Annotated in this window: 57 protein-coding genes, 1 tRNA gene and 1 pseudogene (2 of these 59 cut by a window edge); 34 read left to right on the plus strand and 25 right to left on the minus strand. The window is 56.8% G+C overall.

Features of this window, described 5'->3' with window-relative positions; genetic code table 11:
• Nucleotides 1–154, minus strand: the 5' portion of a protein-coding gene (cysS, locus tag PQU98_RS10260; RefSeq protein WP_272744849.1) for a cysteine--tRNA ligase. It extends 1,283 nt beyond the left edge of the window; 154 of the gene's 1,437 nt are visible here — the first part of the coding sequence; its start codon is at nt 152–154; its stop codon lies off the left edge, out of view.
• A gap of 214 nt (nt 155–368) precedes the next feature.
• Between cysS and folE the strand changes: the two genes are divergently transcribed.
• From folE to rpoH, 4 genes are all read left to right on the plus strand, one after another.
• A complete protein-coding gene (gene folE, locus PQU98_RS10265) occupies nt 369–1,016 on the plus strand; it encodes a GTP cyclohydrolase I FolE (protein ID WP_272744850.1) in 648 nt (215 codons plus the stop codon).
• Nucleotides 1,017–1,239: 223 nt separating this feature from the next.
• Complete coding sequence (locus tag PQU98_RS10270; RefSeq protein WP_272744851.1) at nt 1,240–1,677, plus strand: biopolymer transporter ExbD; 438 nt, start codon at nt 1,240–1,242, stop codon at nt 1,675–1,677.
• A 75-nt stretch (nt 1,678–1,752) separates the two neighbouring features.
• Nucleotides 1,753–2,790 (plus strand): RluA family pseudouridine synthase, encoded by a 1,038-nt coding sequence (locus tag PQU98_RS10275; RefSeq protein ID WP_272744852.1) that lies wholly within the window; start codon nt 1,753–1,755, stop codon nt 2,788–2,790.
• A 357-nt stretch (nt 2,791–3,147) separates the two neighbouring features.
• Nucleotides 3,148–4,044, plus strand: a complete 897-nt coding sequence (gene rpoH / locus PQU98_RS10280) for an RNA polymerase sigma factor RpoH (RefSeq protein ID WP_272745493.1) — start codon at nt 3,148–3,150, stop codon at nt 4,042–4,044.
• A gap of 75 nt (nt 4,045–4,119) precedes the next feature.
• On the opposite strand, the gene PQU98_RS10285 is transcribed toward rpoH, so the two are convergent.
• The 5 genes from PQU98_RS10285 to PQU98_RS10305 all read right to left on the minus strand — a co-directional run bounded on the left by PQU98_RS10285 (nt 4,120) and on the right by PQU98_RS10305 (nt 8,474).
• The gene (locus tag PQU98_RS10285) at nt 4,120–4,356 is read right to left on the minus strand and encodes a hypothetical protein (protein WP_272744853.1); all 237 of its coding nucleotides are present in this window, start codon (nt 4,354–4,356) and stop codon (nt 4,120–4,122) included.
• Nucleotides 4,357–4,601: 245 nt separating this feature from the next.
• Complete coding sequence (locus PQU98_RS10290) at nt 4,602–5,399, minus strand: response regulator (protein WP_272744854.1); 798 nt, start codon at nt 5,397–5,399, stop codon at nt 4,602–4,604.
• Nucleotides 5,400–5,566: 167 nt separating this feature from the next.
• Nucleotides 5,567–6,856: an adenylosuccinate synthase gene (locus PQU98_RS10295; RefSeq protein ID WP_272744855.1), complete on the minus strand. Its 1,290-nt coding sequence runs from the start codon at nt 6,854–6,856 to the stop codon at nt 5,567–5,569.
• Between the two features lie 250 nt (nt 6,857–7,106).
• Nucleotides 7,107–8,255: an acyltransferase family protein gene (locus tag PQU98_RS10300; RefSeq protein ID WP_272744856.1), complete on the minus strand. Its 1,149-nt coding sequence runs from the start codon at nt 8,253–8,255 to the stop codon at nt 7,107–7,109.
• A 143-nt stretch (nt 8,256–8,398) separates the two neighbouring features.
• Nucleotides 8,399–8,474 (minus strand) — tRNA-Ala (locus PQU98_RS10305).
• 160 nt (nt 8,475–8,634) lie between these two features.
• On the opposite strand from PQU98_RS10305, the gene PQU98_RS10310 reads away from it, so the two are divergent.
• Genes PQU98_RS10310 through PQU98_RS10320 form a run of 3 tightly spaced genes read left to right on the plus strand, consistent with a single transcriptional unit; the run spans nt 8,635 to nt 10,083 of the window.
• The gene (locus tag PQU98_RS10310) at nt 8,635–8,940 is read left to right on the plus strand and encodes a YggT family protein (RefSeq protein ID WP_272744857.1); all 306 of its coding nucleotides are present in this window, start codon (nt 8,635–8,637) and stop codon (nt 8,938–8,940) included.
• A complete protein-coding gene (locus PQU98_RS10315) occupies nt 8,933–9,208 on the plus strand; it encodes a DUF167 family protein (RefSeq protein WP_272744858.1) in 276 nt (91 codons plus the stop codon). Before PQU98_RS10310 ends, PQU98_RS10315 begins: the two co-directional genes overlap by 8 nt.
• Entirely contained in the window at nt 9,205–10,083 is an 879-nt protein-coding gene (locus PQU98_RS10320) for a tetratricopeptide repeat protein (protein WP_272744859.1), read from the plus strand. Before PQU98_RS10315 ends, PQU98_RS10320 begins: the two co-directional genes overlap by 4 nt.
• Nucleotides 10,084–10,144: 61 nt before the next feature.
• On the opposite strand, the gene leuB is transcribed toward PQU98_RS10320, so the two are convergent.
• The 8 genes from leuB to PQU98_RS10360 all read right to left on the minus strand — a co-directional run bounded on the left by leuB (nt 10,145) and on the right by PQU98_RS10360 (nt 18,449).
• Nucleotides 10,145–11,212 (minus strand): 3-isopropylmalate dehydrogenase, encoded by a 1,068-nt coding sequence (leuB, locus tag PQU98_RS10325; protein ID WP_272744860.1) that lies wholly within the window; start codon nt 11,210–11,212, stop codon nt 10,145–10,147.
• Complete coding sequence (leuD, locus tag PQU98_RS10330) at nt 11,209–11,799, minus strand: 3-isopropylmalate dehydratase small subunit (protein ID WP_272744861.1); 591 nt, start codon at nt 11,797–11,799, stop codon at nt 11,209–11,211. Before leuD ends, leuB begins: the two co-directional genes overlap by 4 nt.
• A gap of 148 nt (nt 11,800–11,947) precedes the next feature.
• Nucleotides 11,948–13,354: a 3-isopropylmalate dehydratase large subunit gene (gene leuC / locus PQU98_RS10335; RefSeq protein WP_272744862.1), complete on the minus strand. Its 1,407-nt coding sequence runs from the start codon at nt 13,352–13,354 to the stop codon at nt 11,948–11,950.
• A gap of 184 nt (nt 13,355–13,538) precedes the next feature.
• The gene (locus PQU98_RS10340; protein ID WP_272744863.1) at nt 13,539–14,468 is read right to left on the minus strand and encodes a branched-chain amino acid transaminase; all 930 of its coding nucleotides are present in this window, start codon (nt 14,466–14,468) and stop codon (nt 13,539–13,541) included.
• A gap of 189 nt (nt 14,469–14,657) precedes the next feature.
• The gene (locus PQU98_RS10345; protein ID WP_272744864.1) at nt 14,658–14,924 is read right to left on the minus strand and encodes an ACT domain-containing protein; all 267 of its coding nucleotides are present in this window, start codon (nt 14,922–14,924) and stop codon (nt 14,658–14,660) included.
• Entirely contained in the window at nt 14,902–16,590 is a 1,689-nt protein-coding gene (gene ilvG / locus PQU98_RS10350) for an acetolactate synthase 2 catalytic subunit (protein WP_272744865.1), read from the minus strand. The genes PQU98_RS10345 and ilvG overlap by 23 nt, the downstream gene beginning before the upstream one ends.
• Before the next feature lie 182 nt (nt 16,591–16,772).
• Nucleotides 16,773–17,774, minus strand: a complete 1,002-nt coding sequence (gene ilvC / locus PQU98_RS10355) for a ketol-acid reductoisomerase (RefSeq protein WP_272744866.1) — start codon at nt 17,772–17,774, stop codon at nt 16,773–16,775.
• Nucleotides 17,775–17,867: 93 nt separating this feature from the next.
• Entirely contained in the window at nt 17,868–18,449 is a 582-nt protein-coding gene (locus tag PQU98_RS10360) for an IlvD/Edd family dehydratase (RefSeq protein ID WP_272744867.1), read from the minus strand.
• Between the two features lie 641 nt (nt 18,450–19,090).
• Here PQU98_RS10360 and ilvD point away from each other — a divergent pair.
• Nucleotides 19,091–20,956, plus strand: a complete 1,866-nt coding sequence (ilvD, locus tag PQU98_RS10365) for a dihydroxy-acid dehydratase (RefSeq protein ID WP_272744868.1) — start codon at nt 19,091–19,093, stop codon at nt 20,954–20,956.
• Nucleotides 20,957–21,042: 86 nt separating this feature from the next.
• The gene (locus PQU98_RS10370; RefSeq protein WP_272744869.1) at nt 21,043–21,408 is read left to right on the plus strand and encodes an endonuclease domain-containing protein; all 366 of its coding nucleotides are present in this window, start codon (nt 21,043–21,045) and stop codon (nt 21,406–21,408) included.
• Nucleotides 21,409–21,785: 377 nt separating this feature from the next.
• On the opposite strand, the gene cysN is transcribed toward PQU98_RS10370, so the two are convergent.
• The 3 genes from cysN to cysQ form a co-directional block, all read right to left on the minus strand.
• The gene (gene cysN / locus PQU98_RS10375) at nt 21,786–23,708 is read right to left on the minus strand and encodes a sulfate adenylyltransferase subunit CysN (RefSeq protein WP_272744870.1); all 1,923 of its coding nucleotides are present in this window, start codon (nt 23,706–23,708) and stop codon (nt 21,786–21,788) included.
• A gap of 74 nt (nt 23,709–23,782) precedes the next feature.
• Complete coding sequence (gene cysD, locus PQU98_RS10380; protein ID WP_272744871.1) at nt 23,783–24,703, minus strand: sulfate adenylyltransferase subunit CysD; 921 nt, start codon at nt 24,701–24,703, stop codon at nt 23,783–23,785.
• Between the two features lie 3 nt (nt 24,704–24,706).
• The gene (cysQ, locus tag PQU98_RS10385; protein ID WP_272744872.1) at nt 24,707–25,534 is read right to left on the minus strand and encodes a 3'(2'),5'-bisphosphate nucleotidase CysQ; all 828 of its coding nucleotides are present in this window, start codon (nt 25,532–25,534) and stop codon (nt 24,707–24,709) included.
• A gap of 135 nt (nt 25,535–25,669) precedes the next feature.
• Here cysQ and PQU98_RS10390 point away from each other — a divergent pair, with 135 nt between their 5' ends.
• Nucleotides 25,670–26,446, plus strand: a complete 777-nt coding sequence (locus tag PQU98_RS10390; protein ID WP_272744873.1) for a DUF4197 domain-containing protein — start codon at nt 25,670–25,672, stop codon at nt 26,444–26,446.
• A gap of 148 nt (nt 26,447–26,594) precedes the next feature.
• On the opposite strand, the gene PQU98_RS10395 is transcribed toward PQU98_RS10390, so the two are convergent.
• The 3 genes from PQU98_RS10395 to PQU98_RS10405 form a co-directional block, all read right to left on the minus strand.
• Nucleotides 26,595–28,079 carry a methyl-accepting chemotaxis protein gene (locus PQU98_RS10395; protein WP_272744874.1) on the minus strand — a complete coding sequence of 495 codons (1,485 nt, stop codon included), beginning with the start codon at nt 28,077–28,079 and terminating at the stop codon, nt 26,595–26,597.
• Between the two features lie 140 nt (nt 28,080–28,219).
• Nucleotides 28,220–28,993: a PAS domain-containing protein gene (locus tag PQU98_RS10400; RefSeq protein WP_272744875.1), complete on the minus strand. Its 774-nt coding sequence runs from the start codon at nt 28,991–28,993 to the stop codon at nt 28,220–28,222.
• A gap of 102 nt (nt 28,994–29,095) precedes the next feature.
• Nucleotides 29,096–30,736, minus strand: coding sequence for a M28 family metallopeptidase (locus PQU98_RS10405; protein WP_272744876.1), 1,641 nt, complete (start codon nt 30,734–30,736; stop codon nt 29,096–29,098).
• A 179-nt stretch (nt 30,737–30,915) separates the two neighbouring features.
• Here PQU98_RS10405 and PQU98_RS10410 point away from each other — a divergent pair, with 179 nt between their 5' ends.
• Entirely contained in the window at nt 30,916–31,116 is a 201-nt protein-coding gene (locus PQU98_RS10410; RefSeq protein ID WP_272744877.1) for a hypothetical protein, read from the plus strand.
• 6 nt (nt 31,117–31,122) lie between these two features.
• Here PQU98_RS10410 and PQU98_RS10415 read toward each other — a convergent pair whose 3' ends face one another.
• Entirely contained in the window at nt 31,123–31,362 is a 240-nt protein-coding gene (locus PQU98_RS10415; protein WP_272744878.1) for a hypothetical protein, read from the minus strand.
• Nucleotides 31,362–31,592 (minus strand): hypothetical protein, encoded by a 231-nt coding sequence (locus PQU98_RS10420; RefSeq protein WP_272744879.1) that lies wholly within the window; start codon nt 31,590–31,592, stop codon nt 31,362–31,364. The genes PQU98_RS10415 and PQU98_RS10420 overlap by 1 nt, the downstream gene beginning before the upstream one ends.
• 306 nt (nt 31,593–31,898) lie before the next feature.
• Here PQU98_RS10420 and PQU98_RS10425 point away from each other — a divergent pair, with 306 nt between their 5' ends.
• The 12 genes from PQU98_RS10425 (at nt 31,899) to PQU98_RS10480 (ending at nt 46,895) form a co-directional block, all read left to right on the plus strand.
• Nucleotides 31,899–32,090, plus strand: a complete 192-nt coding sequence (locus tag PQU98_RS10425; RefSeq protein WP_272744880.1) for a hypothetical protein — start codon at nt 31,899–31,901, stop codon at nt 32,088–32,090.
• Between the two features lie 35 nt (nt 32,091–32,125).
• Complete coding sequence (locus PQU98_RS10430) at nt 32,126–32,566, plus strand: CBS domain-containing protein (protein WP_272744881.1); 441 nt, start codon at nt 32,126–32,128, stop codon at nt 32,564–32,566.
• A 176-nt stretch (nt 32,567–32,742) separates the two neighbouring features.
• The gene (locus PQU98_RS10435) at nt 32,743–35,892 is read left to right on the plus strand and encodes an autotransporter outer membrane beta-barrel domain-containing protein (protein ID WP_272744882.1); all 3,150 of its coding nucleotides are present in this window, start codon (nt 32,743–32,745) and stop codon (nt 35,890–35,892) included.
• Between the two features lie 402 nt (nt 35,893–36,294).
• Nucleotides 36,295–37,701 (plus strand): MBOAT family O-acyltransferase, encoded by a 1,407-nt coding sequence (locus tag PQU98_RS10440; protein ID WP_272744883.1) that lies wholly within the window; start codon nt 36,295–36,297, stop codon nt 37,699–37,701.
• Nucleotides 37,701–38,762, plus strand: a complete 1,062-nt coding sequence (locus PQU98_RS10445; RefSeq protein WP_272744884.1) for a hypothetical protein — start codon at nt 37,701–37,703, stop codon at nt 38,760–38,762. Before PQU98_RS10440 ends, PQU98_RS10445 begins: the two co-directional genes overlap by 1 nt.
• 11 nt (nt 38,763–38,773) lie before the next feature.
• Nucleotides 38,774–39,019 carry an acyl carrier protein gene (locus PQU98_RS10450; protein ID WP_272744885.1) on the plus strand — a complete coding sequence of 82 codons (246 nt, stop codon included), beginning with the start codon at nt 38,774–38,776 and terminating at the stop codon, nt 39,017–39,019.
• A 4-nt stretch (nt 39,020–39,023) separates the two neighbouring features.
• A complete protein-coding gene (locus PQU98_RS10455) occupies nt 39,024–40,316 on the plus strand; it encodes a class I adenylate-forming enzyme family protein (RefSeq protein WP_272744886.1) in 1,293 nt (430 codons plus the stop codon).
• Nucleotides 40,317–40,318: 2 nt separating this feature from the next.
• Entirely contained in the window at nt 40,319–41,068 is a 750-nt protein-coding gene (locus tag PQU98_RS10460) for an SDR family NAD(P)-dependent oxidoreductase (protein WP_272744887.1), read from the plus strand.
• Nucleotides 41,069–41,201: 133 nt separating this feature from the next.
• The gene (locus tag PQU98_RS10465; RefSeq protein WP_272744888.1) at nt 41,202–42,206 is read left to right on the plus strand and encodes a glycosyltransferase family 2 protein; all 1,005 of its coding nucleotides are present in this window, start codon (nt 41,202–41,204) and stop codon (nt 42,204–42,206) included.
• Between the two features lie 3 nt (nt 42,207–42,209).
• Complete coding sequence (locus PQU98_RS10470; RefSeq protein WP_272744889.1) at nt 42,210–43,919, plus strand: hypothetical protein; 1,710 nt, start codon at nt 42,210–42,212, stop codon at nt 43,917–43,919.
• Between the two features lie 28 nt (nt 43,920–43,947).
• Nucleotides 43,948–45,285, plus strand: a complete 1,338-nt coding sequence (locus PQU98_RS10475) for an NAD-dependent epimerase/dehydratase family protein (protein ID WP_272744890.1) — start codon at nt 43,948–43,950, stop codon at nt 45,283–45,285.
• Nucleotides 45,282–46,895: a GMC oxidoreductase gene (locus PQU98_RS10480; RefSeq protein ID WP_272744891.1), complete on the plus strand. Its 1,614-nt coding sequence runs from the start codon at nt 45,282–45,284 to the stop codon at nt 46,893–46,895. The genes PQU98_RS10475 and PQU98_RS10480 overlap by 4 nt, the downstream gene beginning before the upstream one ends.
• Here PQU98_RS10480 and PQU98_RS10485 read toward each other — a convergent pair.
• The gene (locus PQU98_RS10485) at nt 46,892–48,313 is read right to left on the minus strand and encodes a hypothetical protein (RefSeq protein WP_272744892.1); all 1,422 of its coding nucleotides are present in this window, start codon (nt 48,311–48,313) and stop codon (nt 46,892–46,894) included. The two genes, PQU98_RS10480 and PQU98_RS10485, sit on opposite strands and share 4 nt — an antisense overlap.
• Before the next feature lie 282 nt (nt 48,314–48,595).
• Between PQU98_RS10485 and PQU98_RS10490 the strand changes: the two genes are divergently transcribed.
• Entirely contained in the window at nt 48,596–49,072 is a 477-nt protein-coding gene (locus PQU98_RS10490; protein ID WP_272744893.1) for a GtrA family protein, read from the plus strand.
• A 3-nt stretch (nt 49,073–49,075) separates the two neighbouring features.
• On the opposite strand, the gene phhA is transcribed toward PQU98_RS10490, so the two are convergent.
• A complete protein-coding gene (gene phhA / locus PQU98_RS10495; protein ID WP_272744894.1) occupies nt 49,076–49,933 on the minus strand; it encodes a phenylalanine 4-monooxygenase in 858 nt (285 codons plus the stop codon).
• Complete coding sequence (locus PQU98_RS10500; RefSeq protein ID WP_272744895.1) at nt 49,911–50,255, minus strand: 4a-hydroxytetrahydrobiopterin dehydratase; 345 nt, start codon at nt 50,253–50,255, stop codon at nt 49,911–49,913. The genes phhA and PQU98_RS10500 overlap by 23 nt, the downstream gene beginning before the upstream one ends.
• A gap of 227 nt (nt 50,256–50,482) precedes the next feature.
• Here PQU98_RS10500 and hppD point away from each other — a divergent pair, with 227 nt between their 5' ends.
• From hppD to PQU98_RS10545, 10 genes and pseudogenes are all read left to right on the plus strand, one after another.
• Nucleotides 50,483–51,565, plus strand: a complete 1,083-nt coding sequence (hppD, locus tag PQU98_RS10505; protein ID WP_272744896.1) for a 4-hydroxyphenylpyruvate dioxygenase — start codon at nt 50,483–50,485, stop codon at nt 51,563–51,565.
• Between the two features lie 24 nt (nt 51,566–51,589).
• Entirely contained in the window at nt 51,590–52,876 is a 1,287-nt protein-coding gene (gene hmgA / locus PQU98_RS10510; RefSeq protein WP_272744897.1) for a homogentisate 1,2-dioxygenase, read from the plus strand.
• Nucleotides 52,873–54,159: a fumarylacetoacetase gene (gene fahA / locus PQU98_RS10515; protein WP_272744898.1), complete on the plus strand. Its 1,287-nt coding sequence runs from the start codon at nt 52,873–52,875 to the stop codon at nt 54,157–54,159. The genes hmgA and fahA overlap by 4 nt, the downstream gene beginning before the upstream one ends.
• A 7-nt stretch (nt 54,160–54,166) precedes the next feature.
• A complete protein-coding gene (gene maiA / locus PQU98_RS10520; protein WP_272744899.1) occupies nt 54,167–54,817 on the plus strand; it encodes a maleylacetoacetate isomerase in 651 nt (216 codons plus the stop codon).
• 17 nt (nt 54,818–54,834) lie between these two features.
• A complete protein-coding gene (locus tag PQU98_RS10525) occupies nt 54,835–55,191 on the plus strand; it encodes a Rieske (2Fe-2S) protein (protein ID WP_272744900.1) in 357 nt (118 codons plus the stop codon).
• 60 nt (nt 55,192–55,251) lie between these two features.
• Nucleotides 55,252–55,686, plus strand: coding sequence for a RidA family protein (locus PQU98_RS10530; RefSeq protein WP_272744901.1), 435 nt, complete (start codon nt 55,252–55,254; stop codon nt 55,684–55,686).
• A 76-nt stretch (nt 55,687–55,762) separates the two neighbouring features.
• A complete protein-coding gene (gene dinB / locus PQU98_RS10535) occupies nt 55,763–56,851 on the plus strand; it encodes a DNA polymerase IV (RefSeq protein WP_272744902.1) in 1,089 nt (362 codons plus the stop codon).
• Nucleotides 56,852–56,977: 126 nt separating this feature from the next.
• Nucleotides 56,978–57,157: pseudogene (locus PQU98_RS17060) on the plus strand (response regulator transcription factor); the annotation flags it as partial.
• Nucleotides 57,158–57,290: 133 nt separating this feature from the next.
• The gene (locus PQU98_RS10540; RefSeq protein ID WP_272744903.1) at nt 57,291–57,521 is read left to right on the plus strand and encodes a hypothetical protein; all 231 of its coding nucleotides are present in this window, start codon (nt 57,291–57,293) and stop codon (nt 57,519–57,521) included.
• A gap of 126 nt (nt 57,522–57,647) precedes the next feature.
• Nucleotides 57,648–57,671, plus strand: partial view of a hypothetical protein gene (locus tag PQU98_RS10545; RefSeq protein ID WP_272744904.1) — the start only. Its footprint extends 465 nt past the window's final position; 24 of the gene's 489 nt are visible here — the first part of the coding sequence; the start codon lies at nt 57,648–57,650; the stop codon falls past the right edge of the window.

The raw sequence follows: 57,671 nt of genomic DNA on the forward strand, positions 1-57,671 counted from the left end.
AGAGTACATCAAACACCACGACCGGTCGGGCATTACCGATATGGGCGTAGTTATAGACCGTCGGCCCGCAGACATAGAGGGTAACCCGCTTAAGGTTTTTCGGTTCAAACTCGCGCTTTTTCCGCTCAAGCGTGTCGTAGATCGTTAGTTTCATAAGCCAGACTTAATCAGAATATAAGTTTTTTTCGGTTGTAATCACCGCCATTCGCCCCATATAGACGCGGTTAGGTCATGACTGCACGCAAATTTTGGCGCTGATTTCATCTAAATGGGCAGCGTTAGCGTAAGTTCATAGACCCAAGAGGGATGCCACGCGTCATTTCCGGGCCCATCGGTCCGGCGCCACTCGGCCCTCAGTGAGAGAAGTAATGGACAGTTTTGACCCCAATCATGGCTCCGTTGAAAACGCCGCCAATGACCTGACCCCAACCGCCCAAGCCAAAAAATCCCGCCCCAGCCGTGATGAAGCCCTTTCGGCTGTGCGCACGCTTCTGGCCTGGGCCGGTGACGACCCCACCCGCGAAGGCCTGATCGATACGCCTAAGCGCGTCGTCGATGCCTATGACGAGTGGTTTCAGGGCTATGCCGCCGACCCGAAGAAGGAACTGTCGCGCACCTTTGAGGACGTGCAGGGCTATAATGACATGGTCATGCTGCGCGATATCGACGTCGAAAGCCACTGCGAGCACCATATGGCGCCGTTTCTGGGCAAGGCCTATGTCGCCTATGTGCCGACCGATAAGGTCGTGGGTATCTCCAAAATCGCCCGCGTGGTCGAAATCTTCTCCAAGCGTTTGCAGACTCAGGAAACCCTGACCAAGCAGATCACCGAAGCGCTTCAGGAGTCACTGAACCCGCAGGGAATCGCCATCCTGATCGATGCCGAGCATCAGTGCATGACCACCCGCGGCGTGCACCACAAACATGTCTCGACCATCACCACCAGCTTCACCGGTGTGTTTGAGACCAATCTGGCCCTGCAGGAACGCTTTATCCGCCTGAGCCAGTCACGTTAGTTATAAAGTTTTAATGAATTTTAGCGCCCTGTGGAATATTCCGCAGGGCGTTTGTATTTAAGGGCTTGCGCTATCCGATTAAAATAATTTAATCTCATCACATGAGGTTACAGATATAGGGCTTTATGGGCTTTACAAACGCCTGTTAATTATCCTAAATCGCAAACCTGAGATTTAAGATGCCCCACGGGCTTTGCCAAACGGGCTTTTAGGGAGTGTGCATATGGGCGCGAAGCTCGGTGGCGGTGGCGGTTCACGCTATACTGTCGAACAGAATTCTGACATCAACGTGACGCCCTTCGTGGACATCATGCTGGTGCTTCTGATCATCTTCATGGTGTCGGCGCCGATGGCGACCGTGTCGATCAAGCTGGACCTGCCGCCCGCATCGGCGCCGCTTAATCCGCTCGAAGAAAAGAAAGACCCTGTGTTCGTGTCCATTCAGGACAAGGATCTTTATTATGTCGGCACCAAGCAGGTGACGATTGAAACCCTGGCCGCTGATCTGGCCGCCGCCCTGCAAAGCTCAAACCCGACCGACGAGCGTGTTCTGGTGCGCGCCCAGCCGGACGTTGAGTATGATGAGTTCATGAAGGTTCTCAACGAGCTTCAGGAAAATGGTTACTTCAAGATCGGCCTGATCAACGAAGACATTTCGTAATTCATTCAGATAATTGAATGATAAGTTTAAGCGCCGGAAGTCCTCTTCCGGCGCTTTTTCGATTAAGCTGCATATATGACACCCCACCACGACATAGACGAAGACATTGATGATGATCTGCCGGAGGCTACGGCTCAAAGTGAAGGACAGGTTGTCGACCTGAACCTCTCACCTGATGCCGCCGGTGAACGGCTGGATCGGGCGCTGATGGCAGTTCTTGGTGAAGCAGCCCCCGACATTTCGCGCGCGCGCTTGCAGGCCCTCATTGCCGAAGGCCGCCTGACCTTTGAGGGCCACCCCATTCCTGACGGCAAGCATAAGGCTAAGGCGGGTCAGTACAGCCTGACCGTACCCGCGCCGATTGCCGCGATCCCGCAACCGCAAAACTTAGCCCTCGAAATCCTTTATGAAGATGCCCACCTGATTGTGGTCGTCAAACCCTCCGGCATGGCCGCGCACCCGGCACCCGGCACGCCAGACGGCACCTTGGTCAACGCCCTGCTCCATCACTGCGGCGATACCTTATCGGGCATAGGTGGGGTGCTGCGGCCCGGCATCGTCCACCGCCTAGATAAAGATACATCCGGCGTTATGGTCGCCGCCAAGTCCGATGCCGCCCATCACGGCTTAAGTGCGCTGTTTGCCAAACACGATATTGGCCGCGCCTATCTGGCGATTGTGCGCGGTACGCCCAAGGCCACAAAGGGCACGGTGACGACCCAGATTGGCCGTTCCCACCATGATCGCAAAAAAATGGCGGTACTCAGGGCCGGTGGCCGCGAAGCCACGACCCATTATACCGTTCAGGAAACCTATGGCGGCACCAAACCTGTGGCATCGCTTATCCGCTGTGAGCTGGAAACCGGCCGCACCCATCAGATCCGCGTCCACATGGCCCATCTGGGCGCCCCCTGCCTTGGCGATCCGGTCTATGGCTCCGCCGCTCCGGCCGCCCCCGTTCAGGCCTTGCTGCGGGAACTGAGTTTCAGCCGTCAGGCGCTGCACGCCACCCATCTGGCCTTCATTCACCCGATTACCGGTCAGGCTTTGAGCTTTGACGCTCCCCCACCGGCTGATTTTCAAAGCCTGCTCACCGGCCTCACAGATTTGTGATCAGATCACGCTCTTGAAAACACCTGTTATATATCGCCTTTTTATCGTATAAGATGTGGAAATTACCGACGACACATACCTTAAGCTGATGACCATCGCCCACTAATTTCTATTTTATGCAGCTTCGCATAAAAATAATCCTTCATTCGGGGGATGACCCCTTTTAATTCATTTAGCCCATACCTACATCTGAGTACGAGCGTTGATCGTATCTTGTGATGCACGCCATGTAATTGCCGCGAGGTTCAGGTAGAACCCAAGGCTATTACCGGGGGCTGGCTTTAAAGGACACGCATCATGGCAGACACAAACGAGGCCCAGATCACCTATGGCGACGGGCCGGTCAAGGATACGCAGATGAGCACTTCCGTAGCTATTCCAAACCCATCGGTGCTTTCACCCGATGGCGGCCTGAACCGTTACCTGTCCGAAATCCGTAAGTTCCCGATGCTGGCCAAGGACGAAGAGTTCATGCTGGCCAAAAGCTGGCAGGAGCATCAGGATCCGAAATCGGCCCATAAGCTGGTGACGTCTCACCTGCGTCTGGTGGCCAAGATCGCTATGGGCTATCGCGGCTATGGCCTGCCGATGGGCGAAGTAATTAGTGAGGGCAATGTCGGCCTGATGCAGGCAGTCAAGAAGTTCGATCCCGACCGCGGCTTCCGTCTGGCCACCTATGCCATGTGGTGGATCAAGGCCTCGATTCAGGAATATGTTCTGCGGTCATGGTCGCTGGTCAAGATGGGTACAACTGCGGCTCAGAAAAAACTGTTCTTCAACCTGCGCAAGGTGAAATCTGAAATCTCGGCCCTCGAAGACGGCGACCTGAAATTCGATCAGGTTGAACAGATCGCCACCAAGCTGGGCGTCTCCAATGAAGACGTCATCAGCATGAACCGGCGCATGTCGTCACCGGATTCTTCGCTCAATGCCCCGTTGCGCGCCGCCGAAGGTGACTCAGAATGGCAGGACTGGCTGGTCGACGACAAGGTTGAGAACCAGGAAACGGTTCTGGCTGAGTCCGAAGAACATTCCCTGCGCATGGGCCTGCTCGAAGAAGCTATGGTTGAACTGAATGACCGTGAGCGTGAAATCCTGACCGCCCGTCGGCTCAAAGATCAGCCGGTAACGCTTGAGGAACTGGCCGAACGGTTCGGCGTCTCGCGCGAGCGGGTACGTCAGATCGAAGTCCGCGCTTTTGAAAAGCTGCAAAAAGCGATGATGGAAGCTGCCCGTTCGCAACAACTGGCCTAAAAACAGATGGCCTAAAAACAGATGGCATGAAACAAGACATCGGCCTGATAGCATCAGGCCGATGTATCTATGTTGTCAGGAAATCTCACGCGGTCGCTTCCACCACCGCACACTGACGACGCGCCCTGCTTTGGTATGGACTTCAACATAACCGAAACTGGATACACCATCTTTGCGATAGGTGGCGATGGTGTCCACCATCTGGCACAGTGCGCTCTGGTCGGTACAGCCGTGCGTCCCTTTCAACCCAAAACCTTGAGTGATTAGTGCCTGATCGGCTTCGGCCTGAGTCATGCCGATCGTCACACCCAAAGCCTCCCCCGCCGTCTGGGTCTGGACGGTTTCTGCACCCCTAAAAACTTTAGGTAGTGGTGAGCAGGCACTAACAAGGCACGCCAATGACGCCGAAATATACCAAATGTACTTTTGTTGGAAGTTCATGCTCATCCGCCCCATTAAATTGAACATTGTTCATTTTAATATCACAGGACTTACCATATGGCAACACTACACCAAAACACAAAAAGCCCGGAGACATGTCCGGGCTTTTTATGTTTTTAAGCGACCGCTTCGCTTTTGGGCGGATCATCGATGCGGAACAGCTTGGCCAAGGTCGCGACCGGCCCGCGCAAGGTATCGCCGCTTAGGGTGCCGCCTTTGTAGGCCATGAAAATTTCAGTGACAGCCCCTTTGAAGCCGGGATCGGTAATGGCTTTGCACGCCGGCACCAGCACTTCGAGCTGGGCGACAATCGCGCGATTGGCCTGTTTGCGGTCAACATCAAACTGATCGGCGGCGGCGCGTAAGATTCGCACGCTCTGCTCAATCCGCTTCATACCGTCCGACATGGTCTCAGGTGCCCGTTTACGCGGCCCGGCGCCGGAGTTGAACCGGCGGCGATCAGGGCCGACATACATGACCGCCTCAATCCACGGCGGCGACTTTGTCACCACATGTTCCAAGCGTTTCAACAGGTCGCCTGACGCAAACGGCTTTTTCATGAATTCATCGGCGCCGCAGTCACGCGCGTCTTTGAGTGTTTCAGCCGTATCGTTCGACGCCATCATGATGATCGGGATCTTGCGGCATTTCATTTCGGATCGGCGCAAGGCCGTCACGAACTTCGCGCCTTCAAGATTTTGCGCTTTCAGGTCACAAAAGATCAGTTGTGGATTCAGATCATCGCAGAGCATCATGGCGCGCCGATCATCGGTCTCCACAATGGTTTTCTCGGTGCCCAGAACCCGCAGCATATCCGTGAGGATACGTGCATAGGCCTGATTGCTTTCCAGCACCAGCACCCGCTTGACGTGGGGCTTAATTTTGGCTTCGAGCTTTGGGTCGAGAGAAAACACAGTGTTCCAGGCCGTAGTGAATATGACCGCACTCTACGCCTTATTAGTAAAAATAGATTTTATGTCAGCGCTGTCTTTGAAAAGAAAAAAGGCCCTCATCTCTGAGGGCGCTAACATTAATCGCTAGCCAATTTCTCCTCCCCACTACGTAGGGAGGAGAGAGATAATTAATCCTGAAACGGATCGCGCATCAAAATGGTGTCTTCGCGCTCTGGCGAGGTCGACAGCAGCGCCACCGGCGCCCCGATCAGTTCCTCGATTCGGCGGACATATTTGACGGCATTACCAGGCAGGTCTTTCCAGGAGCGCGCCCCTTGGGTCGATTCCGACCAGCCCTCTAATTCCTCATAGACCGGCTCGATCACGCTTTGGGCTTTGATGCCCGACGGCAGATAGTCGATGACTTCGCCGTTCAGTTTATAGCCGACGCAAATTTTCAGGGTCTCGATACCATCCAGCACATCCAGCTTGGTCAGGGCAATGCCGTCAATGCCGTTAATGGCGATCGACTGGCGCGCCAGCACGGCATCCAGCCAGCCACAGCGACGGGCACGACCGGTGACGGTACCAAATTCATGACCGACGCGGCCAATGCGCTCACCGATCTCATCGAACAGTTCGGTCGGGAACGGGCCGGAACCGACGCGGGTGGTATAGGCCTTGAGGATACCCAGCACATAGCCGGCCGAGCGCGGGCCCATGCCGGAACCGGCTGCCGCCTGACCGGCCACCGTATTGGAGGAGGTCACAAACGGATAGGTGCCGTGGTCGATATCCAGCAATGCCCCCTGCGCCCCTTCAAACAGGATACGCTTGCCGTCTTGCTTTGCCTTATCAAGCACGTACCAGACCGGCTTGGCGAACGACAGCAGGCGCGGCGCGATCTCTTTCAGACCGGCCAGAAGTTCAGCCTTATTGACTTCAGCCAGATCAAGCCCGCGACGCAGGGCATTATGGTGGGTCAGCAGACGATCCAGCTTCGCATCCAGCGCCTCGAAATCTTCAAGGTCACCCACGCGGATAGCCCTGCGGCCGACCTTATCTTCATAGGCCGGGCCGATACCACGGCCGGTCGTGCCGATCTTGGCAGCCCCCGCCGCCACTTCACGGGCGGCGTCCAGTTCCCGGTGAATCGGCAGGATCAGACAGGCATTGTCAGCCAGTACCAGCAATTCGTTGGTGATGTTCAGGCCTTGGGCCTCGACACGGGCAATTTCGTCAAACAGCGCCCACGGGTCAACCACCACGCCATTGCCGATCACCGACAGCTTACCCTGCACCACACCGGACGGAAGGAGTGACAGTTTATAGACCTTACCGTCGACCACCAGGGTATGACCGGCATTGTGACCGCCCTGAAAGCGCACGACCACATCGGCGCGATTGGACAGCCAGTCAACCAGCTTACCCTTACCTTCGTCGCCCCATTGGGCGCCCACAACGGTCACATTGGCCAAGGTTCACGTTCTCCGCAAAAAAGCCCGCCGGAAAGCGTAAAAACCTCCGGTGCGGGCAGCACTACATAATTCAGGCGGTTGCAGCCATTGATCGGACGCGCATCTGTACCCGAAAACCGCTCACACTTTTCGGGATGCGCTTTAGACCATTAAACGCGACAATGAAACCGCTAATTGGATCACAATCGGGTTTGCCACTGGCAGAGCGGATTTTTAAAGAACATGGGACTTAAAATCACAGAACCGCCAATTAGTTTCCATCGAAACCAACCTGCGATTTCTGCAACCTGTTATGTTTATCACGAACCATAAGGCCGGAAGACAGGAATTTATGACGGAGATAGTGCCGCACAGGCTGGTCATAGAACCTGAGCATGAGGTAGGCAACTAAGACGCACCCGGGCAAAACTATGATGCCCAGCCACACGATCGGCAGGTTCGGAAAGAGTTTATGCAACACCGCGCGCATGGCCCACATGATCGGCAGATGGGTAACATACAAAGGGTATGATATGTCGCCAAGGAATTTGGATATGGCGCCATAGCGGCCGGTGATATTTTCGCGGATGGCTGACGAAAGCATATAAGGAAAGACAATCAGTACAATAAACAGACACGCCCACCAAGGCAGGATGCCTGCGGGCTGAACGAAAATCAGCAGGCATATCAGCGGTAAAAACACGGCGGGAATCGGTGGCACGGCGTTTAACCGTGGCAGCCCACGAAAGATCATAACCCCCAAAAAGAACGACAGGCTAATCCGCGACAGATCGGCCACAAAGCCCTGTTTAAGGAACCCAAGCCCTGCCGGTGGGGTTGGTGCAGCCCCAAAATTGAAGACGACCCAACCGGTGACACCTATGGCGCCGACCACAATAACCGGAACAAGCCAGCGTGTCTTTGCCCTGGCAAACACCAGCCCATAGGCGGCATAGGCCACAAGCTCAAAAAACAGCGACCACAGCACCAGATTAAGCGGAAACATCGCCATGTCCTGATCCCAGGTCACGACCGGAATCATAAACAGGTTCATGAACAGATAGGTGACGAACTGAGGCGCCGAGAAGGTTTGCTCTCCCGTAATCAACCAGTCGAGTGCAAACCAGCCCGCGCCAAATCCGATCCCGATCAGGATCATCGGGTAAAGCCGGATCAGGCGGGCAATGAAGAAGGCCCAAAACGACAGACCGGCTTTGAGGCGGGCATCATAGGCATAGGCCAGCACAAAACCGCTCATTAAAAAGAACAGATCGACCGCCAGGCGGCTGTGCTGAAACAGGGACGATCCGGCTTCGATGTGCCAGTGAAAGGCCATGACCGAGACGGCGGCAATACCGCGCAAACCATCGAGCGTATTCAGATGGGCTGGTTTCGGTGCCGCAGATGCCACAGATGCCATGTCGATCCCCCTTGACGAAGATCAACTTATAGCAGCGTTATGTGAACGTATAGAAATATCCCCCAATGATTGTTTGCGGCGCAATATATGCGTCACGCCCCGTTAGAAGGGGGCTGTTTGTAAAGATGCTGGATGATTTTAAGTGGTGGAGCCAAGGGGAGTCGAACCCCTGACCTCGTCATTGCGAACGACGCGCTCTACCAACTGAGCTATGGCCCCTTGTCCATGACAAAGTGTGGTTTTTAATAAGCCAAGATATGAGCCTGTCAAGCGCTCCTTAACCTGTCACGCTTACTTGTTTGACACAGCCAAATCATTATATGGATATAATTATACGCGCGCTCAAAGCTGCGCCGCCCGATCCCAGTTAAGGACACGCATGACCGGTTTTGTTATTTTTATTCTCGACGGCATTCTGGGCATCGCCTATTGGGCCATCATCATCAGCGCCATTATGAGCTGGCTGATCGCCTTTAATGTCATCAATACCCATAACCGCGTCGTCTATAACATCCACTATACGCTGGACCGGATCACCGGCCCGATCCTTGAGCCGTTCCGGCGTCTGATCCCCACGCTTGGCGGCATCGACATCAGCCCGATTTTTGCGCTGCTGATTATTTCGGGTATGCGTCGCTTCCTGATCCCGATGGCGTATAACGGCCTGCACCCCATTCTTGGTTAAGCTGGTTGTTCGCCTGACGCCCAAGGCTGCCCATGACCGGATCGACGGCTGGGATTTGGATGAGTTTGGGCGCCAGATTTTGAAAGTGCGGGTGAAAGCCCCGCCGATTGAGGGCCGCGCCAATGCGGCCCTTTTGGCGTTTCTGGCCAAAGAACTGGGACTTCCGAAATCACGTCTGACCCTGATGTCGGGGGATACGTCGCGATACAAACTGGTAAGTGTCGACGATTTGGAAGAAGATGAACTAACTAAGCTGGGGGCATCATGAAAAATTTGAGGATTATCGCCTTTGTGTTTTTGGCGGGAATAACGCATGCGATGGCGGCACAGGGGCAAATCGCCTTCCCCGATCAGCAACAGCTTATACTTCGACATTCTGTTCCCGTGCGTATTGAGGTTCGCAAAGACACGGACTTACGAGCCGCCTGGGCACTAATAGATGCTGGAAATTATGAAGAAGCCCGTGAGCACCTTGAAAAGGCTGCGCACCGAGACCGAGTTGTAGCCTTTTATGTATTGGGACTGTTTTATCTTAGAGGTTATGGTGTCGATGCGGACGCCGACATCGCCATGTCGTATTTTCAGAAAGGTGCGGCTCGAAACCACGGTCTGTCCAAGATCATGATGGCTGAGATGTATTACCGGGGTTACAAGGGAAAGCCTGACCTTTCGGAAGCCATCCGGTTGCTGAAAGATGCAGCCAAACACGAAGGTAAGGCGATGTTCTTGTTAGGTCGGCTTTATGCCGCTGGCGAGGGCCTTCCCAAAAGCACTAATAAAGCCATGAACTATTATGAGCGCGCCGCGCGTGCAGGCTATTATCCGGCAGCCACCTACCTTGGTCACATATTCTACCAAAACGGTGGCGGAAAGGATCTCAAAAAAGCCCGTTCATGGTTTCAGCGTAATGCCAATGCCGAAGGTGATCCGGAGGGGCTATATTATTACGGCATTATGCAGGCCCGTGGTGAGGGCGGCCGCGTTGATCTGCAAGGCGGATATATCGCTTTGGCGTTAGCCTATGCGCTCGGTTACGAAGCCGCCTTGCTTGAGCGCGACCAACTGGCAACCAAATTGACGCCAGAGCAGAGAGCCATTGGCGACAGGTTTGTTCGGGAACTGATAGCAGACACGTTAAAATAAAAACCCATCAGGTCGAAACCTGATGGGTAAGTGATCCGGATACTCCACGCGCACTAAAAACTTAGGCCGCTACGTTAGCCTGAATACGGATTTGGTCAGCAACGGCTTTTGATACCTGAGAACCGGAGGCGGTGCCGCCGAGGTCGCGAGTTAAGATACCGGCCTTGATCACCGCCTCAATGGCGGCATCCAGCGTATCGGCCTCTTTGGAAAGGTTCAGGCTGTGACGCAACATCATCGAAACTGACTTCAGCGTACCCATCGGGTTGGCCAGATCCTTACCGGCAATATCAGGGGCCGAGCCGTGGATCGGCTCATAAAGACCTTTGCCGGTTGAACCGAGCGAGGCCGAGCCCAGCAAACCAATTGAACCCGGCAGGACCGAGGCCAGATCGGACAGGATATCGCCAAACATGTTCTCGGTCAGGATCACGTCGAAATCCTTGGGGCGGGTCACCAGGTGCATGGCCATGGAATCGACCAGAGCGTGCTCCAGTTCGACATCCGAATATTCAGCCGCATGCAGTTTGTTGACCGTCTCCCGCCACAGGCGCGAGGTTTCAATGACATTGGCCTTATCGACGCTGGTGACCTTATTGCGGCGCTTACGGGCGGCCTCAAAGGCCACACGGGCGACGCGCTCGACTTCTTCTACCGTATAGAGGCACTCGTCAGTGGCGGTCGTCTCGGTGCGGGTACGCTTACCAAAATATAGCCCGCCGGTCAGTTCGCGCACAATCAGCATGTCGGCGCCGGAGACGATGTCTTCTTTCAGGGGCGAGCGGAACGCCTGAGAGGGGGCCACATCCATCGGGCGCAGGTTCGCAAACAAGCCCATCGATTTGCGCACGGCCAGCAGGCCTTGCTCAGGACGCTTAGGCTTTAAGTCCCACTTCGGGCCACCCACGGCGCCGAGCAAAACCGCATCGGCGGCCAGACAGGCCGCGTCAGTATCGGCCGGATAGGGATCATCCACGGTATCGATAGCGATGCCGCCGATCATCTTTTCTTCAAAAGTGAAGTCGTGGCCGAACACGTCGCCCACGGTTTCCAGCGCTAAGCGGCCAGCGCCGGCGACTTCGGGGCCGATGCCATCACCGGGAAGGATTACGATCTTAAAGGCGCTCATGCAGCATGCTCATTTTCATAGGTTTCAATGGCGGGCAGGCGGTTGATCAGCCAGCCCATAGCGTCGACGCCTTCCAGCAGGCACTGGCGCGCAAACGCTTCGATTTTAAATATAAAGACCGTGCCGTCTTCGAGGCGCAGTTCGTTGGATTCAAGGTCAATGGTCACGCGCTGTTGCGGGTTTTTCAGCAGGTTCTCATGAATTTCCGGCGTCACAACAATCGGCAACAGACCGTTTTTAAGGCTGTTCGAGGTGAAGATATCGGCGATCTCGGTCGAAATCACAGCCTTGAAACCATAATCGGTCAGAGCCCAGGGCGCATGCTCACGCGATGAACCGCAGCCGAAATTATTGCCGCCAACCAGCACGCGGTGCTCTTCGGGGTCGATGGTGTTGAGGATAAAGTCGGGCTTGGGCGTGCCGTCCTTTTCGTAGCGCCAGTCGTTAAATGCCGCGACGCCCAGACCTTTGCGCGACGTGGTCGTCAGAAAACGCGCCGGAATGATCTGGTCGGTGTCGATATTGGCTTCGGGCAGCACGGCGATGCGCGAGGAGAAGGTGTTGATCGGTTCTTGGTTACTGGCCATTTAGGTTCCTTAATCTCCTCCCCTGTTTACGGGGGAGGTGGCAGGACAAATTTTTTGGACTGACGGAGGGGGCAATTACGGTGGGGCTGCCCCCTCCGTCTTTTGCTAAAGCAAAATCCACCTCCCCCGCTATGCAGGGGAGGAGAAGCTAGGCACTTTGTAAATAGGTTCTGGGGTCGGTGATGTGGCCCGCAATAGCCGACGCCGCGGCGGTAGCCGGTGAGGCCAGAACGGTCCGCGCCCCCGGCCCCTGACGACCCTCGAAATTGCGGTTGGAGGTCGATACCGCCAACTGGCCAGGTTGCACAAAATCGCCGTTCATGGCGATACACATCGAACAGCCCGGCAGACGCCATTCGGCACCGGCATCAGTGAAGATCTTATCCAGCCCTTCGGCCACCGCTTCGGCGCGCACCTGCTCAGAGCCCGGCACGACCAGCATCCGCACGCCTTCGGCGATATGGCGGCCCTTCATAATCTCAGCCGCCGCCCGCAGATCCGCCATACGGCCATTGGTGCAGGAACCGATAAAGACGACATCGACCTTGGCCAGCCCACGGGCGTCACCGCCACCAAAGTGCATATATTTCAGAGCCTTGGCTTCGTTCTCATTCGACGCCACCGGCACAGCCTGAGAGATGGGCGCGCCCTGATCTGGCGTCGTGCCCCAGGTCGCCATAGGCTCAATTACAGACCCGTCGATGGTGATTTCGTCATCGAATACAGCACCGTCGTCGGATTTCAGCTTCAGCCACTCAGTGGCGGCGGCCTCATAGTCGGACGGGACGTAAGCCCGCCCGCGCAGCCACTCAATCGTCTTTTGATCGGGTGCTATCATGCCACAGCGGGCGCCGGCTTCGATCGACAGGTTACAGACCGTCATGCGCCCTTCCATATCGAGCGCGTCGATCACCGGCCCGCAATATTCCAGCGCATAGCCGGTGCCACCACCGAAACCGAGGCGATTGATGATGGTCAGCGCCACGTCCTTACCCGACACACCGGCCTGCAATTCACCGGTCACGGTAATCCGCATGGTCTTGGGCTTGCGCTGGGCCAGACACTGGGTCGCCAGAACGTGACCGACCTCAGAGGTGCCGATGCCAAAGGCGATGCAGCCAAACGCGCCGTGGGTCGAGGTATGGCTGTCGCCGCACACCACCGTCATGCCCGGCTGGGTCAGGCCCATTTCCGGTCCCATGACGTGGACAACGCCGCGGTTTTCCGAGCCCCAGCCAAACAGCTTCACACCGTGATTTTTGGTGTTGCGCTCCAAGGTTTCGACCTGATTTTTGGCGTCTGCCGTGAAATAGGGACGCTCACCTTTTTCATTGGGCGGCAGGGTCGGGGTCGAATGGTCGAGTGTGGCAAAGGTACGATCCGGACGGCGGACTTTTAAGCCTCGTTCTTCGATCGCCGAAAAGGCCTGCGGTGAGGTGACCTCGTGGACAAGATGCAGGTCGATATAAAGCACAGCCGGGCGGTCAGCGCTTTCATCCTCGACTATGTGTTTTTCCCATACCTTATCAAATAAGGATTTTGGCTGGTCTGACATCTTGGATCGTCCTGATATTTCTCCTCCCCTGCATCGCGGGGGAGGTGGATTTTGCGTTAGCAAAAGACGGAGGGGGCACTACTCGCGCAAATGCCCCCTCCACCACTTCGTGGTCCCCCTCCCCCGCAACATTCAAGTGCGCTATCGCTTCGCTACTTGAGCGCTGCGGGGAGGAGAAGAGGAATTAGTTTACCGGCGCTAACCAGTTCCACTTGTCCTCGGTCTCGCCGGTGAACAGGCCGTGGAAGCGCTTTTGGATCAGCTTGGTGACGTCGCCGGGGCCGCCGACGCGGGTCGGTATACCGTCAACCGAGCGGATCGGTGTGACTTCGGCCGCGGTACCGGTCATGAACACTTCGTCGGCCAGATAGAGCATCTCGCGCGGCAGAACCTGCTCGATGACTTCGATGCCTTCCGCGCGGGCCAGTTGGATCACGGTGTCGCGGGTGATGCCGCCGAGGATCGACGCGGCCAGAGGCGGCGTATAGATCTTGCCCTTCTGGATCAGGAACAGGTTTTCACCGGCCCCTTCGGACAGCAGGCCATCACGGCCCAGACCCAGACCTTCGGCAAAGCCGCGCTCACGGGCTTCATAGCCGATCAGATAGGACGACAGGTAGTTACCGCCCGCCTTAGCGCCGGTCGGAATGGTGTTCGGTGCCGCGCGGTTCCAGGACGAAACGCAGACATCAACCCCTTTGAGCAAGCCTTCTTCGCCCAGATAGGCGCCCCACGGGAATGCGGCGATGGCGACATCAACCGAGACGTTTTCCTTTTTCGGGGTTACACCCATGCCGCATTCGCCCAGGAAAGCGATGGGGCGCAGGTAAGCGCTTTTGAGGTTGTTGGCGCGGACAATTTCGCGGCAGGCATCGTTGATCTGATCGACCGTATACGGCAGTTGGATATGATAAATCCGGGCCGAGTCGATCAGGCGCTGGGAGTGCTCATTCAGGCGGAAAATAACCGGGCCGTTGGGCGTGTCATAGGCGCGCACGCCCTCAAAAACCGAGGTGCCGTAGTGCAGGGCATGGGTCATGACGTGGATAGTGGCGTCTTCCCACGGGATCAGCTTGCCGTTGAACCAGATCGTATCAGCGAGTTTCTTATTCATTTGGAATATTCCGTATTCGGAGAATTAATTTAAAGGCAGTGTGAGAGGCTTAAAATCCACTGCCTACGGAACCGGGGTCGCGACGACGACCCCGCATACCTATTTCCCGAAAAGATGGCGCAGCTTTAAAGCCGGTTGCTGTGGCAACGTCTTTAATCCCGCTTTTCATAGGTTTCAAGTCGCGCATAATCAGGCCGTCAATTTCTGAGCGGCGGCGGCTTTGCGCGGTTCGGCTACGCGTTTAAGACCATACAGGCGGTCGATCTGCGCGTGCAGGGTTTCAATGCGGCGATGCGATTCCTTTGGGCGGGCCGTTACCGTCAGACCGCGGGTCTTTTCATCGATTGGATACATTTCGATCGCATCGATGAAAAAACCGCGCCGCTCAATGAGGCCCAGAACCCGCAGGAGTGTGCCGTCGAGATCGTCAATCTCAATATGAATCAAGTGGCTCATCCCAACGCTCCTCCATCATTTCCGCATTCGACGCGCCCGGCGGCACCAGCGGCCAGACGTTTTCGCGCGGATCAATCAAAATATGCAACAAGGTCGGCTTATCCGCCGCCAACAGGCGATCCAGCGCGCCATCGACCTCATCGCGGCTGGTGATACGGAAGGCATCAAGGCCAAAGGCCTGCGCCACCACCACGAAATCCGGATTGTCGGAAAGGTCGATTTCCGAATAGTTTTCTTCGTAAAACAGACGCTGCCACTGACGCACCAGCCCCAGGGACGAATTATCCAGCAGGACGATCTTCAACGGAATACCGTAACGACGAAGCGTCGCCATTTCCTGAATGTTCATCATGAACGAACCGTCGCCGGACACCGTCACCACATGGTGATCCGGCAGGGCCAGCTTGGCGCCCAGACCGGCGGGCAGGCCATAGCCCATCGCCCCTGAACCACCTGAGGTCAGATGGGCGCGGTTTTGCAGGAACTGGCAATGCTGCGCGACCCACATCTGATGCTGACCGACATCGCAGGCGGCGACGAATTTCTCACCGGCCTTTTCAGACAGCAGTTTCAGCAGGGCCGGCGCATAGATGCCGGTGCCCGGTGCATCATAGCGGAAAGCGTGTTTTTTCTTGTCGGACTTGCACTTGGCGACCCACAGGGAGATGTCCTGCATCTTGGGGTGCAGGCCGTCCAGAACGGTTTTCAAGTCGCCGACAATACCGACATCGGCTTTACGCAGCTTGTTGATTTCGGCGGCGTCGATATCGACATGAACAATCTTGGCATGGGGCGCAAAGGCCGACAGCTTACCTGTGGCCCGGTCATCAAAGCGCGCGCCCAGAACGATCAGCAGATCGGAGTCTTGCACGGCAATATTGGCCGCGCGGGTGCCGTGCATGCCCAACATGCCGAGGAACAGATCATCATTGGTCGGTATAGCCCCCAGCCCCTTCAGGGTCGAGACGACCGGAATACCGGTGCGGTCCATCAGAGCGCGCAGTTGCGGCACAGCAAAGGCCATTTCGACCCCGCCGCCGATATAGAACAGCGGCTTATGGGCCTGAGAAATCAGTTTCTCGGCGGCCTTGATATCGGCCTCTTCCGGTTGCGGCGGCTGCCACGACGGGAACTCACCGGTGGTCGGCACGTCCTTGACAAAGGCGGCGGCGACGTCCTTGGGGATATCAACCAGAACCGGGCCCGGACGGCCTTCCTGAGCGATCTGGAAGGCGCGCGACAGAATGGCGGGGATTTCCGCGGGATCACGAACCAGCCATGAGTGCTTCACGATCGGCAGGGTCAGGCCCAGGATATCGACTTCCTGAAAGCCATCGGTGCCCAACAGGTGCGTGCCGACCTGACCGGTAATGCAGACCATCGGCACCGAGTCCATATAGGCGTTAGCGATGCCGGTAATCAGATTGGTGGCGCCGGGACCGGAGGTGGCCATGCAAACGCCGACCTTACCCGTCGCGCGGGCATAGGCATCGGCGGCAAAGGACGCGCCCTGTTCGTGGCGAACCAGAATGTGCGTGAGGCCGGAGCCTGCCAACGCATCATAGATCGGCATGATCGCCCCGCCGGGATAGCCGAACAGGATATCCACGCCGAGAGCCCTCAGCGTCGAAATTACCAATTGTGCTCCGGTCGGTTGGTTTATCATGACTTAACTCTCTAAAATTAGAACCTCCCCTCTTGGAGGGGAGGGGAACCGCAAGCCCGCTCCTGTGCGGGCTATGCGGTGGTGGGGTAAATCCACAAGCGCGAGCCTGGGAGGCTACCCCCTCTGACATCAAAATCAGATTTTAATGTCAGCTCCCCCTGCAACAGGGGGAGTTCTTTTAGTTAGCCGTTGCCCTTATCCTGCAACCAAGACATGCGCGAACGCAGGTCACGGCCGGTGTGCTCGATCGGGTGATCCAGATCCTGACGCATCAGAGCGGTGTAGCGCGGACGGCCGGCCATGTTCTCAAGAATCCAGTCGCGGGCAAAATCGCCGGACTGAATGTCGTTGAGGACTTCCTGCATACGCTCACGGGTTTCTTCGTTGATGATGCGCGGGCCGGAAACCAGATCGCCGTACTTACAGGTCTCGGACACGAACGAGTGCATCTTGGCGAAACCGCCTTCGTACAGCAGGTCAACGATCAGCTTCAGTTCGTGCAGAACTTCAAAGTAAGCGATTTCCGGACGGTAACCGGCTTCGACCAGGGTTTCAAAGCCCATCAGAACCAGCTCGGTCGTGCCACCGCACAGAACGGCCTGTTCACCGAACAGATCGGTTTCGGTTTCTTCCTTGAAGGTCGTCTCGATAACGCCACCAACGGTGCCGCCGATGCCACGGGCATAGCCCAGAGCACGTTGAGCGGCCTTGCCGGTCACATCGCGATCAACGGCGAACAGCGACGGCACGCCGCGGCCACGTTGATATTCACGGCGCACGAGATCGCCCGGGCCCTTCGGCGCCACCAGAATAACGTCGAGGTCGGCACGGGCATCGACGCGGCCGTAGAGGACCGAGAAGCCGTGGGCGAAAAGGATCGACGCGCCCTTAGCGGCGTAAGGGGCGATGTCATTGGTGTAGATTTCGGCATGGCTCATGTCCGGCGTCAGGATGGCGATGATGGTCGCGTCCTTAACGGCATCCTTGATTTCTGCGGTCGGCAGACCGTCATGCTTGGCCTTTTCATAGCCAGCGCCGCCGGTGCGCACGCCGACGATGACGTCAACGCCGGAATCGCGCAGGTTCTGGGCGTGAGCGCGGCCTTGTGAGCCGTAGCCAACGATGGCGACGCGTTCGCCCTTCAAGCTGTCGGCGGAAACGTCGTCATTAGTATAGATTTTCACGAAGATACTCCTGAAAGTTCGTGTAGCGTTTTTAGACAAAGTGGGTGGATGGTGTTTATGGTGAGGGCCATAAATACGAAAAAACCGGGCCTGTTAAGAGGCCGCGGTCATAACACGTGCATATTTTTCAAGCGCCGGATGGCCCTGATAGCCACGGGCCGGGGCCGTGAAGCTGGATTTACGGCCGGACAAGTCCGCCGCAGTGTCGATACGGCGCGATGCAGCATCGATGGTGATGATGTCACCGTCGCGCAAACGACCGATAGCGCCACCCGCCTGCGCCGCCGGGGCACAGTTGCCAACGATCATGGCGTGCGAGGTCGAACCTGCGATATGGCCGTCGCTGATCAGGGCGATGCCGGTGATGCCGGACTGCTCAATGGCGTCAACGATATCGCGCAGATCGGTTTTGTGGCGAATGATGATGGCGGTGCCGGACGCGATCTCACCGGCGCGGATAGCGGCAATGGCCGTCATCTCGTCCTCGAAAACGCGGGCAGCACCTTCGAAGCGCTCACCAAAGCCCGACAGCTTCAGAATGCCGCCGACCGGGGCAATGCTGCCATGAAGAATCGCAAAGCCTGACGATACTACCGCTTGGGCAACCGTAAGCGGCGCCGTCATAAAGACAGTGGCTTCGGTGGCGGTCGGGGTCATCTTGATTTGCGCGTTCATGGGGCAGCTCTTCAAAGGGTTTTAGGGGTGGTCAGATACAAAAATCCCCGCTTCCGGGGGCGGAGCGGGAGACTGATTTAGGCCATTGATTTGGTCTGAAACCGTGTGGTCACCACTCCGCGATCATGGGGCGTACCACGCCCACGATAAGTAGCGATACAATAGATACCAATGAGACGAGCGACATCGCCAGCGCCTTGCGGCCCTCGGTCTTGTCCATCGCTATAGCAATAGCTTTCGTCACAGCAGGTAAACTCCATCTGGCCTCAGCATATATAGCTTTGGCTTGGGATGACTATATGCCTGATCGGTTTTAAAAAAGCAAAGGAAAAAGTGGAAAAATTTTTCTTAAAAAATCGCATCCCCGCGATGTTTTGGAATTAATTTTTCAAATTACGCCATATTGAGAAATTATTTTTCCAATAAGGACATCATTCATGCCAAAACGTGCGCGACTCTGCGGCTTTGTGAAAGGCTTTTTCGCGCCGCAAAATGCGCCGGCAGACTGCATTCTGCTTCATCATCATACATCAGTCTTGCCAACTTGACCATTAGGCTTATATGCCAGCCTTAAAAGGCTTATAATGCCTTGGATTATTTGCGAATTGATCTCACCTCGCCGCAGTTAAGGAATCTGGATCATGCCTGCCTATCGTTCCCGCACCACCACTTTTGGCCGCAATATGGCAGGCGCACGCGCGCTATGGCGGGCGACCGGTATGACCGATTCTGATTTCACCAAGCCGATTATCGCGGTCGTCAACTCCTTCACCCAGTTCGTGCCGGGCCATGTGCATCTGAAAGACCTGGGGCAAATGGTGGCGCGTGAGATCGAAAAAGCGGGCGGCGTCGCCAAGGAATTCAACACCATCGCGGTCGATGACGGTATCGCTATGGGCCACGGCGGCATGCTCTATTCCCTGCCCTCACGCGACCTGATCGCTGACAGCGTCGAATATATGGTCAATGCCCACTGCGCCGACGCGATGGTCTGTATCTCCAACTGCGATAAGATCACGCCGGGAATGCTGATGGCCGCCATGCGCCTCAATATTCCGGCTGTATTCGTCTCCGGCGGGCCGATGGAAGCCGGTAAGGTCGTGTGGCCCGATAAGGACGGGGTGGCTAAAACCCACGCGCTTGATCTGGTCGATGCGATGGTGCAGGCCGCCGATGACAATATCTCGGACGCGCAGGTCAAGGCCGTCGAAGAAGCCGCGTGTCCTACCTGCGGGTCGTGTTCGGGCATGTTCACCGCCAATTCGATGAACTGCCTGACTGAGGCATTAGGATTATCGCTCCCCGGCAACGGTACGGTTCTGGCCACCCACTCAGACCGCGAGCGCCTGTTTAAAAATGTCGGTCAGATGATCGTCGATATCACCAAGCGCTATTATGAAGGCAATGACGAGTCGGTCTTGCCGCGCTCGATTGCCTCCTATGCGGCGTTTGAAAACGCCATGCGCCTTGATGTGGCGATGGGTGGGTCGACCAACACGGTTCTGCACCTGCTGGCGGCGGCGTCCGAAGCCGGTGTCAATTTCAAGATGGCTGATATCGACCGGATTTCGCGCACCACGCCGTGCCTGTGTAAGGTGGCACCGGCTACGTCAGATGTGCATATCGAAGATGTTCACCGCGCCGGCGGCATCATGTCGATCCTCGGCGAACTGGCGCGTGGTGGCTTGTTGAACACGGAATTGCCGACAGTGCATTCCCCGACACTGGGCCATGCGCTGGCCTATTGGGATATCCGGGTCACCAATGACGAAGAGGTCGATACCTTCTTCAAGGCCGCCCCCGGTGGCGTGCGCACCACTCAGGCGTTCTCGCAATCCAAGCGCTGGCCGGACCTCGATAAAGACCGCGAAAAGGGCGTCATCCGCTCGGTCGAGCACGCCTTTACCAAGGACGGCGGGTTGGCGGTGCTCTACGGCAATATCGCCGAAAAAGGCTGCATCGTGAAAACGGCGGGGGTCGATGAATCGATCTGGAAGTTCTCTGGCCGCGCCCGGGTGTTTGAATCTCAGGAAGACTCGGTTGACGCCATCCTGAAGAACCAGATCAAGGAGGGCGATGTCGTCGTCATCCGTTATGAGGGCCCCAAGGGCGGGCCGGGTATGCAGGAAATGTTGTACCCGACCTCCTACCTCAAATCCAAGGGCATGGGTAAGGTGTGTGCGCTTCTGACCGACGGGCGTTTCTCCGGCGGCACGTCCGGCCTTTCCATCGGTCACGTCAGCCCGGAAGCGGGCGAAGGTGGGGCGATCGCCCTGGTCGAAGAAGGCGATACCATCGACATCGATATCCCCAACCGCACCATTGATCTGCGCGTGACTATGGAAGAACTGGCCCATCGTCGCGCCAAGGAAGAAGCCCGTGGCCAGGAGGCCTTTACGCCCAAGAACCGCGAGCGCTATGTGTCGGCGGCCTTGCAAGCCTATGCAGCCCTGACCACCTCAGCCGACACCGGCGCCGTGCGCGATTTGAGCCAGTTGAAGCGGTAAGTTAATCCCTCCCCTAATTTTAGGGGAGGTACGCCCAAAGGGCGGGGTGGGGTTAAATTTTGCGCTGATACCTGTTATTTAACCTCATGGTCGCCCAACCCCAACGCCAATTCGCGCGTAAACTCCGCCAAGATATGTCCCTGCCTGAGCGCTTGATCTGGAGCCGGATCAAGACGCGGCAAGAAGGCTTGCCCGCCTTTAAGCGGCAGTATCCGTTCGGCCCTTATGTGTTCGATTTTTACTGCGCCAAGGTAAAGTTAGTCATCGAGATTGACGGTATGGCGCACAGCATAGGCGACCGTCCCGAACGCGATCAAATAAGAGACGATTTCCTGCGGGAACGCGGCTTTGATATCATGCGCATCAATGCTCATGACATACTTGCCGATGTGGATGAAGCCGCCGATGGCATTTATCGGTATGTAACGGCCAGACTGAGCGGAACACTTTAACCCCACCCCGCCCTCTGGGCGTACCTCCCCTGAAATCAGGGGAGGGGTTTAAGGGATTGCGCGAATCGAAGAGCGTGGTATTCATACAAGTACATTGATGAAAAAAGCGGTGCTTTTATCATGGGTTAATTTGAGCGGTGCTCGTTAACTAAAGACGATTTGAAGGCGGTGCCTCAAATTACCTTCTTTGTAAAACCCCGACAATTTCACCTCAGCTTCCGCTGATCGGAGTCATGCAATGAAGATATTCTTCATCACAATAACTGTAGATGCGGCTATGTGCCTGATCGCTTTTGCGATTATCATTACGGCTCTAACCACATAAAAAATCCAAACCAAAGTATTTCGGCCAACGGCCGGAAACTTTGGTTTGAGGCCTATATACTCCAATCTCCGTCATACATGCTGAACAGGTCAGACGCGCGCAGGCGCTCGATAATTTGACCTGCCGCTTCGGCGGCGGTCATGCGCTCGGTCTTGACAACTATTTCGGCATTATCAGGCGCTTCATAGGGACTGTCGAGGCCGGTAAAGTTCTTAATCTCGCCTTTAAGCGCCTTGGCATAGAGGCCCTTGGGGTCGCGGTTGATGCAGTCCTCAAGCGGGGTGTCGATAAACACCTCAAAGAACTCACCGTCCTCGAACAGGTCGCGCACCATCTGGCGATCCGAGGCAAACGGCGAAATGAATGAACATAGCACCACCGTACCGGCATCGACGAACAGCTTGGCGACCTCACCGACGCGGCGGATATTTTCCACCCGGTCAGCATCAGCAAAGCCGAGGTCTTTGTTGAGGCCGTGACGGATATTGTCGCCATCCAGCATCATGGTGCGGATGCCACGGGCGTGCAGCTCAGACACCACCAGATTGGCAATGGTCGATTTACCCGACCCCGACAGGCCAGTCAGCCACAGGGCCGCTGATTTATGGCCGTTCAGTTCCTGACGCGCTTGCTTACCGACCGTCAGATCCTGACGGTGGACATGGGTGGCGCGGTTAAGCCCCTGGGTGATCATGCCCGCACCGGCCGTCGCATTGGTAAAGCGGTCGATCAGGATGAATGAACCGGTATGGCGGTTAAGCTCATAGGCATCAAAGGCCGTCGGTGAGGATAGCCGCACATGACACAGGCCGATCTCATTCAGATCAAGCTTATGGGCGCCTTCGTGTTCGAGCGTATTGATATTGATCTTGTGCTCGATACGGGTGACGCGGGCCGGAATATAGTTGTGGCCGAGCTTAATCAGATAAGGCCGGTCAACCTGCAGGGCCTCATCGGTCATCCACAGGATATGGGCGGCAAAGCTGTCGGAGACTTCGGGGCGGGCCTGCGGATGCGCAAACGTATCGCCACGCGCCACGTCAATTTCATCGTTTAACACCAGCGTTACCGCCGTACCGGCGCGGGCCTCGCTCAGGTCACCATCGGCGGTGACAATGCGCTTTAGCACCGACGATTTACCCGAACCGGCCACAACCAGTTCATCGCCGGGACGGATCACACCCGAATGGATCGTGCCGGAAAACCCGCGGAAATCGAGGTTCGGGCGATTGACCCACTGTACACCCATGCGGAACGGTTTCTGGGCATCAACGCTTTCGACATCGACGGATTCGAGATGCTCCAGCAGGCACGGGCCGTCATACCACGGCATCAGGTCTGAGCGGGTGATCATGTTCTGACCAAAGCGCGCCGACAGCGGGATGGCCTGAATAGAGGTGAAGCCAAGCTGATCGGCAAATTCACGGTAAGCCGTCAGGATTTCTTCAAACCGGCCCTGATCGTAATCGACCAGATCGATCTTATTGACCGCCACGACCACATGCTTAATGCCCAGCAGGGATGCGATAAACGAATGGCGGCGGGTCTGCGGCAGCACGCCTTTGCGGGCATCGATCAGGATAATGGCTAGGTCGGCATTGGACGCGCCGGTGGCCATATTGCGGGTATATTGCTCATGGCCCGGCGTATCGGCGACGATGAACGAGCGCTTCGGCGTGCTGAAAAAACGATAAGCGACATCAATGGTGATGCCTTGCTGGCGCTCGGCCTCAAGGCCATCGACCAGCAGCGCGAAGTCAATATCTTCGCCGGTTGTGCCGTGCTTTTTAGAATCGCGCTCCAGCGACTGAAGCTGATCGTCAAAGATCAGCTTGGTGTCGTACAGCAACCGCCCGATCAGGGTCGATTTGCCATCATCGACGGAACCGCAGGTCAAAAAGCGCAACAGGCTTTTCTCGGTCGCGGCCGCATTTGTGACGGCAGTGGCGGTTAAGGTGGCGGTCTCAAGCGACATCTAAAATTCCATACATTCAGCTAAAGGTATCGAGCCTGACAAAAGTACCCAAAGGGCAACTTTTGTCTGAGGGCCTAAAAATACCCTTCTTTTTTCTTCTTTTCCATCGAGGCAGACTCGTCGGAATCGATCAGACGCCCCTGACGCTCGGATGACCGTGAGGCCCGCATTTCGGCAATGATGTCATCCAGCGTATCGGCCTCGGATTCCACGGCGGCACTCAACGGATAACAGCCGAGTGAGCGGAAGCGGATATTGCGGATTTCAACCTCTTCGCCGGGATTGAGCGGCATACGCTCATCATCACGCATGATCAGCATACCGCTGCGCTTAACCACCGGACGCGGCGCCGAAAGGTAGAGCGGCACAATCGGGATATTCTCGGCGCGGGTATATTCCCAGATATCAAGCTCGGTCCAGTTGGACAGCGGGAAAACGCGGATGGTCTCGCCCTTATTGATACGGGTATTGTAATGGTTCCACAGTTCCGGGCGCTGATTGCGCGGATCCCAGACGTGGCCGGCGGAGCGGAACGAAAAGATGCGCTCCTTGGCGCGCGACTTTTCCTCATCACGGCGGGCGCCCCCAAAGGCCGCATCAAATCCATAAAGGTCGAGCGCTTTTTTGAGCGCTTCGGTTTTCATGATCTGGGTGTGCAGGGATGAGCCGGAATCGATCGGGTTGATGTTGCGCTCTACGCCTTCCGGGTTGGTATAGACCAGAAGCTTGACGCCATACTTTTCCGCGATCATGTCGCGGTGGCGGATCATGTCGGCAAACTTCCAGCGCGTATCGACGTGCAGAAGCGGAAACGGCAGCTTCGACGGATAGAACGCCTTCATGGCCAGATGCAGCATGACGCCGGAATCTTTACCGATCGAATAGAGCATGACCGGGTTCTCGAACGAGGCGGCGACTTCGCGCATGATCTCGATCGACTCGGCCTCGAGGCGCTTCAGGTGATCTGACACAGGGTAGGTAATAATATTGCTCATAACTCAATTCGGCACTTTGAAGGCGACATCGCCTTGCGCGAAAAATTCGGGGTTGAAAAAGCGGGGCTTGGCATAGATGAGGGGCGTACCGTCACGCGACAAGACCTTGCCGCCCGCTGCGGTCAGAATGGCGTCACCGGCGGCGGTGTCCCACTCCATCGTCGGCCCAAGGCGGGGATAGAGGTCAGCCTGACCTTCGGCCACCAGACAGAACTTCAGCGATGAGCCAATGGCGACCCGCTCAGTAACGCCGTAGAGATCAAGATAGGCTTCGGTTTCCGGCGAATTGTGCGACAGGGAGCAGACCGCGGCCAGAGACGGCGGCGCGCTGCGCACCTTAAGCGGCGTAAAATCAGCCAGGGTCAGACGGGCAAGGTTCTCGGCCTCGATCCGGTACGCCAGACCCGCTGCGACATCGCCGATATAGAGCGCTTTGCGCACCGGCGCATAGATGATGCCGTAGGTCGGACGCTGGTTTTCGATCAGGGCGATATTAACGGTGAAGTCCGGGCGGCGATTGATAAATTCCTTGGTGCCATCGAGCGGATCAACCAGAAAGAACGATCCGCGCTTCCCTTCGGGAGCATCATGGCTGTCGGCGTCCTCTTCGGACACAACCGAAATATGACCAAAATCTTGAACCAGCCCCTCAGCAATCACGGCATGAGACGCCAGATCGGCCTTCGTCAGCGGGCTTTGATCGCCCTTGATCTGGACATCGAACTCGCCTTCATAGACGCGCATGATCTCAGCCCCGGCATCGATAGCCAGTTGGCCAAGCCTGAGCAGATCAGACTCGTTTAAAGTCGTGGTGGCAAGTTCCGTCGTCACAATCCGGTCTCGTTTTACAAAGCGCACCTGTAACGCGCACCCGATGAAGTGTCGCGTAAAAAGCATTTCTGCGCGCCGCGAAAAAGCGATATATCATTATCTGACAGCTAAGCTTTGCTAATCAGGGGCGGATACATGCACAACGACCGGCGTGAGATTTTGTGGGGATTGATGGCCTTAGGGCTTACAGGGGGGCTTGCAGGTCATGGGGCAGCCAACGCCCAAACCCAGGCCGAGTTAGACAAAGCTCTTAAGGCAGCCGTAGGCAAGACGTCTAAAAAAACCTCATCCACCGGACTGCCTGTGGGCGTCACCAAGCTTGAGGCCGACAAGGGTATCCGTGAGGCATTATCACAAGGGGCGGTCGCCGCCGTCACCCGCGTCGGACGCCATGACGGCTACTGGGGCGATGATTTGATCCGTATCCCGCTGCCGAAGACTATAGCCAAGGTTCAGAAAACCCTGAAACCTCTGGGCATGTCCGGTGCGCTCGATGAAGTGCATGAAAAGGTCAATCACGCCGCCGAAGTCGCCGCCCCCGTCGCCAAGGATCTGTTTCTGGATGCGATCAAGTCGATTACCCTGACTGATGTGGTCGGCATTGTGCGCGGCGGCCCCACATCCGGCACACAATATCTGCAAAAATCGACCACACCCCGCCTGATCACCCTGTTCACGCCGCCGATAGGCGAGGCTTTGCAATCGACGGGGGCCGTGCAATCGCTTGATCACGCCATCGAGCGCAACGGTCTTTCGGCCTACATCAAGAAAGACCCCAAAACCTATTTGAGCGAATATGCGGTGGGTAAGGCGCTCGATGGCCTGTTCCACTATGTCGGCGCCGAAGAACGCGCCATCCGCACTAACCCCGCCAGCCGCACGACGGATCTGCTGCGGGCGGTTTTTGGCTAGATCATTATGATTTCTGGTAGAAACATAATGATCCAGATTTTTTTAAGTCCCTCGCCGGGCGGTGGCTCCGCCACCTTGGCCGCCGCCTCAGTGGCGGCTTGAGCGGAATGATTCCACCAGAAATCATTCCGCTCTAAGTGGCAGAGATTTACGCCGCCAGCACCTCGACATTTGTCTTGACCTGCTCGGCCGCCAGAGTCACCTGCCGGAAGCTGTGGTCAATACGCACCAGACTGTCTTCGATGCGGTGAATGGCATCGACCGCCGACTGCATATTACCGGAGATTTCGCCAGTGGCGGCATTTTGCTGTTCGATCGCCCCGGCGACGCTGGTCACACTTTCCATTACAATCGTCATGGCGCCTGAGATTTCACCGAGCGCATTGACCACATCGGCGGTGACCGTCTGCATGCGAGTGATTTCTTCGGAAATGGTCTGGGTTGAACGCGCCGCCTGATTGGCCAGAGACTTGACCTCCGACGCCACCACCGCAAATCCGCGACCGGCTTCACCCGCACGGGCGGATTCGATCGTGGCATTAAGCGCCAGCAGATTGATCTGACCGGCGATGTCCTGAATCAGCGTCACAATGCCAGTCATGGCCGACGCCGAAGCGTCCAGATTTTTAGCAAAAGCGCTGGCATTTTCGGCGTGCTTGAAGATGCCTTCGACATTGTCGCGCGTAACGACCATGCTGGCCGAAATATCGCGCACGCTCTGGCTCAGTTCCTCGGTCGCGGCCGCCACCGAATTGATGATGCCGCTGGTGTCGGATGAGGCGCCAGCCACATTGGACGCCATGCCGGCGGCCTCAGTGATTTCACCAATCACCCCGCCCAGATCGTCATTAATATCGCGGCTTAAGGCATCATTGCGCAACCGGCGCATGACCGCCGCAGTACGATCGGTCGCGAACTTGACGACCTTTACCACCGCCCCCGCCTCATCGAAAATCGGATTATAAGACGCCTGAATATAGACCTCACGCCCGCCCTTACCCAGACGCTTATATTCCGCCGCCTGAAACTGACCCGCTGCCAGATCGCGCCAGAAGCTCTTATAGTCTTCAGTCGCGGCATAGGCGGGATCGCAGAACATGCGGTGATGACGGCCCTGAATTTCATTCAGATCATAACCGACGGCTTTAAGGAAATTCTCATTGGCCGTCAGAATGTCACCCGTCGGGGTGAACTCAATCACGGCCTGGGCCCGGTCAATCGCTTTGATCTTGCCCTGATAATCATCATTGCGGGATTTAATTGCGGTGATGTCGGTGGCGAACTTGATGACCCTGGTGACGCGCCCGGACTTGTCGCGGATCGGATTATAGGTCGCCTGTATCCAGACCGCTCTGCCGCCCTTACCCAGACGCTTGAACTCATCACTTTTGAAATGGCCCTGTGCCAGATCCTGCCAAAACGACTTGTAGTCGGCGCTGTCGGCATAGTCCGGCATACAAAACAGGCTGTGATGTCGGCCCTCAATTTCGTGCAGACCATAGCCCATCACCTCACAGAAATTGGCATTGGCTGTCAGTACCTGACCAGATGGTGTAAATTCAATGACCGCCTGCGACAGGCTTAAGGCATCCATGATGGAGCGATAGTCGGCAGACTGAGCGGCAAAAAACATGATGGCACCTGAAATGTGGGGAGTTCTTTTACGCTACTGCCCTCAGTTAGTTTCACAGTACGGTTAACCAGCCCTTAAATTAATACCTATCGTATACCATTTTCCGCCCATCCGACACCTTCTGTCATTAGGGCAACGCCTCACGCCGCGTCTTTAAGGCTGTCCATATCACTACGGGCAATCGGGGTGGCGTAGAGTACAACCTTGGTCACCGTACCGGCATCATCAAGCACCGGATTGTAGCTGGCACTCAAGGCGATCCGGCGGCCATCCTTACCGTAACGGACACACTCACCGTGACGGGCCTGCCCTCTGGCCAATCCATCCCAGAAATCAGAATATTCGCTGCTCAAGCCCCGGTCATATTCACATAGCTTGCGGTGCGGACGACCCAGCAGTTCATTCAGGCTATAACCGGTGAGTTTAAGAAAGCTGTCATTGGCAAACAATATCTGCCCGCGGGCGCAAAATTCGACCACGGCATGAGTATCCGACAGGGCTTTCAGCAGGTTGCGGCTGGCCAGTTCTTTTTGCTTGATGGCGGTGATATCGCAACCGGCCAGAATGACGCGCTCCATCTTGCCCATCGATGCCCTGACCGGCAGTATACATGCCTGCATCCAGCGGGCAGAGCCATCACGCGCCTGTAATTTCAGCGTTTCCTGCAAGGTTTCACCCTCGGCCACCCGGCGCCAGATATCTTCGGCGCGGCCATCATCGACGGTCGCCGGATCGCAGATGACCGTATAGGGCTTACCGCTCAATTCATTCAGACGCTGCCCCAGCATCGTCAGAAAGTCGGTATTGGCCGATACGATCGTGCCCTTGATGTCAAATTCCATCATCGGAATGGCATCATAAAGCGCCTGGCCCAGAACCTGTTCGCGGGTCGAAAACAAGGATGTCAGCATCATACGCACACTCACCTAAACATAGGGGTTGGTGTATGAAATTACTGTGCAAACCTGAATCGCGACCTAAAACCTATACTGAACAGAGCATTAACCGTATATCAACTACTTACGGGCTGCCGCCGTTTTGTCGCGGGCGGCCTTGAACTCAGAGGTCTCGCGCCACTGAGGCCACACCGTCGAGTTGGCCAGTTTCGCGCCCAGTTGATAATAGAGCGCCACATCTTCAGCCAGACCCGACAGATCCCAGTCCGCCGACCATTCGTCGTTGGCCTGATGGTAGCGGTTTTTGCGATAATCTTCATCAAAGGCGCGACCCGCCGCGACCCCGCCCTCGACCATATCAAGACCAGAAGCCGCATACAGTACCGGCACACCACGCTTGGCCAGCGGGAAGTGATCCGAACGGAAGAAATACCCCGCTTCCGGCGTTTCATCCGGGGTCAGCACGCGGTTTTGCGTCGCGGCCAGAATTTTCAGATCGTCCTCCAGCGAGGACTGGCCAAAGCCCGTCACTTCGACATTACGAGTGCGGCCCGACACATTGAGCGCATCCATATTGATCCCGCCTACGGTCTTGGCCAGCGGATAGATCGGGTTTGAGGCATAATATTCCGAGCCCAGAAGCCCGCTTTCCTCGGCGGTGACGGCGATAAAGGCGACCGTCCGGTCAGGGGCTTTGCCCGACGCCTTAAAGGCACGCGCCAGTTCGATCAGGGCAGCGACACCCGTGGCATTATCAACCGCACCGTTGAAGATAGCATCACCGTCCGCATCGGGCGTGCCGATGCCGATATGATCCCAGTGCGCCATGTAAAAGACGGTTTCATCGGGGCGCTTGGCGCCTTTGAGCTGGCCGATGATATTGCGGCTGACCACCTCAATGGCTGCCACCTTATACCCACCGGAAAGGGTAACGCCGTCGAGCGGCACGGGCTTGAAATCCTTAGATCGGGCCGCAATTTTGAGGGCATTGAGATCAAGCCCTGCCGCCGCAAATATCTTTTCGGCGGCCTCAGCGCTGATCCACGATTCCAGCTTGGGGCTGGTCGCCGATGGGTCGGGGCGGACAATATCGAACTGCGCCACCGACCAGGAGTTTTTGACGGTGTTCCAGCCGTAAGAGGCGGCCGCACTGTCGTGGATGATCATGACCCCAGCCGCCCCTTTGCGGGCGGCTTCCTCGAACTTATAGGTCCAGCGCCCGTAATAGGTCATGGCCTTACCGTTAAAGGTCTGGGCGTCCGGCTGATAGAAATCGGGGTCGTTGATCAGAACCACAATGATCTTGCCCTTGACATCAACACCTTTGAAATCATCCCAGCCCCGTTCAGGGGCGGTCACGCCGTAACCGGCAAACACCAGCGGCGCGTCCCTGAAACTCACCGCGCCCAGAGCCCCGCGTGTCGAGGCCGTGATATCTTCGCCCTGCACCAGCGGCAGAGTTTGCCCTTTAAGGTTAAGGTTCAGGGCCGGATCACTGACCTGAAATTTGCGTAATTTGACCGTCTGGGTCCAGCCGCCGTTTTCCCCGCCGGGCGCAAGGCCAGCATCTTTATAGGCCTTAGACACGAAATCGACGACCTTGTCTTCGGCGGGCGTGGCGACCCCGCGACCGGCAAATGCGTCCGATGACAACACTTTCACGTCCTCGGATATCCGCGCACCACTGATGACCGGCTCAGCACCGGCAGCGCCAGCCAGCGCTACCAGACTTACAGACAGGGCGAGCGATTTAAAGGTCATAACAAACTCCGGACAACTGGTTTCATTTGACGCTAAATCCTTACGCCACAATGTCAAGGCTGCCAGTGCACATTGGCGGACTTACTCGTTTTTTGCGGGCAAATTCATGACCTTACATTTCAACCTTATGGGTTGGCGGCGCATGGTAGGGTAACTCTAACCATTTTCAGGTGCGCGCCATGCCCGATAATCCCAAACCTGTAGACCCTGTTGTATCACCGAAAACCAGACACGATAGCCGTGATCCGTCGGGCTTTAATGAACCCGACTATCCTGATAATGCCGCGGATCAGATTATCCCCGACGACCTTGACCATAAGCCCGGAGATGAAGTCTCCGGATTTGATGACCGTAAACCCTCTGACGTCCACAAATACTAAAACAAATTAATAGCTGCTGGGCGGGTCACTGGCCGGAAAGCTGTCTTCGACCATGTGATCAACCTGATCCTCACTCAGATCATCGCGCAGTTTCTTTTCATCTTTCAGGCAGCGCCTGTACTGATACGGCCCGTGGAAAAAGCCGTCGTAAAACGATTTGAATACCGGCCCCAGAACCAGGGTCGAAAAAACCAGCATAGGCAAGCCAAAGCTTTGCTCGTGCCGTACACTTGCTGCCTGTGACATTATTCGCTCTCCCGCCATTGATGATTGGGGCGGTTCTGATCGAGTGTGCCTTCAAAATCCGGGTCTTCGCTGCGCTGATGCCGGGCATTGCTGCGCGGATCATAGGACAGGATGTAGTCATTATCGCGGTCGTCATAGGTGCTGCGATTGAGGGCGGGCGCCGATTCAGACTTCACATTCTTGTCGGATGTGCGCGGGCCAGATGTAGGCAGGTTTGAGCGGTTCGGCATTTGAACGTCTCCGTTAAATTCCAATCTTAAAGCCTAATACATGCCCCGTAAGGTTATTATGTTACACGTATGGCCTTAAGTAAAAATATAACAAATAACGCGCTTTGTTTCACCAAAAATAAACGTCACGCAACCGAAACTGAGGCGATTGCAGATTCGGAAATCAAATTGTCGTCATTTACAAATGTCACGATTTAAAGACTTCGCTTTTTAATTTAAAATAATGCTCCATATCCTGCATTTTTATGCACACGGCCTTAGTATTCGTCGCGAACCCCACTTCATTTCGCTTTGAGGAACCGCGCCATGTTTAAACGTCTACTGCCACGTCCGTCGGTTATGCAAAGGGTGGCTCTGGGCGGGCTTATTGGTGCGGGCATGGCGCTTGCCGCCATCGCCTTGGGCAAACGCTTAAAAAGTGGAGCGCTCGATGCCCCACATGACCCGGCATCGTTTATCTGCCGGCATCGTTTATCTGAAAGTACAGGGCTTATCTGAAACCACAGGAGGTTATTATGCGAGTCAGAGACCATATGAGCACCAGCTTCAAAATCATCGCCCCCGACACGACCTTGCGTCAGGCGGCTGAGATCATGCGCGACCATGATCTGGGTTACCTGCCGATTGGTGAAAACGACCGGTTGAAAGGGGCGGTCACCGATCGCGATATCGTCGTGCGCGGGCTTGCCACCGGCATGAGTGGCGATGAAAGCGTCATGCGCGTCATGACCGATCACATCACCTACTGCTTTGAGGATGATACCATCCGCGAAGCCGCCGAGGTCATGAAGGCCGAGCAGATCCGCCGACTGGTCGTCCTCAATGAGCATAAGCGCGTGTGCGGCATCATCAGTCTGGGCGACATTGCGCGTGAGCATCACGACCGCCACCTGACCGGCGACATTGAAACCGCCGTCGCCCAGCCCGGCGGACATGCCCACGCTATGGATTCCGGCATGACCTTTATCCGATAGTGTGAAAGCCAGAGCCTGCCTTCGCAGGTGACACATTATGTATGCCTTTAAACACATTCCGGCCCTCCGCCGGAATGTGGGCATATTGTTTGCGCATACGGATATATATGCGTCCTACTTCTCCCCTATTTCGCCCTTAACGACATTCGGCCATTTCTTTTTCCGAAAGTCGTTTCATGCCCATATCCCGTTTCCGCTGCGCCACGGCGCTTGGTGTTGTTCTGGCGGTTACGGGGGTGGCACCGCGGGTGTGGGCTGATACGTCGGTGGCGACGGCGACTACGACGCCGGTTGCGACCTCCACCGGCGGCAATATCGATGTCACCAGCGACGGCTCGATCACCCTGACCAGCGGGACGGCGGTCACGGTCGATAGCGATAATACCGTCACGCTCAATGGCACGATCGCAATGTCGGGGGCAGAAAGTAACAGTACCGGCGTGCTGATCGACGGGGCACGCTCGACCACGCTCGACCTGTCCGGTACCATTACCGTCACCGACGACTACACGGCTGCGGACGAAGACGATGATGACCTGGTGGACGGCGTGTTTGCCGAAGGTACCGGCCGCTACGGGGTGCGCGCCACCGGACTTTTGACCGGCGCGATTGACATCGACAGCACGATTACGGTCGAGGGTAATCAGTCCTATGGCATTTCGCTCGAAGGCGGTCGTACCGGCGACTTTATCTTTGACGGAACGATTTCGGTGCTGGGCGATGACGTCGTAGGGCTTAATCTGGCGGGCACCCAGACCGGCCAGACCTACATCAGCGGCTCGATCAGTGCGACGGGCAAGGATTCCTCGGCGGTCGATATTTCCGGCCTGATCGACGGGGCGCTAATATTTGACGGCAGCATTTCCGGCACCGGCTATCGCTATACCAGCATAGGTGAGGACTATCTCGACCTGCTGCAAGCGGATGATCTCTATCAGAACAAGGCCCTGGTCAGCATCTCTAATGATGTCACCCAGGGGATTCTCATCAATGCCGGGGTGACCAGCACCGATGACGACAATACCGACGAAAACGGCAACGGCATCGAAGACACCGAAGAAGGCACCGCCAGCATCGCCCAGTATGGTGGGAATGCTGGCCTTCTGGTGGGGTCGGACAGCAAGGCCATTACCATCAGCCCGATCGTGGTCGCCGATACCGCTGTTGAGCCCGATGAGGTCAATCATGGTCTGGATATCCGCGGTTCGATCGCAAGCTACGGTATCTATGAAGGCATAGACGCAACGGCGGTGCAGATCGCGGGGCTGGGCTATGACACCACCATCACCAACGGCATCTCGATCTCAGGCTCGGTAGGCTCGACCGCCTATGAAGGCATAGCGCGCGGATTGTCGCTGCTTGAGGGGGCTCAGGTCGGGCGGCTGGACGTGTCGGGAAGTTTAACCGCGTCATCGACCACGACCGATTATGATACGGCCTATGCGCTGGATATCGCCTCCGGCGCCAATCTGTCGGCACTGAACATCAAAACCGGCGGCTCAGTGGTGGCCTATGGTTATGGCACAACCGCCAATGCGACGGCCATTCGCGATCAGTCCAACACCCTGACCTCGATCACGGTCAACGGCGGCATTACCGCCAGCATCACACCGGGTGATGAGGACGAAGACGATGTGACCGATACCGCCGTCAACCGCGCCGTGGCCATCGACCTGAGTGGCAATACAGTGGCGACGAATCTCAACATCACCGATGAATATCCTGATGATGATGACTATGCCGCCCCCTATATCGCCGGAGATGTCAAGTTCGGTTCCGGCAATGACAGCCTGACGATGAGCGGCGGCTATCTGTACGGCAATGTCGATTTCAGTGCCGGTGCCAACAGCCTGACCCTTGATGACGAGGCGATCCTGTTGGGGAAACTGACGGGCGCAGGAACGGTCGCGGTCGATATTGAAAATGCCCGTCTGGGCCTGTCGGCCGGATCGCAGCTTAACCTGTCGTCCTTACACCTCGGCAGCGAGGCCGAGCTTTATATGGTGCTGCAAACCGCGGCCCCGACGACGCCGGTCTTTATCAATTCCGGCCCAACCACCTTTGATGACGGGGCGGCCATCTATCTGTCACTGGATGAGATCATCCAGAGCCCGACCCGCTTCACCCTGATGACTGGCACCAATATCGACTACGGATCGCTTGACCTTGAGGACATGGATGAGAATGTGCCGTGGCTCTATAAGGTCAGTCTGGCTACGGGTGAGGCCAATGAAAATCTCTATGCCGATTTCCGCGTGCGCACCCAGTCAGAGTCGGGCCTGAATATGAATGAATATTCGGCCCTGAACGCCATTCTGACCGCCGCCTCTACTGTAGATGCCACCACCACCACAATATTGAGTGAAACTACCCGTTCCGGTTTTACCAAGGTCTATACGGCTTTCCTGCCAGACTATTCCGGTGAGAACCTGCTGACCCTGTCCAAAGGTCATCAGGCCCTCAATCAATCCCTGGCCAAGCAGTCTTTCCTGCCCGACGCCGGTCAGACCCAGTATTGGCTTCAGGAATATGGCTATAGCCTAAAGCGCGAACGCGGGGATACCACCGGTTTTCAAAGCACCGGTTTCAGCTTTGCGGGCGGCGCCGAGCGTGGTCTGGGGCAAAATCAGGCCATTGGCGTCTATGTGTCCTATACGACGACCTCACCGGAAGATACTTACGCCACCGCCAATGAAACCACCTCGGCCGAGGATATCACCATTGGCGGCTACTGGCGTGTCAATGCCGGCAATCTCAAGGGCTGGGCCAGTGCCGGTCTCGGCCGGACCATGTTCACCAGTGAGCGCGAACTTCTGTCTGATTATTCGGCGCTGATCTCGACCGGCAAATGGAACGGATATTCCTTGAGCGGTAATTTCGGGGCGTCCTATGAGACAGCACTGGGCCCGGTCAGCCTCAAGCCCACGGCCACGGTCGACTATTACGCCTTGAAAGAAGACAGCCGTACCGAGACCGGCGGCGGTTCCAGCTTTGACCTCAGCGTCGATGATCGCACCAGCCATCTGGCCAGTGCCGCGGCGATCCTCTATCTGGGGCGCGCCAAGAAAGACGCCCTGATCCGACCGGAAGCCTGGGTCGGTTACCGCAGCAATTTTTCGGTCAATATAGATGACACGGTGGCTCGCTTTGGTGACGGCACACCCTTTACCCTGACCGGCGGTGACCTTAAGGGCGGGGCGCCGGTGGTGGGAATGCGCCTCTCTGCGGGCAACGAATATGGTTATCTGTCGCTGGAGGCCGAGGGCGAGAAATACAGCGAATATGATAACTATTCGATCAGCCTGCGCACCGGTTTCAAATTCTGATTTGTATCCCAAAAGCAACACGCCCCATGCTGCTATGCAACATTAGTCAGTAAACGCCCTTCCCAACGCTGTTATTTGACGTTAAGGTGCCTCATCGGGAGACCGGTAGGCCGGATTGCGACGGGCAAGTGTAATTTATGCTTAATTATCTATTATTTGCAGAATCCCGTCAGACCGCCTGAAAGTTGGCGTATATTATTTTGGGGTATTATCCAGACACTCGCAGAGTTTAGGCTTAGTCCTTGCTCAGCGCTTCGCACCGGCGGGTCTTATGTCCGGTTTCTGGTGGTGCCGGAACATGGATTTTACAGGTAATTTTTAAAGCGGGCTGACTGACAAGTGCTGTTCAATTCAATTGAATTTATTGTCTTTTTTATAGCGACTGTCATCGGTTACATGCTGATGCCACAGCGTGCACGCCTACCTCTTTTGCTGATCGCCAGTCTGGTATTCTATGGCTGGTCAGGGCCTTTGTTCCTGGTCCATTTGCTGGTGGCCGCCGCCCTTGTCTATTATTTCGCAATCGCGATAGAAAAAGCCGAGGATAAGCCCCGCAAGCAGAAGATCATGACCATCGCCATTGTGCTGTTGGTACTCAATCTGGTCGGTTTTAAATATACGTCCTTTTTCAATGAATCTTTGCGCGGCCTGTTCGGCTGGTTTGGGGCATCCTATGATGTGCCGGTTCTGAACATCATTCTACCGCTGGGGATTTCGTTCTACACTTTCCTGATGATCGGTTACCTGATCGACACTTTCCGCGGTGACAAAGCCGAACGCGATCCGTGGGTGTTTGGCACATTCGTGTTCTTCTTCCCCAAGATGATCGCCGGCCCGATTGAGCGCGGCAAGAACCTGCTGCCGCAACTGCGCGCGCCCCTCAAAGGTTTTGACTACGCCCTGATGACCGCCGGTCTGCAACTGATGCTGTGGGGCGCATTCAAAAAGGTGGTGGTCGCGGACCGCATCGCCCCGTTCGTTAACCGCGTCTATGACAACCCTCAGGCCTATGACGGCGTGTCGATGGTGTTTGCCACCTGGCTCTATGCCTTTCAGCTCTATTTCGACTTCAGCGGCTATACCGATATCGCGCTAGGGGCGGCTATGGTGTTTGGCATCAAGCTGTTGCCGAACTTCAACCGCCCCTATTTTGCCGTCTCCATTCAGGACTTCTGGAAGCGCTGGCATATATCTTTGAGTTCATGGCTCAATGACTACGTCTATACGCCGTTTTCGCGCAGCCGCTGGACCGGGCTTAAGATGTATAATCTGATGCTGGCCGGGATGATGCTGACCTTTGTCGTGTCCGGTTTCTGGCACGGCGCCAACTGGACCTTCATCGTCTGGGGCGCGCTGCACGGCACCTATGTGGTCGTGTCCCTGCTGGCGCAAAAGCCGTGGAACAAGTTTGCCAAAAATTCCGGCCTGACCAAGCGCCCGAAAACCTATCGTGCCCTCAAAATCGGCGTGACCTTCCTGCTGGTGTGCTTTGCCTATATCTTCTTCCGCGCCAATTCTCTGGCCGATGCCGGCTACATCATCAGCCATATGCACACCGGCTGGGGCGGGTTTACCTCCGGTATCCGCGCGGTGATCGACGGCAAGCTGGCCGAAATGGCGCTGGCGATCCTTGGCATCATCGTGGTTATGGCGCCGGAATGGTACAAAGACCACGCCAAGGTCGGCGATATCTACCGTGCTCTGCCGTCCTGGCAACGCTGGGGCCTGATCTATGCCGCCACGGTCGCCGTCGTTATTCTGGGGGCCTATTACAACCTCGACCAAAAATTCATCTATTTCAGGTTCTGATGATGGACAGCGAAACGCAAAAGCCAAAAACCGGTGACGCGGCGCCTCCAGAAGCGGTCGTAAAGCCCAAGGGCGTGTTAAGCCTGCTGGGCCGCCTTAGCCTGTTGGCCATTGTCGCCGTCGCGACCCTGATGGCCGTGGTGCTGGGCATCCCCGATGATAACGACTATGCCCGCGCCACTTTGCTTAAGCATGACCGTTTGTCGACCCTGCCGGGCAAGAAGATCGTTCTGGTGGGCGGATCGAACCTGTCCTACGGCATGGATTCGACTCTGATTGAGCGTGAAACCGGCTGCCCGGCGGTCAATATGGGCCTCAACGGCTATTTCGGCGTGCGCTATCTGATGCGCGAAGTCGCCGACGACGTGAAGCCCGGCGACATCATCGTCATCGCCTTTGAGTGGGACAGCTTCGGCAAGCCGATCGATGGGTCGGGCAAGGATCTTTACGCCATCGTCAAGACCAATCCGGCGGCCATCGCTTACCTTACGCCACAACAGATCGGTGAGGCTGTCTCGGCTATCCCGTTTGTCGCCCAGTCCAAGCTGCTGCGCATCGGCAATCAGGCCGCGCGCGGTGAATTATTCAAGCCCAAGGGCGATAATTTGCTGGATCAACTGATCGAGGTGGAATCCTTTAAGAGCTTCGCGCCGACCGGCGACCTGATCGGCCACAAAGGCGTTGCCTGGACCGGCGATATCGAAGAGGGCACCAAGCTTTATCAGACCGGCGTAGACCCCACGGTCGTGCCCGCCATCAAGGCCTATGCCAAACAGATGGAAGCCAAAGGCGTGCATGTGGTCATGTCCTATACCCCGACCATGCGCCACTATTACGAAGCCAATAAAACTCAGATTGACAGCGTTCATACGGCGCTGACCACAGGCCCTGACGCCGTCAAGGCCCCGCGTCCGCCATCGGATTATGTGTTCGATGAATCGCTGTTTTTCGACACGGTCTATCACCTCAAGGCCGAAACCCGTCACCTCCGCGTCCAGCAAGTCGTAGGCGATCTGCGCACCACGCTCAAAGACGCGGCCACCTGTTCCAAACCTAACTAAAGGAAACTCGAATGACCGAAGACCAAATCTACGCCGCCATCGTTGAGATCATCAGCCAGACGCTGGATGACAAGGGCCTCGACGTGCCGGAAATCACGCCTGAGACCGAAGTTCTGGGCGATGAACTGGGTATCGATTCGCTCGATCTGGCCACGCTCGTGTCCGAACTGGAAAAGAAGATCGGCTTCGATCCGTTCGCCAAGGGCTTCATTGAATTCAAAACGGTCGGCGAACTGACCAAGCTTTACGTGCGATAATCGCATGCGGATAGGGCTGGATCTCAAACCCGGAGATGATACCGCACTGGTGGCGCGGGGCGAAGCCCTGTTCACCCGCGGCGATATCCGGGCCCGTGCCGATGACCTGTCGGCGGCGATCACAGAGCGCGGGGTTTCCCGCGTTCTGGTGCGCAGTGACGATTCTGCCCTGATCCTTGAAGCCATTGATGCCTGCGACCGGGCGGGGGCTGACCTGTTCATCGCCCACACCACGATTGCGCAAGACCGTATCGACGCCATCTGCGCCGAACATGGCATCGGGCTGGTGCTGAACGGTGAGCGGGATTGGCGCAGCGCCACGCCATCCCCGTCCGAGAGCCGCATCTATATGATGACCTCCGGTACCACGGGTATGCCCAAGGTCGCCGCCCATTCCCTGCAAAGCCTGCTGGCCAAGGCCAAGGCCGGTGTCAAACGCCGCCCCGATCAGGGCGGGCGCTGGGTGCTGACCTATCAGCCGACCGGCTTTGCCGGTATTCAGGTCAGCTTAACCGCGGCCCTGTGGGGCGGTCTGCTGATCACACCGGCTGAACGCACTATGAGCGGCTTTTATCATGTCAGCCGTCACTGGAACGGTACGCACATTTCCGGCACGCCGACCTTTTGGCGATCGTTCCTGATGGTGGCCGATCCGGCGCAACTCAGCCTGCAGCAAATCACGCTGGGCGGCGAAGCGGCCGATCAGCCGACCCTTGACCGCATCCGCAAAGCCTTTCCTGACACCCGCGTCACCCACACCTATGCTTCGACCGAAGCGGGCGTAGTCTATGCGGTGCATGATGGCCTTGAGGGCTTTCCGGCGGCGTGGCTGGAAGCCGCCCCTTCCGGTGTGGCCCTGCGCATCAAGGACGGATTTCTTCAGATCAAGACCCCCAACATGATGAGCGGCTACCTGTCGGCAGCGTCTCAGCCGCTGCTGGATGACGGCTGGCTGGCGACCGCCGATCTGGTTGAACTGGCCGGAGACCGCGTTAAGGTGCTGGGCCGTGACGACAACACCATCAATGTTGGCGGCTCAAAGGTTTACCCCTTGCCGGTCGAAGCTCTGATCCTGAAGCAGGACGGGGTTATTGAGGCCCGTGTCTACGGACAGCCCAATCCGGTCACCGGCGCTCTGGTCGCCGCCGATGTCGTGCTGGAAGACGGCGCCGACGAAAAGGCTGCGCGCAAAGCGATACTGATCGCCTGCCGTGAAGCCCTGCCCGCCTATTCGGTGCCCAGATCACTTAATTTTGTCGATAAGATCGCGGTCTCGGCTGCGAATAAAAAGGGATAGCTATGCGTCACGTTATTGTCACCGGCGGCAGCCGCGGTCTGGGCGCGGTGATGATCGAAGGCCTTCTGGCCGACGGTTATCGCGTCTCGACCTGTAGCCGGAAGAAAACCGACAATATTGCCCGCCTTGAGGCCCATCCCGAATATGGTCAATACTTCTTCTGGCAAGCGTGCGAAGTCGGTGAAGCCGATCAGGTCGATGCCTTCGTCGAAGCCGCCGTCGAATGGGCGGGCGAAGACGGCCTGTGGGGTCTGGTTAACAATGCCGGCGTCGCTCAGGCCGGGATTCTGGCCTCCTTCCCCAATGTCGAAAGCGAGCGCATCCTGAAAATCAATCTGCTCGGCACCATTCAGATGGCGCGCGCCGCCTCCAAGGTCATGCTGGCGCAAAAGCCCTCCGAAAATCAGGGTGGCCGGATTATCAATATTTCGTCGATCATCGGTACACGTGGCTATAACGGCTTGTCGGCCTATTCAGCCTCAAAGGCGGGCGTGGATGGCTTCAGCCGCGCGCTGGCCCGCGAACTGGGCCGCCGCCAAATCACGGTCAACAGCGTCGCTCCCGGCTATGTCGCGACCGAAATGTCATCGACGCTTACCCCTTCGCAGCTTAAGCAAATTGTCGGGCGCACGCCGCTGGGGCGACTGGCCGATGAAGACGATATCCTGAACGCCGTGCGCTTTTTCCTGAGCGATGGCGCGCGTATGGTCACGGGTCAGACCCTGATCATTGATGGCGGCATTAGTACGTAAAGCCTTAATTTTCAGGGCTTTGTGAGTTTGAGTGACGTAAGGTAAGATCAGGTTTACGCCTGCCCTTTAAAGATCGGTTCTGGCACGGGTGTTGCACCGCGTCATGCCCGACACCCAACACGGAGCAAGTGACATGACGCGCAAACCTTTGCTGTCTCTGGTAACCCCCGCCTATAACGAAGCGGAAGGGATAGAGGCGTTTCATGCCCGTGCTCAGGCCGTCATGGAAAGTCTCGACGGGCTGGATTACGAAATGATCTATGTCGATGACGGCAGCCGCGACGACAGTTTTAAGATCATGAGCGAATTTGCCATCACCAATCCGCGCGTCAAGGTCGTCAAGTTTTCACGTAATTTCGGCCACCAGATCGCGATTACCGCCGGACTTGATCATGCCAGGGGTGACGCCATTGTCTTTATAGATGCCGACCTGCAGGATCCGCCTGAACTGATCCATGACATGGTTGCAAAATGGCGTGACGGCTTTGATGTGGTCTATGCCAAACGCGCGCGCCGCGAGGGCGAGACCAAATTCAAGCTGTGGACCGCGGCGATGTTTTACCGCCTGCTGCGTTCGCTTTCCAATATCGATATCCCGCAGGATGTCGGTGATTTCCGCCTGATCTCCGCCCGTGTCGCCAATGAACTGCGGGGTATGCGGGAAAAAGACCGCTTCATTCGCGGGCTGGTGAGCTGGGTCGGTTTCCCACAGACCTTCGTGCTCTATGACCGCGATGAACGTTTTGCCGGGGAAACCAAATATCCGCTCAAGAAAATGCTGAAATTCGCCTTCGACGGCATTACGTCATTTTCCAATACCCCGCTGAAAGTGGCGACATGGATGGGTTACGGCGCGTCAGCTCTGGCGTTTCTTTATCTGGCGTCGGTGTTCGTGCAGTGGGCCTTTGGCATCACCGTCGAAGGCTGGGCCACCATGATGGTCGCCATGCTGTTCTTAGGCGGGGTGCAGTTAATCTGTATCGGGATCTTAGGGGAATATCTCGGCCGCATATTTAATGAGATCAAACCCCGTCCCGTCTATATCGTGCAGGAAGTGGCCAGTTCCGCTGAAACCGCCACCACCGACCTTGACACCGCCGCCCCTGTGGCAGCCTTTGCCGAACACGGCCGGAGATAGATTGTGACCTCTGACCTGACCCCTGTGGCGCCAAAATCCGCATCCACCGCCCTGATCATCCGCGTACTGGCGTTCAATCTGCCGCTGGTTTTTGGCCTGCTCAGCCTGAACGTCCTGCCAGAAGTTTTGCAGCCATTTTTTGCGGGCCTGATGATGATGATCCTGCCGGGTCTGGCCTGGTCAGATATGCGCGGCAGGGATTTCGTCGTCCTGCTGTTCCGGGTGGTCATTATCTCCATACTGGCGTCGGCGGCGGTGTGGTTGCTGCTCATGCCTTTGCCCGGCCCGACCAGCCGCATCGCGTTCGTGGTCGGTCTTGCGCTCATCGTCAATGCGGGCCTGTGGTTCGGCACCAAGCGCCAGTGGTTTGACCTGACCGAAATCGTCAAACCCCTGCCCGCCGTTCTGCTGGCGGTGGCAGCTCTGTTCTACCTGCAATCGTTCATGGGCGCGACCAAGTTTGTGCCGCAGCTTGAGGATCAGGACATGGAGCTTCAGGCCACCGCCTATGGCATGATCAATGACGGCACGCCGAACATGGTCACCAATCGCGGCACCCGTTTTTATCTGGCCCATCCGCTGATGCTGCACTTCTGGATCGGCGAAGGGGCGCTGTTCGAAGATGAGATCGACGGCTTCAAATATTATTATGACGCCTCTGTCGCCGCCAAAGACCCGAACTTTGACCGTCAGGCCGCGTGGGATCAGTCGTTTGTGCAGTTTAATGCAACGCCCCTGCTGCTGGCCACGCGCACACCCAATATTTTCCTCAGCTTCCTGATTATCTTTCCGCTTGGGTTTTTGGTCCACCGCCTGTCCGGATCGCTGATTGCCGCAGCGGGGGCCGGTGTGTTTTATGCGACCTTCCCGGAAATCTACGTCCGCTCAAGTTACGGCGGCTACATGGCCATCAGTAATTTCTGGCTGGTGTGCAGCGCCTATTTTTACCTGCGCGCTACCGGCCTGTTTACCCATGCGCCTGCGGTTACCGATCCGGTCGACAGCGATCGCCGCAGAGGGTTCTGGGCGTCGTTCATGTCGTCTATCTCCGACCAGAAGGGCGCGCTTTTGCCGATGGCCGTGCCGGTCCATGTCGGTTTGCGTTTCCTGATGGACGGCGGGCTAAAGGGCCTGTTTGACGGCGGCATCAAGGGCGCGTGGGATAAGCTGATGGCGCGGCCCGATGTGCGCGCCGGTCTTGCGGTCTGTCTCGGCTTTCTGGGCGGGTGGATGGCGTTTATCGTGTACGGCTTTATCGTCGATCCCCATGAATTTTACGAAGAACATATCTACGATCACCTGATCGGGCGGCTCAAAGCGGCTGAGGATAAGGTGGTCAGCGACTGGGTCTATCCGTCGGCTGGTGAACTGTGGATGCAGTTCATCACCCACTATGGCTGGCTGACCATGATCGCCTTTGGTCTGGCGCTTATCTACGGCGGGCGGCGCATCCGCGAAGGGGTCGGCTTTCTGGTGCTGTGGTTTGCCATTGGCGCGATTGGTTTTAGTCTGGTGGACTGGCGCCAGACCAAGCATTTTGCCCACTTTGTCCCGGCGCTGGTGATGCTGACCGCCGTCTACTGGGCCTCGCTCAAAGGACGCTGGCAGCAGGCCTTTACCGCCTTTATGGTCGTGACCATTGTGTGGAACTTCTACCGGGTCATACTGACCATGCAAAACTTCACTTATATTCAACCGCTGCCGATCTGGTAATCTGATTTTTTGAAAGAGGCTGTTCACGGTGCGTAAAATTGTGGTCGCGGGTGCAGCGGGTCAGGTCGGCAGCCGGTTGTGCGCCTTACTGGCAAACGCCGGTCATGTGGTGCTTGGCATCGATCGCAATGTCCGCCCGCAGGACGCCCCCAAAGGTGTTGTCTGGATCAGGTCCGATCTGCTGGAACCGCAAAACTACGCCCATGCGCTCAGCGGCTATGAGATTGTCATCGATTGTGCAGGGCTTGCCGGTAAGGCCCGCCCCGCCGACTATATGCGTGAAAATGTCGAAGCCACGCGTACCCTCCTTAATGCGGCCGTTAACGCCGGGGTGACGCGCTTTATCTATATCTCCAGCATCGCCGCCAAGTTCACCGACCGTAAGCACTATGTCTATGCCGACTCGCGCAATGCCGCCGAAGCGGTAGTATCAGCCGCCCCGTTGAGCTGGACCATTATTCGTCCGACCATGATCTTCGGGCCGGATTCGGCGGTTCAGGCCAATCTGTCGAAGCTGGCGGGCCTGCCGGTCACGCCTGTGTTCGGCGATGGCCTCAGCAAGGTACAGCCGGTGGTCTCAGATGATGTGGCCGCTCTGTTGTCGCAACTGGCTTTCGGAGATGATGCCGCGGGTGCCACGATCGAAGTCGGGGGCGCGGAAACCTTCGACATGCACGGTCTTTTGAGCAAATTGCGCACGCTAAACGGTGCCGATCAGCCCGCGAAATTTGTGCATCTGCCGTTGTCGTTCATGCGCGCGTCGCTGGCTATGGTTGAAGGCGCAGTGTTCAAATTCCTGCCGTTCACCAGCGGTCAATTAGCCGCCTTTGCCAATGATGCGATAGCCGACCCGCATCCGCTGATGGCCAAATACCTGCCCGCACCTCAAGTCCTGGATGAGCGGATCGTACCGCCCAAGGGTGCCCATACAACCTCGGATTCGGCGCTGGGCAAGGAGTTTTACCTGTTCACCCGCCACCTGACCCGGACGGGTGGCACGGCCTATCAGGAAAGCAAATATATCGATTTCCACCGCCGCCATCCGCTTGAGCCCATTGATGCTTTTGAGGGCCTGTTGCTCAAGGTCGCCCGCTCCGGCGCGTTTGGGGTGTGGCTGACCGACAGTTTTACCGGCCTTTTGGGGCGGCAATCGGTCGTGCGCGCCAAGCTGGTTCTGACTATGGCTCTGCTGGAATCGGCCCCGCCCAGCTTTCATGAACTGGATGCGCCCGACCCCAAGGGCATGGCCTGGCCGTTCATGGTTCTGCGCGGGATCGAAGCCGCCTTTGGCGTATTACTCGGCGCGCTGATCTTCATTCCCGCCAAGCTGATTTTGGGCCGTAAGGCTAAGGGGGCGCGGTCATGAGTGATTCCATAGTCATCATCGGCGGTGGCGCCTCGGCCGTCCATGCCGCCCAGACCGCCCTTGAGAAGGGTCGCACCGTGACCCTGATCGATATCGGGGTCACCGGCCCTGAACCGGCGCTCCCAGGTGCGTCGCTCAACGGCCTGAAAACCGACCTCGACGATCCGGTATCCTATTTTCTGGGTGAGGACTATTCGTCGCTTATTCTGCCCTCAAACGGCAGTGAATATTACGGCTTTCCGCCTTCGAAAGAATATGTCCTGCGCGATGTGATCGGCGCGGATCAAAAGGTCGCGGGTATCGCCCCGCTATCCTCCTATGCCGGCGGCGGTCTGGCGCAGGCGTGGACCGCCGGTTCTTATCCGTTTACGGACGGTGAACTTGAGGCGTTCCCCTTTGGCTGGGCTGATATGGAACCGGCCTACAGTGAGGTCGCACGCCGCATCGGCGTCAGCGGGGTCACCGATGATGACCTGTCGGCCTTTATGCCGACCCACGAATCCTTGCAAGCGCCGATCCCAATGGATGAGCACTCGCAACATCTGCTGTCGACCTATTCGGCCAAACGCGCCAAACTAACCGCCAAGCACAACATGTATCTGGGCCGCGCCCGGATCGCCTCCCTGTCGCAGGATCACGGTGATCGTCCCGCCTGTTCGCGCTGTGGCCGATGCCTGTGGGGCTGCCCGACCCAGTCGATCTATACGCCGTCGGTTACGCTGGAGCATCTGCGCCGCCAGCCGGGGTTTAGCTACCTGCCCGGCGTGAGGGTCGACCGGTTTGAATTTGATGACGGTGGCCGCGTAACACAGATCGTGGCTCATCGTCTTGAGGATGGTGTGGACATTACCTTGCCGGTTGAGACTCTGGTGCTGGCGGCGGGGACCATCGGCAGTGCGCGCATCCTGTTGCAATCCCTGCATCACGCGGGACAGGACGTGGCGCTGTCCGGCCTGATGGATAATCGTCAGGTGCTGATGCCGTTCATCAATCTGGCGCGGGTCGGGTCATCCTTTGATGACAACAGCTATCAGTATAATCAGCTCGCCATCGGCGCGCCGATGGATCATCCCCATGACTATGTGCATGGCCTGATGACGACGCTGACCACCGCGCTTATTCATCCGGTGGCGCAATCTTTGCCCGTCGGGATGCGCACCGCCACCGGAATTTTCCGTAATATTCACGGCGCGCTGGGGCTGGTGAACATTAACTTCGCTGACACCCGCCGCGCCGACAACACCGTATCACTGGAACCGGGAACGGACGGCAAGCACCGTCTGGTGATCAACTATACGCCGTCGGCGGATGAAGCGGATCGCATCAAGCGCGTAGTGCCAAAGTTCCGTAATTTCCTGATGGATATGGGCTGTTTCGCGCCGCCGCCGATGACCCGCCTGCGCCCAATGGGGGCCAGCGTCCACTATGCCGGTGTCATGCCTATGCTGAATGATGGCGGTGATTTCACTACCGATCGCGCCGGGCGGCTACGGCCGTTTGAGAACCTGATCGTGGCGGACGGTTCGACCTTTACGTCCCTGCCCGCCAAGAATTTGACCTTCACCCTGATGGCCAATGCCACGCGTATTATGCACGAGGCTTTAGCTTAGTAAGGCGGATCGATTTTCGGGGGATTGCCCGCCACGGTCTGTTTGGCGATATCGACGGCTGCGGTGAACTGCGTGACATTATTCATGCCGCCGCACACCATTACCACCGCCGCCAGAGCCAGCGCCTTAAGCCGGTGCGGGCTGAACCATGAAAAGGCCGACAGCATAATCAGGGGTGGCAGGACATAGGGCGCATACAGAAAGGTCAGTTCGCCGTAGAGCACATGCAGTACGCCTTCAAAAACGATCATCAGGGCAACCGCAATCGCCACCGGCCGCAGACGCTGATGGACAATCGCCCCCCAGATTCCGAGCGCCAGAAGGACGACCCACGCCAAGGTCGCGGCGATCCCCGGCACGGTGCGGGTAAAGCCGGAATGCTGATTATTGATGATGTAATATTCTTTGTTGACCCATTGCGAGACCTCCATGACCTGCAGATAGGGGGCCGGTGAAATCTGGGTGGTGATATAGAGCGACTGAAGATTCTCCAGCGGCGTCCAGCCCGGCCGGCCGGCCGCACCAGCGACCGGTTGCACAAAATAGGCTTCGGTTTTAACAATGCGCGGATCAAAGAACAGACCAGCGTCGTTGAAGGTGAAAAACTGCACCACCGCCAGCACGAATATGACCCCAAGCGCTATGGCGGATATGCGGATCACCGGCGATTTCAACCAATAGATGACAAAAGCCTTTAAGGAAAACGTGCCTTGCGGAGCCGCTTCGCCGTCAGGGCGCATTGGCCAACGCGCCAGGGTCGCGATCAACCCGAACATCCAGCTTGTGATCGTGATACTGAGCGTGCCCGCGCTCATCAGTATCCACCAGATATGCGATTTCGTGCGACCATAGGCCAGCAGGATCAGCGCCAGAATGATGGTGATCTGCGACGGCAGGCTTTGTTCAATGACGCTGTTCCAGTGCAGAAATGTGCCGCTGGAGGCCATGACGCCGACAAACAACGCCGATACCGCCTTGGGCATGGCCAGCCCCCGCAAGGCGGCATACATCAACCCAAGGCTCAGGGCTGAGAACAGCAAGATAATGTTTCTGGCCGCCTCATAGGGCGCCATGCCCAGCTTGGTGAGGATGATGCCAAAGGGCGAAATCAGGATCGAGGCGGCCGGATGAACCGTGGTGCGGTAATGATCGCTGTCGGCATCGGTCATGTTCTGAGTGACGCGGTAGATATCGCCCTGAAACCACAGATCAAGGCCGCGCGTGTCTTCGAGGGTCATCCCAAGCTGATTGAAACCCCACAGCGATGTCATCAGTCCGCAGGCTCCTAATGCGGCGGCGATGACACCATCCAGCCGGTCAAGTTTAACGCGCTCACCCGTATCGTGCCGGGCAAATGCATCCTGTAGCTGAAGCGCCTGTTCCGGCAGCCGTAAAATATCTTTGATCGCGAAGGTCATGGGAAGGCTTTCATTTTTTATGTTTTTGAAAATGAAACGCAAAGACTTACGGGCACGCATACTGCGGCGCACCTAAAAATTAATAAAGCATAAACCCTGTTATAAGAACAAGATTCTCCAATATCGTACGCTTTGCGATAACGGCGATGTGTGACGGTCATGCAACTGAATTTGCATAGCTTAGCGCCTAAGGTGTAAGCCGTTGACTTTCCCGGTATTGACAGGCTCAGTGCCGCATACGCGCTTTTTCCGATTGCCAACCCGAATGACTAAGGTGACCTCTTGATCCCCGGCCTTAACTATACGCCCGATCCGGTGAAGCAGCCTTTGCTGCACCGCATCATGACGATACTGGCCATGCCTATGGTCGGGCAGTTTGCGCGCTTTCTGATGGTGGGGGCCACGGCCACTCTGACCCACTCCCTGATCCTGTTTCTGCTGGTGGAATATGCACACCTGAAACCACAGATCGGCAATGCCATCGGCTTTTGTGGCGGGGTGACGGTCAGCTATATCCTGAACAGCCGGTTCACTTTTCGCGCCAGATCGGGGAACGCTTCCAATTTCAGGTTTGTGCGCTTTTTAGGGGTGACAGGCATTGGGTTCTGCCTAAATGGTCTGCTGTTTGGCCTGTTCCACAATATGGGTCTGCACTATCTGGTGGCGCAGTTGATGGCGACCGCCATTGTTGTGTTCTGGAATTTTTTCGGGTCGCGCCTGCTGGTCTTTTTCCATCACCCGCACAAGACCGACGCCTGATACCTAAGGCATCGGCACGCTTAAGTGCACCACATCATCTCCGGCAATGACATCACCGGCCTCCAGCGTCGGCTGGTTGAGTACCCGTGCATACAACGGCGCGAAATCTTCCTGCGTAAAGTTCAACAGCCTCTCAAGGTCGGGCAGAACGAAATAGGTTTCCTGAAAGTCGTCGATGCGGTAGCGCGTGCGCATCACGCGCTCCAGATCAAAGGCTATGCGATTGGGTACGGGGCTTTCCAGCGCATAGGGCGTCTCGCTATATGACGACAAAATCCCGGCCCCGAAAATGCGCACTTCACCGGCCTCAAACACCAGACCAAATTCGACCGTGTACCAGTAAAGCCGCGCCAATGGCTCCAGCGCGCCCAAAGCTTTCGCCCGCAATCCACCCTGACCATAGGCCTGAATGAAATCGGCCATGACCGGGTGCATCAGCATCGGCACATGACCAAAGACATCATGAAAAACGTCGGGTTCCTGAAGATAATCCAGTTGATCGGCCCTGCGGATAAACTGCCCGGCCGGAAAACGGCGGTTGGCCAGATGCTCGAAAAACACCTCATCGGGCACCAGCCCCGGCACCGCCACGACCTGCCAGCCGGTAGCCGCATGGAGAATATCATTCAACCGCTCAAAACGTGGGATTTCATCGGCAATATTCAGACGATCGAGCCCCGCCATAAAATCGGCGCAGGCCCGGCCTTTAACCTGCTTGATCTGGCGCTGATAAAGGGTTCTCCAGACATCGTGTTCCGCCGGCCTATAGGTGTCCCAGTCCTGCGGAATCGTCCAGTCAGGCCGGTCAGGGACATAACCGCCGGCCTTGCCGTGTAACTCAACTGTGGTTTGGAGAAGCATGGACCGTGTCACCCTGATGTTCCGCTGCCGCGCCATTGATGAAGCGCGCCAGCTTGAGATCTTTTTCGGTCAGGCCCTTGGCATCATGGGTCGTCAGATGAATAGCCACGCGGTTATAGACATTGCTCCATTCCGGGTGGTGATCGACCGCTTCGGCATAGTGGGCAACCTCGGTCATAAAGGCCCAGGCAGCACGAAAATCCTTAAATTGCAGGTGACGCTCAAGCGCGGTATCGCCCGAAGTCAGATCCCAGTCGGGCAAGGATTTTTTCAACCCTTTAAGGTCATCAGCCGTCAGACGGGTAACTAAAGCCGTAGTCATTTGGGCCTCCAGTAGTTACATTTGATCTTAATTTAGCATGTTTTTGGCATTGCCGTCAAAAATCATAATCCATCCCGCATAAAAGCATAATTATTTTTATTATCGCGATCTGGCGGTCAAACTTTTCACAAAAACGTTTTCTCACACCCTGAATTAGGTCTGTTATTTCGGAAAGTATCATGTGATACTGGTTTCAATTAAGACTATAGCCTGCGGAGAGACCTGCCATGACCCCAGATTCTGCCAAAGATCCTGCCAACCCCATCGGCCTGAACGGTTTCGAGTTTGTGGAATTCACCAGTCCCGATCCGCACGCCATGATCGCCCATTTCGAGCGACTGGGTTTCACCGCCAATGCCCGCCATCCTGACAAAAACATCGTCCGCTATAAGCAGGGCCGGATCAATCTGCTGCTCAATCTGGAAACGACTGGACAGGCGGCTGAGTTCCGCAGCGACCACGGCCCGTCGGCGTCGGGCATGGCCTTTCGCGTGGCTGACCCCAAGCAGGCGTTTGAGCTGGCCCTGTCGCGCGGTGCTAAAGCCGCCGATGCCAAGGCCAGTGCGTTGGGTGAAGAGTCATATGTGCTGCAAGGGATCGGCGGTTCCTATCTTTATCTGACGCCGGATTATGCCGCAGGACAATCGCTGTACGACGACTGGGTCGCCATCGACGGTGCCGAGGCCGCCGAGCGCGACAACAGTGTCGGCCTCGACCTGCTTGATCACCTGACCCACAATGTCAAGCGCGGCCAGATGCGGACATGGTCGAGCTTTTACAACCAGATTTTCGGCTTTGAAGAGCAGAAGTATTTCGACATTAAGGGGCAGGCCACCGGCCTGTTCTCTCAGGCCATGATCGCCCCCGATAAGGCCATCCGTATCCCGCTCAATGAATCCCAGGACGACAAGAGCCAGATCGAGGAATTTATCCGCGAATATAATGGCGAGGGCATCCAGCATCTGGCGCTGACCACCGCCAATATCTATGACACGGTCGAAAAGCTGCGGGCGCGCGGCGTCAAGCTTCAGGACACAATCGAGACCTATTATGAACTGGTCGACAAACGCGTGCCCGGCCACGGTGAAGACCTTGAACGCCTCAGGAAAAACCGTATCCTGATCGACGGCAATGTCGGAGATGAGGGCATATTGTTACAGATTTTCACCGAAAACCTGTTCGGGCCGATCTTTTTCGAGATCATTCAGCGCAAAGGTAACGAAGGCTTCGGCAACGGCAATTTTCAGGCCCTGTTTGAATCGATCGAACTGGATCAGATCCGTCGCGGCGTGATCGAGGTGGATGCGTAAACACTAAAAATACGGGTTGAAACCATGTCCAGTTACATCAGCGGTTTTGGCAATCATGTCGCCACGGAGGCCGTAGGCGGGGCCTTGCCCGTGGGACAGAACTCACCGCAGCATGTACCGTTTGGGCTCTATGCCGAGCAGTTTTCGGGCTCAGCCTTCACGGCGCCCCGCCATGACAACCGCCGGACATGGTTTTACCGGCTGCGCCCCTCCGCCGATCATCCGGCCTTTGATCCGTACACGGCTCCAAACTGGTTATCAGCCCCGCTTGACGGTCCAGCACCTTCGCCGGATCGCCTGCGCTGGTCGCCCCTGCCCTATCCGCATGAGGCGGTGGATTTCATCGACAGCCTGATCACCTATGCCGCGACCGGCGATGTCGCGACCCAGACCGGCGTGGCCTTGCACCTTTATGCCGCCACCGCCGACATGACGGCCCGCGCTTTTTTCAATGCCGATGCTGAAATGGTCATTGTGCCGCAGGAAGGGACGCTGAGGCTTGTCACCGAATGCGGCATCATCGATATTGCCCCGCTTCAGATAGCCGTCATTCCGCGCGGACTGAAATTTCGCGTAGAGTTACCGGATGGTCGAGCCCGCGGCTATGTGTGCGAAAACTACGGCCAGCCGTTTCGCCTGCCCGATCTGGGGCCAATCGGCGCCAATGGGCTGGCCAATCCGCGCGATTTTGAAGCCCCCGTCGCGGCCTTTGAAGATATCGACGCCCCCCATGATCTGATCCAGAAGTTTCAGGGTGGATTCTGGGTAACGCGTATGGATCACTCACCGTTTGATGTGGTCGCTTGGCATGGCAATAATGCGCCCTATCGTTATGATCTGCGCCGGTTTAATGTGATTAATACGGTCAGTTTCGACCATCCTGATCCATCGATTTTCACCGTACTGACCTCGCCGTCTGAGCATACCGGCACAGCCAATTGTGACTTTGTCATCTTCCCGCCGCGCTGGATGGTGGCCGAGCATACCTTCCGCCCGCCGTGGTTCCACCGCAATATCATGAGCGAATTCATGGGCCTGATCGAAGGCCATTATGACGCCAAAGCCGAAGGGTTCGCCCCCGGCGGGGTCAGCCTGCACAACTGCATGAACGCCCACGGGCCGGATAAGGCGAGCTACGATGCCGCCATTGCCACCGATCTGATCCCGCAAAAATATGACGGGACGATGGCCTTCATGTTCGAGACCCGATATGTGCTCAAGCCTGCGGTTCAGGTGTTGAATGCCCCCCATCTCCAGCCCGACTATGACCACGGCTGGGCCCGGTTCGAGAAAGCGAAACTGCCGAAATGATTGATCAGACCCACGATCCCAAGCGCCAAAGCTGGGTAGATAGCGCAGGCGGCCACAGCGATTTCCCGATCCAGAACCTGCCGCTGGGGGTATTTAGCGTCGGCGGCGAAGGCCCGCGCATCGGCACGGCCATTGGTGACTACGTGCTTGATTTGAAAGCCATTTCCGGTCTGTTGCCCACCGAGGTCGCGCCCGCCCTGTCGCAACCGGCGCTGAATGAGCTGTTTGCCCTGCCCACCAAAGCCCGTAAAGCTTTGCGTCAGCGCCTATCCGATCTGTTGAGCGATGACCGCCACCGTGCCGATATCGAGCCGCATCTGCACCCTGTCGGCGATTGCCGGATGCACCTGCCCGCCCGCATCGGCGATTACACCGATTTTTATGTCGGTATCCACCATGCGATGGCGGTGGGTAAGCTGTTCCGGCCCGACAACCCTCTGCTGCCCAACTATAAGCATGTGCCTATCGGCTATCATGGCCGCGCCTCCTCCATCCGCGAAAGTGGTGTGCCGGTTGTGCGTCCAAAGGGCCAGACCAAGGCCCCTGAGGCTGACGCCCCATCATTTGGCCCATCGCAGCGGCTGGATTATGAGCTGGAACTGGGTGTCTTTATCGCCCGCGGCAATGCCTTGGGCCAATCCATAGATATTGCTGATGCCCCCGATCATATCGCCGGTCTATGCCTGCTCAATGACTGGTCGGCGCGTGACTTTCAGGCCTGGGAATATCAGCCGCTGGGGCCGTTTCTCGCCAAAAATTTCCAGTCTACCATCTCACCGTGGGTCATCACCGCCGAGGCCTTAGCGCCATTTCGAACCGCGCAACCGGCCCGTCCCGAAGGTGATCCGGCACCCCTGCCCTATTTGAGTAACCCTGCCGATCAGGCATCGGGGGCGCTCAACATCGCGTTAGAGGTGCAGATCCTGACCGAACAAATGCGCAGCCAGAACCTGCCGCCGCAAACCCTTAGCCGGTCATCGACTTTAGCTGCCATGTACTGGACGATCGCCCAGCTTATCACCCATCATTCGGTGAATGGCTGTAACCTGATGGCCGGGGATCTGCTTGGTACCGGCACCCTGTCGGGGCCGGAAAAAGCACAGGCGGGCAGCCTGCTGGAACTGAGCGATGGCGGCAAATCGCCGGTCACGCTTGATAATGGTGAAACACGGCGCTTTCTTGCCGACGGCGATGAGGTTATCCTGACCGCCCGCGCCGAGGCCGAAGGCTTTAACTCCATCGGGTTTGGTCAGTGCCGAGCGCAAATTTTACCAGCCGTTTGAGGCGATCATGACCACACTCACCCTTCATGGTTACTGGCGTTCCGGCGCGGCTTACCGCGTGCGCATCGCCCTTAACCTCAAGGGTCTTGAGTACGATCAGGTGTCCCATGACCTGCGCACCGGCGCACAATCTGCTGCTGATTATAAAGCCATAGCCCCGCAAGGCTTGGTTCCCGCCCTGCAATATGGCGACCTGACGCTTACCCAAAGCCCGGCTATCTTAGAGTGGCTGGAGGAGACGTTTCCGCAACCGCCGCTAATACCAACTGAGGCCGATGCGCGGGCGATTGTGCGCGCTATGGCGGCCTTGATTGGCTGCGACATCCACCCGCTCAATAATCTGCGGGTATTGAAACGGTTGAAAAAGCTGGGCCATGACCAGTCACAAATCGATGACTGGGCACGGCACTGGATCACGACCGGTTTTGACGCTCTGGAAACAATGGTTGCACAACATGGCCGTGGCTTTTGCTTTGGCTCGACGGCGACCTTTGCCGATTGTTACCTTATCCCGCAGCTCTATTCCGCCCGCCGGTTCGGGGCTGATCTAGCGCTCTATCCCCGCCTTCTGGCCGTTGAGGCGCGGGCCTCCGAATATGAAGCGTTCAGGCTGGCCCATCCGTCCGTACAGCCGGATGCTGATCCTGCCGGAAACTGATCCTGAATGAGTGCTAAATGACGGAACGCTTAAGCTCTACACGCGCTGGCATAGCGCTGGGCCCACTGGCGCAAATCCCCGATGGCACAGCCCGCAACTACGTGCTGAAAATCGGGGAGGCCTATTTCCACGGCTTTATTGTTCGTCAAGATAACAATGCCTTTGGCTATGTCGATGCCTGCCCCCATGCCGGACTGCCGCTCGCGCAGGAACTGGATCACTATCTGACCTCGACCGGCGATCTGATCATGTGCTCATGGCATGGCGCCCTGTTTAAAATCCAAGACGGCGCCTGCATCGGCGGGCCCTGCGCGGGCGCAAAACTTACACCCTGGCCCGTGATTGTGCGCGCAGGTGAGCTATATACGGCTTGACAAGTCCCCGCATAATTTGCCCTTAAGGACAAAGATATACCTGTTTCGGGAGATACCCTCATGCTTAAGCCCGGCGCCCACCAACCCGGCACCCGCCTGACCCCCTCCGATGAGGTTCAGTTCTTCCTGCATCCGCATCCGCGCTCGCCGTTTTCAGAAGCCGTGCAGGTCGATAATGTGCTCTATATCTCCGCCATGATCGGCCTCGACTCTGAGGGCAAGCTGGTCGAAGGCTTTGAGCCCCAGACCCGTCAGACCCTGACCAATCTGGCTGAAATCCTCGGCAAATATGGTCTGGGCCTTGAACATGTCTTTAAGGTGACGGTCATGATGACCGACATGACCAAGTGGAGCGAGTTCAACAAGATTTACCGCACCTATTTCCATCCATCGCGCCTGCCGGTACGCACGGCGTTTGGGGTGGCGGGTCTGGCGTTCGATGCGATGGTTGAGCTTGAGGTTCAGGCCTATATCCCGACCGGTGCCGAGGCATAGACGGAATCACCCACCGGCTTGCCAAGCCTGCATTTTCTGCTATGTTCTATTTTTGTTCTCGCCAAGGGACAGAAAGATGGACGCCGACTTACGCAAAATCATTCACGTTGATATGGACGCTTTTTATGCGTCGGTCGAACAACGCGATAACCCCGACCTGCGCGGTAAGCCGGTGGCTGTGGGCGGCGTGCGCGAACGTGGTGTCGTGGCCGCAGCCTCTTATGAGGCCCGCAAATGGGGCGTGCGTTCGGCCATGCCATCAGTCACAGCGCGGCGCAAATGCCCGGAACTGGTTTTCGTACCCCCGCGCTTTGAGGTTTATCGCGCGGTCTCTAACCAGATCCGAGAGATTTTTGCCGCCTATACGCCGCTGATCGAGCCCTTGTCGCTGGATGAAGCCTATCTGGATGTGACCGAAAATCTGAAAGCTATGGCCTCGGCCACCGAAATTGCCCAGAATATCCGGGCTGACATTTTGTCGGCGACGGGCCTTACCGCCTCAGCCGGTATTTCCTACAACAAGTTTCTGGCCAAGATGGCGTCCGATCAGAATAAGCCCAACGGCCAGTTTGTGATTACGCCAAAGACCGGCCCGGCCTTTGTCGAAGCGCTCAAGGTCGGCAAATTCCACGGCATAGGGCCTGCGACCGAAGCCAAGATGAACCGGCTCGGCATCTATACCGGCCTTGACTTGAGGGCTCAGACCCTGCCGTTTTTACAGCATCATTTCGGGGTGTCCGGCCCGTACTATTATGGCCTGGCGCGCGGGATCGACCATCGCCGCGTCAAGCCCGACCGGGTGCGTAAATCGATCGGGGCCGAGAACACCTTCTTTGAGGATGTTCATAGCTTTGAGGACGCACAGATGCGCCTGAACCCCATTATTGATAAGGTCTGGCGCTACGTCGAAAAGAACGATACCCGTGCCCGTACCGTCACGCTTAAGGTCAAGTTTTCCGATTTTCAGCAGATTACCCGCTCACGTACCGGCACCACCCTCATTGATACCCGCGCCGATATGGCCGCTATCTGTCATGACCTGCTCACAGGGGTGTTTCCGATAGTGAAGGGCATCCGCCTTTTGGGGGTGACGCTGTCGTCCTTGGGCGATGACAGCCAAAACGATGACGCACCCGCACCCGCACAAATGTCGTTAGCGCTGTAACCTGTCACCACTACTGTCATTGTGCGGTGACTACCCCAATAAAACGACATTTTATCATATTATTTTCATTGACCTTTTCTATGGTCACGGCAGATTAACCCTAGTTCGCTTTAAGGGAGAACGACCGTGCCGCATAGGTCTTCGGGGATTGAAAGCCTTTCCTACCGCCAAAAGGAGATTCTTCGGCTCATTGCTCAGCATTTGCAGGCCAAAGAAGTCGCACGACAACTCAACATCAGCGAGCGCACCGTCAAAACCCATACCGATGCCGCCCGTAAGCGACTTGGCGTTTCAACCAGCCGTGACGCGGCCCGCCTGCTGGTCGCTCACGAAACAGCCGAGGCCCTAGTCCCTGAAGGACGATGGCCGCCAAGGACGATAGTCACGCCCCCGCCTCATCTGCCATCATATCCGGACGGCAATGAGGGAGTTCCAAACGATGACACAAGCTTACTTTTCGAGCGAACCTTACTTTCTGATACATTGGCAAGATCTGGAGGCGGCCTGGCGGATGTTGGCGGCACCGGACAAACAGGACGAGATCGTAGAAACTCTGAGGGCGGTTCAGTCCTTAAGCCTGAGCAACGGGTCAGAGAAGATAGTGTTCAACATCATAGCGGCTACGGCCTGGCTGACGGACGACGGGCAGGTGGTTTCAGACAACAACTAGCCGATCTTAGCCTCCTGAAATGGCTGGGCCTTATAGCACTTATTGCTGTGATGGCCCCGCTACTCATGGGCGGCATTCTTACCGCCCTCTTTGCGACCCTTGAAGCTATAGATCGCGCACAAACCTATGTCAGGTGACAACTGGATCTGG

The sequence above is a fragment of the Asticcacaulis machinosus genome (assembly GCF_028550435.1).
GTDB classification, from domain to species: domain Bacteria; phylum Pseudomonadota; class Alphaproteobacteria; order Caulobacterales; family Caulobacteraceae; genus Asticcacaulis; species Asticcacaulis machinosus.

Bases quoted from the DNA above. Each gene is read 5' to 3' on its own strand.
- ilvD (WP_272744868.1), top strand. From the start codon at position 19,091: ATGCCTGCCTATCGTTCCCGCACCACCACTTTTGGCCGCAATATGGCA.
- PQU98_RS10405 (WP_272744876.1), bottom strand. From the start codon at position 30,736: ATGACCTTTAAATCGCTCGCCCTGTCTGTAAGTCTGGTAGCGCTGGCT.
- folE (WP_272744850.1), top strand. From the start codon at position 369: ATGGACAGTTTTGACCCCAATCATGGCTCCGTTGAAAACGCCGCCAAT.
- leuC (WP_272744862.1), bottom strand. From the start codon at position 13,354: ATGTCAGACCAGCCAAAATCCTTATTTGATAAGGTATGGGAAAAACAC.
- leuD (WP_272744861.1), bottom strand. From the start codon at position 11,799: ATGGCCAGTAACCAAGAACCGATCAACACCTTCTCCTCGCGCATCGCC.
- PQU98_RS10465 (WP_272744888.1), top strand. From the start codon at position 41,202: ATGACGCGCAAACCTTTGCTGTCTCTGGTAACCCCCGCCTATAACGAA.
- PQU98_RS10300 (WP_272744856.1), bottom strand. From the start codon at position 8,255: ATGGCATCTGTGGCATCTGCGGCACCGAAACCAGCCCATCTGAATACG.
- PQU98_RS10485 (WP_272744892.1), bottom strand. From the start codon at position 48,313: ATGACCTTCGCGATCAAAGATATTTTACGGCTGCCGGAACAGGCGCTT.
- cysD (WP_272744871.1), bottom strand. From the start codon at position 24,703: ATGAGCAATATTATTACCTACCCTGTGTCAGATCACCTGAAGCGCCTC.
- cysN (WP_272744870.1), bottom strand. From the start codon at position 23,708: ATGTCGCTTGAGACCGCCACCTTAACCGCCACTGCCGTCACAAATGCG.
- PQU98_RS10435 (WP_272744882.1), top strand. From the start codon at position 32,743: ATGCCCATATCCCGTTTCCGCTGCGCCACGGCGCTTGGTGTTGTTCTG.
- phhA (WP_272744894.1), bottom strand. From the start codon at position 49,933: ATGCTTCTCCAAACCACAGTTGAGTTACACGGCAAGGCCGGCGGTTAT.
- PQU98_RS10440 (WP_272744883.1), top strand. From the start codon at position 36,295: ATGCCACAGCGTGCACGCCTACCTCTTTTGCTGATCGCCAGTCTGGTA.
- PQU98_RS10360 (WP_272744867.1), bottom strand. From the start codon at position 18,449: ATGAACGCGCAAATCAAGATGACCCCGACCGCCACCGAAGCCACTGTC.
- PQU98_RS10450 (WP_272744885.1), top strand. From the start codon at position 38,774: ATGACCGAAGACCAAATCTACGCCGCCATCGTTGAGATCATCAGCCAG.
- maiA (WP_272744899.1), top strand. From the start codon at position 54,167: ATGACCACACTCACCCTTCATGGTTACTGGCGTTCCGGCGCGGCTTAC.
- PQU98_RS10410 (WP_272744877.1), top strand. From the start codon at position 30,916: ATGCCCGATAATCCCAAACCTGTAGACCCTGTTGTATCACCGAAAACC.
- leuB (WP_272744860.1), bottom strand. From the start codon at position 11,212: ATGAGCGCCTTTAAGATCGTAATCCTTCCCGGTGATGGCATCGGCCCC.
- hppD (WP_272744896.1), top strand. From the start codon at position 50,483: ATGACCCCAGATTCTGCCAAAGATCCTGCCAACCCCATCGGCCTGAAC.
- PQU98_RS10500 (WP_272744895.1), bottom strand. From the start codon at position 50,255: ATGACTACGGCTTTAGTTACCCGTCTGACGGCTGATGACCTTAAAGGG.
- PQU98_RS10320 (WP_272744859.1), top strand. From the start codon at position 9,205: ATGAAAAATTTGAGGATTATCGCCTTTGTGTTTTTGGCGGGAATAACG.
- ilvG (WP_272744865.1), bottom strand. From the start codon at position 16,590: ATGATAAACCAACCGACCGGAGCACAATTGGTAATTTCGACGCTGAGG.
- fahA (WP_272744898.1), top strand. From the start codon at position 52,873: ATGATTGATCAGACCCACGATCCCAAGCGCCAAAGCTGGGTAGATAGC.
- PQU98_RS10275 (WP_272744852.1), top strand. From the start codon at position 1,753: ATGACACCCCACCACGACATAGACGAAGACATTGATGATGATCTGCCG.
- PQU98_RS10415 (WP_272744878.1), bottom strand. From the start codon at position 31,362: ATGTCACAGGCAGCAAGTGTACGGCACGAGCAAAGCTTTGGCTTGCCT.
- hmgA (WP_272744897.1), top strand. From the start codon at position 51,590: ATGTCCAGTTACATCAGCGGTTTTGGCAATCATGTCGCCACGGAGGCC.
- rpoH (WP_272745493.1), top strand. From the start codon at position 3,148: ATGAGCACTTCCGTAGCTATTCCAAACCCATCGGTGCTTTCACCCGAT.
- PQU98_RS10445 (WP_272744884.1), top strand. From the start codon at position 37,701: ATGATGGACAGCGAAACGCAAAAGCCAAAAACCGGTGACGCGGCGCCT.
- PQU98_RS10400 (WP_272744875.1), bottom strand. From the start codon at position 28,993: ATGATGCTGACATCCTTGTTTTCGACCCGCGAACAGGTTCTGGGCCAG.
- PQU98_RS10425 (WP_272744880.1), top strand. From the start codon at position 31,899: ATGTTTAAACGTCTACTGCCACGTCCGTCGGTTATGCAAAGGGTGGCT.
- dinB (WP_272744902.1), top strand. From the start codon at position 55,763: ATGGACGCCGACTTACGCAAAATCATTCACGTTGATATGGACGCTTTT.
- PQU98_RS10460 (WP_272744887.1), top strand. From the start codon at position 40,319: ATGCGTCACGTTATTGTCACCGGCGGCAGCCGCGGTCTGGGCGCGGTG.
- PQU98_RS10420 (WP_272744879.1), bottom strand. From the start codon at position 31,592: ATGCCGAACCGCTCAAACCTGCCTACATCTGGCCCGCGCACATCCGAC.
- PQU98_RS10530 (WP_272744901.1), top strand. From the start codon at position 55,252: ATGCTTAAGCCCGGCGCCCACCAACCCGGCACCCGCCTGACCCCCTCC.
- PQU98_RS10525 (WP_272744900.1), top strand. From the start codon at position 54,835: ATGACGGAACGCTTAAGCTCTACACGCGCTGGCATAGCGCTGGGCCCA.
- PQU98_RS10430 (WP_272744881.1), top strand. From the start codon at position 32,126: ATGAGCACCAGCTTCAAAATCATCGCCCCCGACACGACCTTGCGTCAG.
- PQU98_RS10390 (WP_272744873.1), top strand. From the start codon at position 25,670: ATGCACAACGACCGGCGTGAGATTTTGTGGGGATTGATGGCCTTAGGG.
- PQU98_RS10455 (WP_272744886.1), top strand. From the start codon at position 39,024: ATGCGGATAGGGCTGGATCTCAAACCCGGAGATGATACCGCACTGGTG.
- PQU98_RS10480 (WP_272744891.1), top strand. From the start codon at position 45,282: ATGAGTGATTCCATAGTCATCATCGGCGGTGGCGCCTCGGCCGTCCAT.
- PQU98_RS10540 (WP_272744903.1), top strand. From the start codon at position 57,291: ATGACACAAGCTTACTTTTCGAGCGAACCTTACTTTCTGATACATTGG.
- PQU98_RS10395 (WP_272744874.1), bottom strand. From the start codon at position 28,079: ATGTTTTTTGCCGCTCAGTCTGCCGACTATCGCTCCATCATGGATGCC.
- PQU98_RS10340 (WP_272744863.1), bottom strand. From the start codon at position 14,468: ATGAATAAGAAACTCGCTGATACGATCTGGTTCAACGGCAAGCTGATC.
- PQU98_RS10270 (WP_272744851.1), top strand. From the start codon at position 1,240: ATGGGCGCGAAGCTCGGTGGCGGTGGCGGTTCACGCTATACTGTCGAA.
- PQU98_RS10310 (WP_272744857.1), top strand. From the start codon at position 8,635: ATGACCGGTTTTGTTATTTTTATTCTCGACGGCATTCTGGGCATCGCC.
- PQU98_RS10345 (WP_272744864.1), bottom strand. From the start codon at position 14,924: ATGAGCCACTTGATTCATATTGAGATTGACGATCTCGACGGCACACTC.
- PQU98_RS10370 (WP_272744869.1), top strand. From the start codon at position 21,043: ATGGTCGCCCAACCCCAACGCCAATTCGCGCGTAAACTCCGCCAAGAT.